This is a genomic window from Dendrosporobacter quercicolus (genome assembly GCF_900104455.1).
GTDB classification, from domain to species: Bacteria; Bacillota; Negativicutes; order DSM-1736; family Dendrosporobacteraceae; genus Dendrosporobacter; species Dendrosporobacter quercicolus.
On record NZ_FNHB01000004.1, the window covers coordinates 73,426 to 131,096 of the forward strand.

Genomic DNA, 57,671 nt, shown 5'->3' on the forward strand with positions numbered 1-57,671 from the left:
CCGCACCGCCGGAACTGACAGCCTATACCGGCCTGGATACCTTGGCCCACGCTGCCGAGGCCATTACCGCCAAAATACCCAATCCAAAATCGGAATTGCTGGCGTCAGAGGCTATAAAAAAAGTCGTTGCCAATCTTCAACTGGCTATTGTCGACGGACAAAATATAGCAGCCCGCGGCGAGCTGTTGCTGGCAAGCAATTTCGCCGGCCTAGCCTTCAATGACGCCTTAGTGCATTTAGGACACGCCATCGCCCATGCGGTGGGAGCTAAATTCCATATAACCCATGGTATTGTCTGTGCTTTGGCCCTGCCGGAAGTGATGAAATATGCTGCTGATATCAACAGATGGAAAGTCAAAATTGTCGGGGACGCCATGGGGATTCGGTTTAGCGGCCAAGAAAGCTCTCAGGAAGTGGGCGAACTGGTGGCTCAGGGGATACGGGAGTTTGCTAAACAGTTCAATATTAAATCCTTTGCAGCTTTAGGCATAGCCAGAGAAGAGCTGCTGGCGGTAACACCGCTAGTTTTTAACGATGCCTGCTACAATTTTGTACCTAAAGAATTGACCAATGCCGAGGTCAAAGGCATACTGGGGAATATCTACGACAATTATAAATAGAGCTGGATATTATTCATTGTGCTGCCTGGACTTGTACGATATAATTACAGTACAAGCCTCGAGTACCTTGGCCGGGTTGAAACTTTCCGCAAGCTAAGCACCGTTTTAATCCACTCAAGGTACTCGTTGTGGGATTAACATGATTAGGTGATATTATGGATATAGTCACTTTAAAATACTTTGTGAAAGTATGTGAAAATAAAAGTTTTACTAAATCCTCCCGGGAATTATTTATAACCCAGCAGGCTTTAAGCAGAATTATTGGCAATCTGGAAAAGGAGATTGCCTCGCCCCTCTTTAATCGAAGCCATATCGGCGTCAGTCTCACGGAAATGGGGCAATATCTTTACCCGAGAGCCAAAGCAATGATCGAGGTCTTTGAAGAATTCCAGGAGGAAACTTATATTGAGGCAAAAAAGCAGAAACAGAGCATAAAAATGGGATTTTCTCCCGGTACCTTGCAGATTTTGGGGGCCAAGGAATTACTAGAGTTTACTGATAAACATGATGATATCAATCTTAAAATTTCCGAATATTCCGATGTTTCTTGTGAAGCGAACGTGCTGAATGAAACGCTGGATACCGCCTTCACCATTAATCCGCATAATGCAGTTGATTTTCATTATTATTCATTGATAAAGGATCATTTTGTGGCTGTAGTTAATAAAAGTAATCCTATTGCCCAAAAAGAGAGCATCTCTTTTGAAGACCTCAGGGAGGAAAGTTTAATCCTTTTGGACGATACTTTTCGTATGCAGCTTGTAGTTGCAGAACACTTTAAGAAAGCCGGAATTAGGCCCCGGGTGTATAGCCGGTGCAATCATGATTTAAACACGGCCTATGATTTTGTGGCCTTAAATAAAGGGATTTTTATTTTTGTAAACAGCTTGGCAAAAATAGATGCTTATGATGAGCTTGTCCGCATTCCTATCAGCGTACCTACGGCCTTTTGGGATTTAGGCTTTATTATAAAAAAAGATAAGAAAATAAGCCAACCGTTAAAAAAGTTTATGAGCTATTTTTTTAGGAAGCCCCATTTATGATTGTCATTATTAAATAGAAACAAGATATTCCTGCCGTTTGCAGAAGATTCTTTTATATAGACAGGTGCAAGCCCGCCTCCTTTGGACAAATGGGATGTCAGGCTGTCCCAAAATAGTTAATGTAGAGAGTGGCGGAAAAATGATATAAACCTCCGGTGTCTGATAAAATTAAAACAGTGGAGGTTTAGAAAAATGCTCCCAAAAGAAAAGAACTTAATGAGGCAGTTGATCGAAGAACGCGGTATCAGGGATATCGCTGGCGTTCAGGCCTTAGGTGAGGAGCTCCTATGAGCAATATCATTGATAAGTTAAAAAGTGGAGATTTGAGATCAATTGGAAAAGTGAAAGAGGTTGTCGAGAATATTCTGCAGGACAATGCTTTATTTGAAGCTGTTTTTAATGCCATAAGTAATGAAGATGCTGGCGTTAGAATGCGGGCTTCTGATGCAATAGAAAAGGTATCGCGGGTATGTCCTCAAAATTTGCAGCCATTTAAACATGAAATAATTCATGTTATCTCTAAAATTGAACAACAGGAAGTCAGGTGGCATGTTGCACAAATGCTGCCCAGACTTGCGTTAGAAGGAAATGAAATAGCCCAGGTTGTGAATTTATTGACTTCATGGGCGGATAATAGTAAGAGTAATATTGTAAAAGTAAATTCACTTCAGTCATTAGCCGATCTTGCTGAGACCTATGTCGAATATAAACCTTTTGTTAAAACCAAGATTGAAGAATTAATGGTAATTGGAAGTGCTGCAATAAGAAGCAGAGGGAAAAAATTACTAAAAACCTTGAATACACAAAAACATAGAAATATTAATTTGCGCCTGTCCTAACCAGCCCAGGACAAATGGGGACGTTCCTTTTCTGTCACATTTGATATACTATCATCAGTGGTGATGAGGAATGGAAGACAAGCGCGGCACTTAAGCAGTAGCAGCTTTTAACATGTAGTTTTCGAGGTGTTGAACGTCTACACATTTGGGGTTGCAAGAAAAAAAGTCTATTTGGATATCTCGTGGCGTAATCGCAAAAGTTGACAAAAAAGGAACGTCCCTTCTGTCATTCTTCTGTCATTCTATGTGAGTTTGAGAATGGCCTCAAAGGACGTAAGATACTTATATCAACATCATACTGTTATTAAAGTAATCTATTGGTTAAGCAAGGGGAATTTAGCATATGTTTGTTGCAGAAATTACATTTATTCAGCAAGAAGAAATAGAAAATAGCGATCAAATTCCAGCGGCATTAGAATTTCTATTAGGTGCTTTGCGCATGAATGGTCAGATATTGGGACGAGAATATCCTATTGCCAATCGGGCAAATGAATATCGTTCCTATGTATTAATACCTGAACTAGTCGCATTAAATGCAGAAAGAGCAAACTCTTATGTATTAGATGCTATAAAGCAACTAAAAAAGTTGGGTATTGAATATTCATGGGAAATAATTGGTAGCGAACCGGAATGTATACCTCAATGTAGCTGTACGCAACAAACATCATTCATTCTTTATACAACTTATCTTGCACTTGAGGCGCCGTTACGCTGTGGAGATTGCTTTGGGATAGTTCCGTTGTATAGAATACCAGCAACAAAGAATGATGAGTATTCTGATATTCTTAGCTGGGAGAGTGACTATAAAGCATGTGATACTTTGCAAATGAATTGTTCAACCGGAGAAAAGTTTGGGATAGCTCAGCTATCAAAGCATGATAGTAGTCTGTCGCAAAGAGGTATTGCCATTTGCAAACAAATTACTGCAGCAACTGGAATACCAACCTATTATTATTTACTTAGAGTTTCAGGACGAAGTAAACGGTCGGAATTGAAAATTAAGTGCCCCTCTTGTAACGACGAATGGCTGCTTCGAGAACCTCTTCATAGATTATTTGATTTCCAATGTGACAATTGTCGGCTATTATCTAATATTGCCTGGTCAATTCGCTCAAAATAATAATTTTTACGATATGGAGGATGCGACTATTAAACTATTATTTATATGCAGTAAAAATAAGTGGCGTAGTCTGACTGCGGAAAAAATATTCCACGGTATCAATGGATATGAAGTTAGGTCAGCAGGGACAGAAGATAAGGCTCGTGTAAAAATAACAAGAGGACATATCGGTTGGGCGGATTTAATTTTTGTAATGGAGAAGAAGCATGTAAGACGCTTACAAGAGCGTTTTGGTGATGTGCTTTTCCGCAAGAAGATGATCTGTCTTAACATTCCTGATGATTATCAATTTATGGATAGCGAACTGGTTGATATTCTTGTATCCAGGGTATCCGAATATGTGGAGTTGCCGGCGATGAATAGTAATTAATAGCTCAGTTGGTCGATTGCTAGAATGGACATTGGTCAGTTTTTTGACTAATGTCCATTAATATTCAGTGGCATGTACTGGAACGACCGATGGGCTTCGAAGTGCTTGGATTTATTTGGTCTTCTGAGTTTGTATTATGCTGGACCAGTAACCTACCTAACGGGAGTTGCTGGCTGTTGGTCGGTGATTGGCCCTTCCGCTCTATCATAACGAATATAACAGGCTAACAAAAGTTGCCAACCAGCTGTCAATTTGCAGATACATATAAAAAAATTTTGGTATTGAGCAAAAGAATTGAATTTAGCTTAAAGGAAATACTAGGCTTAATTGGATAATTTCAAGGAGGCTGATGGGGTATGAGCAATCAAATATTATTATGGTCTATGTTAGTCGTTCCCTGGCTGTCTTTATTTTTTATGAATAAAGAAGATTTAAAACGATATATGCCTGTTGGCGTGCTTGCAGTAGCTACCAGTGTAATCATCGGTGATGTGGGTAGCAGTTTAGGGTTTTGGATTGTTAGGGAAACGGCCTATCCTCTTTATCATATCATGCCCTTTAATATTGGTTTGAATTTGGCCTTAACAATGTGGGTATTTAAGTTTAGCTACCACCAATTTTGGCTATATATGATTACGAATGCAGTATTGGATTTGAGCTTTAATTTTTTTCTTTTCCAGTTTATCCTTTCCAGCCGGGGCATCTTTCATTTAGTTAACATTTCTCCTTTTCAGAGTTTTCTTATCACCACGACCCATGCGCTCTTACTTTATGGATATCAAAAGTGGCAAGAAGGTATTTTCATGCGTTCGGTTAGCCCTGCTTCCTCGCAGTATTTACAACCTGCATTAGCGAAGCCGTTACCTCAGGACAGAGCAGAAAATGGTTTGAAGAACGAAAATGATGAATAAGCTGAATTTGCCGCGCATTACTTTTACCCCGTTCCAGGCAGCAGGACTAACTTGCGGCAAGAGGTAAATAGTCGTAGTATTCTTCCAGAAATTTCGCCGTTGTTTAAAGCCGGCCGGGCTGCTTTGCAGCCTGGTTTTTCTTTCGGCCATTATGCTGTAAATGCTAGTTTATACCGCTGCTGGACGCTAATGGCTGACTTTTTTTGCATTGCCCGGGCAATACCATGCTATGGTTCCGCCCTTCGGAAAGGGTTCGTCTGCCTGTCTAATCGGTATTATATCCTGAAAACCGATCATAAAATCATAAGTCTGCCGTATGGATGGATTTTAGGCTTTCCCATATACGGTATAGACGCCGAGCATAGCTTAAGCTTCTACCTTCAAGGGCGGATGTCTCCGCCAGTCCCGGACCAGTTATGGCGTCTATGCAGTTTAGGTATGAACCCAGTACCAATCGTCGGGCTCGCCTACTTCCTGTGTCCCCTAAAAGCAAAGGTAACAGTCTTTTTCGTCCTGCTTACTTGTCATCGCCTTCATATCCCGCTCTGCGCGGCGCTTCACCGCTGAGGCCCCAAAATCCTTGCATGTTTATCCCTGTTTAAATGACTCTGCGGTACTGATTTGATTCTAATATTACTGCTGCTTTGGCCAGCTTGACCGTAAGCTCATTACCAGCAAAACTACGCAAGGCGTTAGCTGTAAAAAATTTAATATATTAACAAATTTTTTCAATTTAACTGTTGCATATATGGGAAAAAATAAAGGAATTTTAGCAAAAGTACAGAATATAGGCACAAATAAACATATATAAACACAAATAAACATAGTGTGACGTTTGATTAAGTTGCCGCGTCAATGGTCAATCCGTGTGGACTTTAACTTAGTGCAGAGATGCGACCCCGGAAGAAACTCTTTTCTTTGGTGGTGAAGATATGCAGTAATTCGCAGTGTTTATGAATTGAATAGATTTTTTGGCAGCCTGTTTAGTAGTTATGTAGCAAATATGGTAAAAGAGGGTTCTTCTGTTGAAATAGCTTTAATTGTTTAACTCTTAAAGAGGAAGGCGCGATCATTGATGAATTTAAAGAAAAAGCTGGCGCTGGCTTTAGTTGTAGCCAGTGCTTTGCCCCTTGTTCTGTTTACTGCCATCAGCTTAAACAGCTCAATGGATGAGGCGAAAACAAATGCGATGGGGGAAAACGCGAAACGGGCTGAACTGGTTCAGGAAAAAATCCACAACTTGCTTGATAAGAATATGCATGGCGTAAAAGCCCTGGCGGCAAATCCGCTGGTCCGCTCTTATCCCGGTCAGGATGCTGGCCAAATCAAGGCCCTGGTGGTCGATACCAAGAAAGTTTATACCGATCTTGATCCGATGATTGTTACCGCCTCGACGGGAACACAGGTAGCCAGAAGCGACAAATTGCCCATTACGAGCGTGGCCGACCGCAGGTTTTTTAACCTGGCGATGAAGGGACAGGCCGAGGTTGTATCCGAGGTTCTGGTCAGCAAGGACAACGGCCATTTAATATCGGTGCTGGCCGCCCCGGTTACCGACATAAACACCGGCGGTATTATCGGCGTTGCTCAGGGGAATATCGAGCTGGCGGTATTAAATGAGTTCGTCCGGGATTTATCAAAAGATGACGTGGTTGTTTATATTGTGGATACGGAAGGAAAGCTGCTGGCCCATCCCACAAAAAATCTTGAGAAACCTGAAGAACGGGTGGATTTAACAAAACATGAATTTATAAACCAAGGGCTGTCCGGCGGCAAGGGCTCGGAAGAGGTAATGATTGACGGACAGAAGATGCTGGTCAGTTATATTCGCAACGATCAATCCGGCTGGGTGGTTTGTACGGAGATTCCCTATCGCGCAGCGGTTGCAAAAAGTATCGAAAATGCCTTATTTTCTTCCGTCCTTGGTCTGGCGCTCATTCTAATCACCGGCGGCGTTGCCTTTGTGCTGGCCAATATTGCAACCAGGCCGATTCTGGCGCTGGTTAGTGCAGCCAATAATGTTGCCGACGGCAATTTAAACATTGAGAAAATTGACATAAAAACAACAGATGAATTGGGGCTGCTGGGCCGGGCCTTTAACAGCATGGTTGACAATTTAACGCAGTTAATCCGCCGCATGAAAGAAAATGCTGAATTGGTGGCGGCTTCATCAGAGCAGTTGAATGCCAGTTCGGAACAGTCAGCTCAGGCCGCCAACCAGGTTGCTTCATCGATTACCGAGGTAGCGCAAGCGGCGGAAAAACAACGGTTGCTGGTCGAACACGCTACGGTAGTTGTCGATCAAATGTCCCAAAATATTGGGGTAGTGGCCGCCAATGCCAATATTGTCTCTGAGCAGTCAATGCAGACTGCGGCAACTGCCAAGGACGGCGGCGCGGCAATTGATAATGCCGTCAAGCATATGTCGGAGCTGGAAATAACGGTAAATGAGTCGGCGTTGGTAGTAACGAAGTTAGGGGAAAGATCGAAAGAAATCGGCCAAATTGTAAATACCATATCGGGTATTGCCGGGCAAACCAATCTGTTGGCTTTGAATGCGGCCATAGAGGCGGCCCGGGCAGGCGAGCAAGGCCGGGGCTTTGCCGTAGTGGCTGAAGAAGTGCGTAAACTGGCTGAGCAATCCCAGGTAGCGGCAAAACAGATTGAAGCGTTGATTGGCGATATTCAGGGAGAGACGGACAGAGCGGTTCAGGCTATGGATGACGGCACCAGTAAAGTTAAAATTGGCACAAGTGTGGTCAATGAAGCCGGTGCTGCATTCCGGCAAATTGTTGAAATGATTGCTACCTTGTCCGAGCAGGTGAAGGAAATTTCGGCAGCCATTCAGAGTACCGACAGCGGTATTCAGCAAATTGTTTCGGTAGTGCAGGATAATGCGGCAATTACCGGCAATGTAACCGGCGAAGCACAGACGGTATCGGCGGCAACTGAAGAACAATCTGCCTCCATGCAGGAGATTGCCTCCTCCAGTCAAAATCTTGCCAAGATGGCTTTGGAATTGCAAAACGCGATTAGTAAATTTCGCACTTGATATAGTATAGGAGAGTTGACTGTCGGCGCAAGGCCGGCAGTCTTTTCTTTTAGACAAGGGCTGGAGTCATACTAGTTCAGGCAGGGAAACCCGGGGGTGAAGATAAGCTTGACAGAAGACTTCATCATTGGATAAAATAGTTGCGAGAGCAATGAAAATGTTGCGGGAGCAACAAATGGAGGATTTGAATGAACGAATTAATTAAGTGGATTTCTATTGCCGACAGATTCAATAAAATGTATTTGAATAAACAATTCGGCCGGCTGGGCATTAATAGCAGCCAGCATATGTATATTCTGTGCATTTGTGAAAACGAAGGAATTACCCAGGACAAGCTGCAGGCGATTAGTTATATTAATAAAAGCAATGTTACGAGAGCTTTGGGTCAGTTGGAAAAAGCCGGTTTTATCACTAAAGGGCCTAACAAAAAAGATAAGCGCACAATCCGTTTGTATCCTACTGAAAAAGCCAAATATATTTATCGGGAAATTATCCGGATTGAGGATGAGTGGACGGCTTTTTTAACCAAGGAATTTTCAGACCCGGAGAGAAAGCTGCTGGTAAGCCTGATTAAAAAAGTCGGTGAAACCGCGGTGGAGCAAAGAAGCGGTGATGAAGATGAGTAACCGCAAAATGATGGAATACGAGGTGGAATTTGTACAGAAACAAGCCTTGTGGACACAGGCCTTCTTAGGAATAAGTTTAAGCAGCTTTTTTCAGTATATGACCCATTATGCCATGATTGTCGCCCTGCCGGTTTTTGTTATTGAGAATCTCCACGGCAATGACTGGCAGGCAGGTTTGTCAATGACCTTTTTTCAGGTTGGCGCCGTAATTTGCCGCCCGTTGGCCGGCACGTGGATTGATGCATTTGATAAACAGAAAATAATGCGGATATCGCTGGGCGTTTTTTTGCTGGTCAGTCTGATGTACTTATTGGCGGACGGACTGTATTTTCTACTGCTGGTACGATTGCTCCACGGGGCCGTATTCGCAATAGGAACCACTGCGGCGGCAACGCTGGCGGCGCTGACTCTGCCGGAGCAGCGCAAAGGCGAGGGAATTGGATACTTTGCCATGTTTGCCAATCTGGCGATGGTGCTTGGTCCGTTCTTAAGCCTGGCGATTATTTCCTATTATTCATCCGGCCTGTTATTCGCCGGCTGCGCTGTTTTGGCTCTCCTGGCTTTCTGGTTCGGCAGCCGCCGTTTAAATAATCTTCCCGAAAGGGAAAATCCGCAGCAAACGAACCGGAAGCTGACCTGGGACAATTTTATCGAACCTCGCGCCTTACCCATGGCGTTATTGGGCGGTTTATTGTTTTTTGCTTATACAGGGGTGCTGGTTTTTATTCCTTTATATACTAAATTACTTGATTTAACGGCATATACCAGTGTGTTTTTTGCTGTGTTTGCTTTGTTTATTGTAGTAAGCCGTCCGCTTGTGGGGAAGCTGTTTGATCATTTTGGGGCCAATACTGTTGTTTATCCCGGACTGTTGCTGTTTATGCTTGGATTAATCGGTTTAAGCCAGGTTCAGGGAGTTGCCGGCTTTTTAACGGCCGGAGGCATTCTCGGTATTGGTTTTGGGGCACTGGGTCCTGTTTTTCAGACTTTGGCAATTCAAGTGTCTCCCCGTCACCGGGCGGGCGTGGCCACGGCTACTTTCTTTTTCGCTTTGGATATCAGCGTGGGTATCGGCTCTTTTGTTCTTAGCATGGTGGTTGAATACAGCGGATATCGCGGCATGTATTTGTTTGCCGCGGCGGTGGTCGGGCTGACTATTGCCGTTTATCATGTTTTGGCCCAAAAGCTGTTCAGGACGAAGGGGAAACCGGGAGCCTGAAGAAGGGCTTGCGGAAAAGCTCAACAACAGCCGCAGCCTCGGCCTAAAGCCGCTGTTCACCGGCATAGCCGCACAGGGCGGTGAAGGAGATTACAAGTTAACACTTTTTTTACTTAAATGCACCTTGACAAAATACTAAGGTGCTGTAATAATAGATAACATATCTTAGGATTTTTCACTATGCATAATAAAAGTAATGATTGGGATTAAGGCAATAGCGGCCCTGCCCAGAGAGCCGGCGGATGGTGCAAGCCGGTGCAGGCGCTATGATCGAACTCACCCATGAACTCTTGGCCTGAATGCTGCATACTGTAGATTAAGCGGCATTAGGGTTAAGCGTTGCTCGGCGTTAAAGAGAGTGTCCGGCCAAGCCGGGTGCAGGAGTATAATGTAGGGTGGTACCGCGGACATCGCCCCTACTGAACAGCAAACTGTTCAGTAGGGGGTTTTTTGTTGTTTAAGAGTGAGTCCCGGCGGTACAAAGACACCGGAAAATTTAGGAATTTGTGGAGGTATGGCTATGGTTAGAATTGGTAAATCAATGAAGAAATGGGGAGCCGCAGCGCTGGCAGTGCTGTTTACTGCTGCAGCCGCCGGCTGCGGCGGTTCAACGGCGCCCAGCGGCTCATCAGGCGGCGGGGCGGCTAAAATCGGGGTGATTTCCTATCTGAGCGGCGGCGGCGCTGCTTATGGGGCAGCTATCCGCCAGGGGCTGGAACTGGCGCGTGATGAAATCAACGCCAAGGGCAAAGTGAAAATCGAACTGATTATTGAAGATTCCAAAGGTGAGAAAAATGAAGCCATTAACGCCGCAAACAAACTGATTCATAAAGACAATGTTGTTGCCATTGTCGGGCCGACGCTGAGCGGTGAAATGTTTGCCGTGGGGCCGATCGCCAGCCAGGCGGGCGTATCCATTATGGGCACATCGACAACGGCTGAGGGAATTACTGAAATAGGCAATACCGTGTTTCGCAATTCATTGCCGGAATCGCTGGCTATCCCGCCGGCTGTAAGAAAAGCGCAGGAAAAGTTTGGCCTGAAAAGAGTGGCTGTAATGTACTCCAATAATAACGATTTTGCTGTTTCGGGCTACAAAACTTTTGTCAAAGCGATTCAGGAGGGCGGCATGGAGATTGTCACAACAGAAACCTTTGCCGATAAGGATACTGATTTTTCGGCCCAACTGACCAAAATCGCCTCGTTAAAGCCCGATGCCGTCATGGTAGCCGGTCTTTATCAGGAAGCCGCGCTTATTCTGAAAAAAGCCAGGGAGATTGGCCTGAATGTACCGGTTGTCGGGAACAACGGGTTTAATTCACCGCAGCTTATTAAAGCGGCCGGCAGTGCAGCCGAAGGAGCAATTGTAGCCAGTCCCTGGTATCCCGGCAAGGACGACGCCATCGTCAAAAATTTCATAGCCGCATACAAGGCCAAATATCATCAAGAGCCGGATCAATTTGCGGCCCAGGCTTATGATGCCCTCTTTATCATTGCCGACGCGCTGGAGAAAGCGGGCGCCGGTACGGATGCCGGAAAAGTCCGCGACAGTCTGGCCGCAGTAAAAGATTTTCATGGCGTTACCGGCAGGTTTGCTTTTGACGAAAGCCGCAATCCGGCCATGGATGTAACGGTACTGCTGGTTAAAGACGGCGTATTTACCGAATTAAAATAACAGCAACACGAGAGGAGTGGGCAGGAATGTTTCTGCAGCAAGTGGTCAACGGCCTCACTTTAGGCAGTACCTATGCGATTATCGCTTTGGGCTATACGTTGATTTTTGGCGTTCTCAACATTGTCAATATGGCTCATGGCGAAATTTTTATGATTGGGGCTTTTGTCGGCTTGATGCTTGTTATGAAGTTTAATGCCGGTATTTTTACCGCTTTGGCCGGAGCGATGATCGCCGGCGCCATCCTGGGTTTTTTATTGGAACGGGTGGCGCTGCGGCCGCTGCGCCGCCGGGAAGTTTCCCATCTGGCGCCGCTCATTAGCACCATTGGCGTTTCAATATTCCTGGAAAGCCTGGCTTTGAAGGTGTTTGGCCCCCAGGCCCAGTCTTTTCCGCCGCTCCTTTCGGGGCAATTATTTGAGCTGGGAACGTTGAAAATTTCAATGATTCAAATCGTCATTTTAGGCGTTTCTTTTGCGCTGATGGCGGTTTTGCGCTTTTGGCTGGCAAAAACCAAACTGGGCAAATCCATCCGGGCAACGGCCGAAAACATTGAAACCGCCGGTCTGCTTGGCGTAAATACCGGCAGAGTGATTGTCATGACTGTTATGCTGGCCTCGGGGCTGGGGGCCGTGGCCGGCGTACTGGTAGGCCTGGCCTTTAACGCTGTCGAACCGACGATGGGCATATCTATGGGCTTTAAAGGCCTGGCAGTGCTCATTCTGGGCGGCTTGGGCAATATAACGGGCGCGATGGTCGGAGGATTGCTGCTGGGCGTGGCCGAAGTGTTCAGTGTTGCTTACGGCGAGTCCTCATACCGTGAAGCTGTTGCCTTCGGTTTGATTATGGTGCTGCTGTTTATTCGGCCGCAGGGGCTTTTCGGCAGTAGTCCGGCCCAAGGAGGACGGTAGGATGGAGCAGTTATTGAACCCCTATTATCTGCAAATTGCAATGTTTATGATGATTAATGCCATCCTGGGAATTAGTATATATTTTACCCTGTCTACCGGGCAGCTATCGCTGGGCAATGCCGGTTTTATGAGCGTTGGCGCCTATACCTCGGCTCTGCTGGCCTTAAAGGCCGGGCTGCCGCTTTATCTGTCAATCCCCGCCGGGGGAATCGCGGCCTGTTTAATGGCTGCAGTCATTGGTATTCCGGCAACCCGCCTGCAGGGGATTTATTTAGCCATTGCCACTCTGGGGTTTGGTGAAGTCGTACGGGTGATTATTTTAAATCTGAAAATCACCAATGGCGCGCTGGGGCTTTCCGGCATCCCCTCGCTTAGCGTTCAAACCGGCAAGCTGCTGGCCGCCGTTGGCCTGCGCGACGGCTTGGGAGCAATCGGCGTACAGCAGCTCGGCAATCTTGTCATTCTGGCGCTGCTTTTATTGCTCGTGATTTTTTTGGTCTTTTTTGCGCTCAGGCTGCGTCATTCCCGTCTGGGGCGGGCGTTTGCCGCCATCAAGGATGATGAACACGCCGCCGAAGTTTCAGGAGTTAACACCGTGCAATATAAATTGCTGGCTTTTTTTATCGGGGCGTTTGTCGCCGGTATTGCCGGCGCCTTAGCAGCTCATATTACTTTCTATATTGGGCCTAAGGATTTTTCTTATCACCGGGCTGTAGAGATACTGCTGTTTGCCGTGCTGGGCGGCGGCAATGTCATTTGGGGGCCGTTGCTGGGTTCGGCCATTCTGACACTGCTGCCTGAACTGTTGCGGGCGGTAGCCGAATACCGGGAGATGATTTATGGCGGTGTTTTAGTCATTATGATGATCTTCCGGCCGCAGGGGCTGATCAGTGAAGACACCTTGCGCTTTTGGCGGTCACGACTGGCTCCGGCTGGAGAAAAAGCAGACAGGAGGCCGGCTCGATGATGCTGAACCTTGAAAAAGTCGGTAAGAATTTTGGCGGGCTGGCCGCATTATCCGGCGTCAGCTTTCAGGTTAACCGCGGTGAAATTCTGGGGGTAATCGGGCCGAATGGAGCAGGAAAAACGACGTTGTTTAATCTGATCACCGGTGTTATGACCCCGAGCGCCGGCGTGATTCAGTTCCTGGGACAGTCGCTTGCCGGTATTAAGCCGCATAAGATTACTGCTATGGGAATTGCCCGTACCTTTCAAAATATTCGTTTATTCGGCAATTTATCGGTATTGGAGAATGTCATGGTTGGCGCACACTGCCGGTCGGATGCCGCTCTCTGGCAAGGGCTGTGGCGTACGCCGGCCCAGCGCCGCGAAGAAAAGGCAATCAGGGAAAAAGCCGAAGCCATGCTGGAAATGACCGGCGTTGCAGCTGAGCACGGCGTCATCGCCGGGGCTTTGCCGTATGGCCTGCAGCGGCGTTTGGAAATTGCGCGAGCGCTTGCTTCCGATCCGCAGCTTATGTTGCTGGATGAGCCGGCGGCGGGGATGAACGAGAGCGAAACCGGCGACCTCAAGCTTCTTATCGGCAAGATCCGGCAATTGGGTAAAGGCGTTATTCTTATTGAGCATGACATTCAATTGATGATGACCATCTGCGACCGGATTGTAGTGTTGAATTTTGGCCAGAAAATTGCTGAAGGCCGCCCTGCCGAGATCCAGGCCAATCCGGCAGTAATCGAAGCTTACTTGGGCAAGGAGGACGAATGATGCTCCAAATTAAACAGTTAGTTGCCGGTTATGGTAGTATCAAAGCATTAAAGTCCATTGATTTGTCGGTACCGGCCGGAGCAATCGTGTCCTTGATCGGAGCGAATGGCGCCGGTAAGACGACTGCGATGAAAACAGTTATGGGACTGGTGCGGCCGAGCGCCGGGCGGATTTTATTTGAAGACCGGGAGATTACCGGCTGGTCTGTGCACGAGGTTGTGCGGCAGGGGATTTCCCTGGTGCCGGAAGGCCGCAGTATTCTGGCCCAAATGACGGTGCTGGAGAATTTGGAAATGGGGGCTTATCTGCGTAAAGACCAGGCGGTGGGCAGCGATCTGGCCAAAGTTTTTGCCCGCTTTCCTATTTTGGAAGAACGGCAACAACAGCTGGGGGGGACTTTATCCGGTGGTCAACAGCAAATGCTGGCGATCGGCCGGGCGTTGATGGCCCGGCCGAAACTGTTATTGCTGGATGAACCGTCAATGGGGCTGGCTCCACTGATCGTAGCGGATATTTTCCGGGTGATTCAGGAGATCAGCAATGACGGAACGACCATTTTGCTGGTGGAGCAAAATGTCCGGCAGGCCTTGAAGATAGCCCATTACGCTTATGTTATGGAAATCGGACGGATTGTTCTGGAAGGCAGTGCTGCTGAGGTATCCGCCAATCCCAAAGTGATGGAAGCCTATCTGGGCGGGCGGAAATAGACTGGACGTAAGACTTTGTTGTAATGAATGCACAAAATAAGGTTCTCTTATTTTGTGCATTTTGAATGTAGACGAATATTTATTTCAATGTTATTATGGTAATCACAGATTTGCTTGCAAGCAACGACGCTTACGCAGGGGGAGTATAACCTGCCGGGCGTTTTTTTTGTTTAGCGGCGGCGCTCCGGCCTGCCGCAGGCATTCTGTACCAGCCCCGGCGTTGGTTGTAAAATGATGCAAGATATTTAGGAGGCCGAAAATGCGCGAATATGGTTTATTTATTAATGGAGAATGGCTGTTAACCGCTGAAAAGCATGTTGTCGCCAATAAAGCTACCGGACAAAGCCTGGGCGCAATTTCAGTTGCCGGGAAACGCGAGGTTACCGCGGCTGTAGACGCTGCAGTACACGCCTATCAAACAGTTCAGGTTGAACCTTACCGCCGTTATGAAATTCTAATGAAAGCCAGCCGGCTGCTGATCAGAGATCAGCAGAAGCTGGCGCAGCTGCTATGCGCAGAGGTGGGCAAACCAATGAAAGAAGCTCTAGCGGAAGTCAGCCGGGCGGAGCAGACGCTTTTACTTTCAGCGGAGGAAGCCAAACGGATGACCGGTGAAATGGTGCCTTTACAGGGCAGCTCCGGCTGCGGCAGCCGCTGGGCCTTTACGCTGAGAGTACCGGTAGGCGTTGTTTGCGCCATAACGCCATTTAACTTTCCGCTGAATTTGGCGTGCCACAAGATTGGTCCGGCTCTCGCCGCCGGCAATGCAGTCATTTATAAGCCGGCGACAGCTACACCGTTATCGGCCGTCATGTTATGCGAAATTTTGGCCGAAGCCGGTTTGCCTGCCGGTTATCTGAATCTGGTTACCGGTTCGGGTTCGCAGCTCGGCCGGTTCCTGACCGAGGATCAACGGATTAATTTCTACAGCTTTACCGGTAGTCCGGCTGTTGGCAAAAGCCTGGCGAAAAATACCGGAATGCGCCGGGTAGCCCTGGAGCTTGGTTCCAATTCAGCCAATATCGTACATCATGATACCGATATTAAAGCTGCCGCCGAAATGTGTGTCCGGTATGCATTTGCCAATGCCGGCCAGGTTTGCATTTCCTGCCAGCGGGTTTATGTTCACCAAAGCGTTTACCAGGATTTTTGCGATCAGGCAGTAGCTTTTGCGCAACAATTAAAGGTTGGCGATCCGCTGGACGCCGCCACTGATATCGGCCCAATGATTAGTGAGCAGGAAGCGGCGCGCGCTGAAGCCTGGGTTGAAGAGGCTGTGGCGCATGGCGCTAAAGTTTTGACAGGCGGCAAAAGACACAAGGCATGGCTTGAGCCAACCATTTTGACCGATGTTCAGCCTGAGATGAAAGTAATACGTCAGGAAGCTTTTGCTCCGCTTTTTTCTATCGTGCCTTATCAAGAGATTAGTGAAGCCATAGCTTTGGTCAATGACTCGACCTACGGTTTGCAGGCCGGTGTGTTTACAAATTCGGTCAATGTCGTTAAAAGCTGCGCAATGAAGATTGCGGTTGGCGGCGTCATGATCAATGACGGGGCAACCTTTCGCACCGACAATATGCCCTATGGCGGAATTAAAGAGAGCGGTCTTGGCAAGGAAGGACCGCAGTATACGGTAAAAGAAATGACTGAGGAAAAATTAATTGTCTTTGCTTAAACAACGGCATAAATCCAGCCGGCAGTCCCGCAGGGCGCTGCCCGGGAAATACTAAAGGGCTAAGGGGCTGTCTGTAAGCTTATTTACAGACAGCCCCTGCCTGTTCCGGGCGGGAAATCTTTCGCAGCAAAAATATTTGTATAAAAATCCGTTCCGGGCACTGGTTTTATGCAGGTGAAGATGAGTTTGCTTTTTATAGCTAAATTATTCTTATAAACATGTTTAGATGATGTATATTTATTAATGAATAAAAGATCAAGAAATTAGATGCTAATTGAATATAGGGCAATAAAAATGCCGCAAAAGTCTATAAAATGTGATATTATTAATTGTAAATAGTAAAATTTAGCTGAAAAAGCTGCACTGCATTTATGTGGGAATTGATTGCCGAATTGCTCTTGAATAGCTGGTTTGGGAACTATGCTTGTGTTATTTTTGCATAAAAACATCAATTTTCGGGATATGATAAAGCAGTTGCCGAACATTATCATTAACTTTTTTTGGGAGGTATACTCATGACAATTCGGGAAACTGTATTGCCAGGAATTGGACATAAGTTTCAGCTTGACGCCCGTAGCGGAGATAAACTGGTCATTATTGTGCATGATGACGGCAGGCGTGACTTATACCATTTCGAGGCTGACGACCCTGATGAAATTATATCGGTGGTTACTCTGGATGACAGTGAAGCCCGGCAGGTTGCCGGCTTGATTGGCGGCATGAACTATCAGCCGAAAGCTCTGGAAACAATTGATGTCGCTCTGAATGATTTAAATATCGAATGGTACAAAATTGACTCGCCGGCTTATTGTATCGGCCGGACAATTGGTGAAATTAATGTGCGGCAGGCGACCGGCGCTACCATCATTGCAGTTATCGAACCTGACAATCGTAAGCATGTCAACCCGGGACCGGACTATAAATTCAGAGAAAAGTCTCTGCTGGTCATTGTCGGCGAGCGGAAGCAGCTGAAGAAGCTAAAAGAAATTTTGCTGCATGGCAGCTGATGCCGGCGGCCAGCAAAAAAATGACCGGCTGACCTAAAAGGCCGCCGTTTATGTACTGTGGCGGGTATGAAAAGTACTTGTCTGCATTATAATCTAAGCTCATGGGGATATCACTAACATTCAGGGAGGGAACAGATGGATATAGTCATTTTTCAATTGGGGTTGGCCGTAGCTTTGGTTTCATTAGTAGGTTTGGTTTCCGCAAAAATCCGTTTTTCGGTAATTCCATTTTATATTCTGGTTGGAATGATTGTAGGGCCGCATGCGCCTCATTTTGGCATTATTGATTTACGATTTGGTGAAAGTGCGGAATACATAGATTTTCTGGGCCGCCTGGGCGTATTGTTTTTACTGTTTTATCTCGGCTTGGAATTTTCCGTCAGCCGGTTGCTGAAATCAGGCAAATCAATTGTGACTGGCGGGGCCTGCTATATTACCCTCAATTTTATTTCCGGCCTACTGCTTGGCTGGATGATGGGCTTTCCGCTTAAGGAAACTCTGGTCATCTGCGGAATTATGACCAGCTCATCAACGGCGATCGTTGCGAAAGTTCTGGTCGATTTGAAGCGGACCGCCAATCCGGAAACCGAAATCATTATGGGAATGATTATGTTTGACGATTTGTTTATTGCCGTTCACATGTCACTGCTGTCAGGATTGCTGTTAAGCGGCGCTACGTCTATATCCGGGATCATCGGTACTACAATGGCCGCATTGGGATTTATTTTGTTCTTTCTCTTCGTCGGACGAAAATATATTCATTTAATTAATAAATATTTAAATATTGGTTCCGCCGAACTGTTTTTGCTGCTTATTTTGGCGGTCTTATTCCTGGTTGCCGGATTCTCCGAAACGGTACATGTTGCTGAAGCCATCGGGGCCTTGATGGTCGGGATGGTGCTGGCCGAATCGGTGCATGTAAAGCGTATTGAGCATATGATCGTGCCGTTCCGTGATTTTTTTGGCGCAATGTTTTTTTTCAGCTTTGGACTGAATATTGATCCGTCTACGCTGAGCGGGGCTGTCGGTATTGCCGTTATCGGCGTGCTGCTTACCATTGGCTGCAATTTTATCTCAGGAATGGTTGCCGGCCGTGTTGCCGGCGTTTCAACCCGCGCCTCGTATAATATTGGCTTTACTCTGGTTTCACGGGGCGAGTTTTCGATTATTATGGCTAACATCGGCAAGGCCGGCGGACTGTTGCCGGTAGTTCAGTCCTATGCGGTACTGTATGTGCTGATTCTAGCTGTTTTAGGCCCAATGCTGACCAAGGAATCAAAGAGAATTTATGGTTGGACGAGTAAACTTACACAAGGGTCCAAAACGGAAAAGCAGCCTTCCTAGTAGAGCATCAACCTTAAGACTGGGCAGCAGTATCCACAGAATTAAGGTTGATGCTCTACTACTGTCTTGACCGGCAGCCGCCGGCGCCCTCCGGAATCCGGCGGCTGCCGGCGCTTTTTTTCGTTTCTGCACCCTTTGCGGCGTGACGGTCTCACTCATACTGCGCCAATCTAAACTAGACCCGTCAGTACTCACTGGGTTAGGGCGGTCAAGACACTAGTCCTTGCAGGTGCAAGGATCAGGGCTGTTTAAGGGACCGGCCGGAGCAAGAAAGTCAGCGGTCGGTTTTGCCAGCAGCCGGGGAAATTCGGCGATGATTTTAGGCAGCGGCCAATTCCACCATTGAATTTCCAACAGTCGGTTAATGGTTGGTTGGTCAAAGCGGTATTTCATATGACGGGCGGGATTGCCGGCAACAATGGAATAGGGAGCAACGTCTTTGGTAATGATGCTCCCTGCGCCAATCACCGCTCCGTCGTGAATGGTAACTCCCGACAGAATAAGCGCGTTTCTGCCTAACCACACATCATTGCCGATGGCAACATTGCCTTTGGTTTTCGGATGCCCGGCAATATGGGCGGCTTCGGGAAATAAAACACTGAACGGATAGGTCGTAACCCAGTCTGCGCAATGTTCTCCGCCCAGCATGATCACCACTCCGTCGGCAATTGAGCAAAATTTCCCGATTGTCAGGGTTGCGGCTTCGCCCCATGACAATACCTGCGGATTGCCATAGGTCCAGTCGCCAATCGAATAGGCGGCATAGGCAGGATTATCCTTGCAATAAAACTCCATGTTTCAGCCTCCTTCATTTTGTTGCACCAATGTTTGAACCAACTCGTTCTCTGTACAATATATTACTTTGCCGGCCCATTTATCGTTACATGTTTATTTTCGCAGGAATTGCAGCGTCAATTTCTTATATGTTCACCGCTAAATGAAAGGTAATAAAATAGTGAGCTTATCAAAGCTAGTCCAAGAAAAGTAGAGCATAACCGGTAATAATAGCACTGATTCAGCATTTTATTATTTTAGTGTATTAAAGTAAAATAATATTTAACTGGTCTAAAATGATTTTTTAAAAGTGGGGGATTTTGTAAATGAAAAAAATAATTGCCTTGGTATTATCCGTGATGATGCTTGGACTGCTGGCAGGCTGTGGCAGTACCGAGACCAAAGCGCCGGCGCCGAAGAAAATTGTCATTGGGCTGGATGACAGCTTCCCGCCAATGGGTTTTAGGGATGAAAAAAATAATATTGTCGGCTTTGATGTGGATATGGCCAGAGAAGCGGCCAAAAGACTGGGCCTGGAGGTAGAATTCAAGGCCATTGACTGGAGCAGTAAAGAGGCTGAATTGAATGGTAAACGCATTGATGCCCTCTGGAACGGGATGAACATTACGGAGGAGCGCAAGAAAAATGTGTTGTTCAGCGAACCGTATATGGAAAGCAAGCAGCTGATCTTTGTGCTGGCAGGTTCGCCAATTAAGAGTGCGGCCGATCTGGCCGGTAAAGCGGTCGGCGTCCAGCAGGCCAGCATTGCAGAAGAAGTGGTGACCAAGGACGTCCAGCTTAAAAACTCCCTGAAAGACTTTAAACAATATCCAGATTTTATTGCCGCCTTTATGGATCTTAAGACCGGCCGGCTGGATGCCGTGATTACAGATGAAATTCTGGGGCGCTATTATCTGTCCAAAGAAGCCGGTCAGTATGTAGCAATTGACCAGCCGCTGGGCGAAGTCGGCGTTTATGGCGTTGGGTTTAGAAAAGAAGATAAGAAATTGCGGGATAAGGTTCAGGCCATTCTGGATGAGATGAAAAAAGACGGAACTTCCGCCAAAATATCAAAACAGTGGTTTGGCGAAGATATTGTTAAGTAAGCTAAAGAGGCTGATGGTTCGTCCATTAGCCTTCTCATTTGTCCGGAGTGCAGTTTACTAAGGCTGTTGCAGGATATGCAGTTGAGCCTCAATGAAAAGCAGAGGAGATTTAGAAATGGAAACAATCCTTGCCATGCTTGAGCCGATGCTGGCAGGCGCAGGTGTAACCCTGCAAATGTTTTTTATCACTTTGGCGCTATCCCTGCCGTTAGGGCTGCTGGCGGCATTAGCCCGGCTGTCCGGGATCAAGCCGCTGAGTTTTCTGGTGGAAGTATATATCTGGCTGATGCGGGGAACGCCGTTGATGCTGCAGCTCCTGTTTGTCTATTATGCGTTGCCCCTGATCCCTTATATTGGGGTGCGGCTGCCGGATTTTCCAGCGGCATTGCTTGCTTTTGTTTTTAATTACGCCGCCTATTTCGCTGAAATCTTCCGCGCCGGCATTCAATCGATTGAACGGGGGCAGTATGAGGCCGGGAAGGCCCTGGGAATGACCTATGTGCAGACGATGAAAAGAATTATTCTGCCCCAGATGATCAAGCGGGTGCTGCCGCCGATTAGCAATGAAACAATTACGCTGGTCAAAGACACTTCTTTAATTTATGTGCTGGCGATGAATGATTTGCTTAGAACGGCCAGAACAATTGTTCAGCGTGATTTTGATATGACTCCATTTATCATTGCCGGGATATTTTACCTGATGATGACGTTAGTGCTTACCTGGTTTTTTAATAAACTGGAGAAACGCTATGCAGCATATGATGAGTAGGAGTGAAGGAAATGAACATGATTTGTTTAAAAAATATCCGTAAAAGTTTTAACAATCTTGAGGTTTTAAAAGGAATTGACCTGCAAGTCGGCCAAGGTGAAGTTGTGGCCATCATTGGTCCGTCCGGCTCGGGAAAAAGTACGCTGCTGCGCTGCCTAAACCGCCTGGAAACCATTGATCAAGGCTGTATTGAAATAGAAGGAGAAATTCTGGCGACTGAAACCGCCGACGGGGGCTGCCAATATGCGCGTGAGGATAAAGCCCGCGCAATCTGCCATAAAATGGGGATGGTATTTCAGCAGTTTAATTTATTTCCCCATATGACCGTGCTGGATAATATTATTGAAGCGCCAATGATCGTCAAAGGAATCAGGCGGGAAATCATCATTCCCGAAGCTGAAGAACTGTTGCGTAAGGTTGGCTTAGCGGAAAAGCGGGATAACTATCCCTCCAGACTGTCCGGCGGCCAAAAACAGCGGGTAGCCATCGCCAGAGCTTTGGCGATGAAGCCGGATATTATGTTGTTCGATGAACCGACCTCGGCGCTTGATCCAGAACTGACCGGCGAGGTCTTAAAGGCCATGCGGCAGCTTGCTCAGGAGCATATGACCATGCTGGTGGTCACGCATGAGATGGCTTTTGCCCGTGAGGTTGCCCACCGGGTCATTTTTATGGACAATGGCGAAATTGTCGAAAGCGGGACGCCGGAGCAGTTGTTTGGCAAGCCTCAGCATGACCGGACCAAAGCATTTCTTGACAGTATGTTATAGACAGGAGGCTGAAAGATGGAAACAACCAGGTATTCTGTGCCGTTTTCACCGCTGCAGGAGCGGATTGCCCGGGAAGCGCCGCAATTGTCCGCCGCCCTGAATCATTTGCTACAGGCCATGGGGGCAAGCGATTTCGAAAAATATATTAATTCTCTCAGCGCCCTAAAAAAGGTCGATGACCATTTGTTGCTGATTACCAAAAAAGAAATGTACCGTTCGGTTTTGACCGGCCGGTTCCTGCCAGTAATAAAAGAATGCTTTGCAGTTAAGTTTGTCCGGATTGTCAGTCAATAAGCTGGTCATTCCAATTACTGCAGCCGGCGTCTAAATACGAAGAGGCTTATGCATTTTTGCGATAAGCCTCTTCGTATTGTCCGGCCCCTGCCGGGATAGGCTATCTGATGGGCATTAAATATTGACTTGCCGGTTTTATTGATCTATACTACTTATATACTATACCGGGGTATAGTATGAATGGAGGATGAGCCTGTGTTAACAGCGAAAGAGAAAGCAGATTTATGCCAGCGATTAAGGAAGGTCTCCGGCCAAATTAACGGTATTGACAAGATGGTGGAGGACGGGCGTTATTGTGTTGATATCTTGCAGCAAATTCTGGCGGCCCGCGCCGCCCTGAACAAGGTCGCGCTGCTTATTCTGGAGAGCCATGCCAAAAGCTGCATTGTGACAGCCATCAAAGAAGACCGGGCGGAGCAAAGTATTGATGAATTTATGGATGTGTTAAAACAATTCAACAAATAAACGGCAGTTTTGGGGCCTTCAATGAAGAACAATGAAACCGGTTTTGGTCAGGCGGGCAAGCGGCGGCTGCCGCTGTTTGGCAATGCAAAGAGGCCTGCTGGAATAAAAATTCGTCATTCACCGGTCCGGGGCAATGCGGATTGTGCTGATGTTACAGAAGGATGTGAGGACTGTGAGCAGTCAGGGAACCAGTGGTAAAAGCACCACAGTTAATCTGAAAATAGCGGGAATGTCCTGCGCCGCCTGCGCTGCCAGAATCGAGAAAGGTTTGGCGCGCCTGGACGGGGTAGAGCTGGCGACAGTAAATTTTGCCGCGGAAAAGGCCGGAATTACTTTTGATCCGGCTAAGCTGAAGTTAAGTGATATTGGCGAGAAAATCGGGAAGCTGGGCTTCCAGGTGGTAGCCGATAAAGCGGAATTTAAAATTTCCGGCATGAGCTGCGCCGCCTGTGCGGCCAGGGTGGAGAAAAGCCTGCGGTCAATGCCCGGCGTTTATCGCGCTACCGTCAATTTTGCTGCCGAAAAAGCTGCTGTTGAATACAGCGCCGGTGCGTTAACTGTCGGTGAGCTGCAGGAAAGAGTGCGGCGGATCGGGTTTGAAGCGCATAATATCGCCGATGCCAGTGAAGTCGACCGGGAAAAAAAGGTCCGGCAGGAGGAAATTCGCAGTCAGCGCTTCCGCCTTATCTTCTCGGCGGTATTGTCCCTGCCGCTGTTAGGGGCCATGATTTTCCATTCCCTGGGCATTATGGGATCAGTCAGCCACGCGTTAATGAACCCTTATGTCCAGCTGGCGCTGGCGACTCCGGTCCAGTTTGTGGCCGGCTGGCCGTTTTACCGCGGAGCCTATGCGGCTTTAAAGAATGGCAGCGCCAATATGGATGTATTGGTGGCGATGGGAACGTCGGCGGCCTATTTCTATAGTATTGCCAATGTCATTACCGGCGACCCTCATTTATACTTTGAAACCTCTGCGATACTTATTACACTGATTATACTGGGTAAATTGCTTGAAGCAACCGCCAAAGGACGAACATCAGAGGCCATTAAGGCTTTGATGGGCCTGCAGGCCAAAACAGCCCGGGTAGTTCGTAGCGATGGAGAAGCTGAAGTGCCGGTTGAGGACGTTCAGGCCGGTGACATCATCATCGTGCGGCCGGGCGAGAAGGTACCGGTGGACGGGATTATTATCGAAGGAACCTCGACCCTGGATGAATCAATGCTGACAGGAGAAAGTGTTCCAGTGGACAAGAAGGCCGGCGACCAAGTGGCGGGAGCGACCATCAATAAATTTGGCTCCTTTAAATTTCAAGCCACCAAAGTAGGCAAGGACACTGCCCTTGCCCAGATTGTAAAAATTGTCGAAGAGGCGCAAGGCTCGAAAGCGCCTATCCAGCGTTTTGCCGACATTGTTTCCGGCTATTTTGTGCCCAGTGTCGTAAGTCTGGCCGTGTTAACTTTTGCCGCCTGGTATTTTATCTTTGATCCGGGCAACTTCTCCCGTGCCCTGGTCAACTTTACCGCTGTCATGGTAATCGCCTGCCCGTGCGCCCTGGGTCTGGCCACACCGACTTCAATTATGGTGGGCACCGGCAAAGGGGCGGAGCATGGCATACTGATCAAAGGCGCAGAACATCTCGAAAACGCCCATCGTTTAACCACTATTGTTTTAGATAAGACGGGGACCATCACCAAAGGCCAGCCCGAAGTTACCGATATTATCGCTGTAGGCGCGCTTTCCAGGCAGGACGTTTTAACAATCGCGGCCCAGGCCGAAAAACAGTCCGAGCATCCACTGGCCCAGGCTATCGTTAAATACAGCCGGGAGCAGGGGCTTGCAGCAGCGGAGGCGCAAGACTTTACCGCTATCCCCGGACAGGGGGTAAAAGCGAGTATCGGCGGACGGAATATATTCGTTGGAACCCGTAAACTAATGCGGGAAAACAATATCGCAATTGAAGCGGAGCTGGCCAAAATTGAACAACTTGAACAGCAGGGTAAAACAGTCATGCTGCTGGCGGTTGAGCAGGCAATTGCGGGACTGATTGCTGTGGCTGACACGGTAAAGGACAGTTCGGCGCAGGCCGTAGCAGAATTGCAGCAGCTGGGGATCGAAGTCTGGCTGATCACCGGCGACAATGAGCGGGCAGCCCGGGCCATCGCCGCCAAGGTGGGTGTACAAAATGTCATGTCCGAAGTGCTGCCTGAGCATAAAGCGAAAAAAGTAGAAGCGCTGAAAAAAGAAGGCAAGGTCGTGGCGATGGTGGGAGACGGTATTAATGACGCGCCGGCGCTGGCGACAGCCGATGTCGGTTTTGCCATTGGAACCGGAACCGATGTTGCCATCGAGGCGGCTGATATTACGCTGATGCGGGGAGACCTGCAGGGGGTAGTGGCAGCCATTAGGTTAAGCAAGGCGACCATGCGCAACATCAAACAAAATCTGTTTTGGGCGCTCATCTATAATTCGGTCGGCATTCCTATTGCGGCGGCCGGATATCTATCGCCGGTGCTGGCTGGCGCGGCCATGGCGTCCAGCTCTGTTTCAGTAGTAATCAATGCGTTGCGTTTAAAACGTTTTCAACCCTAATGACAGCGGCCTGACGTTCGTTTTTGAAGGCTAATACCAAAATCCTGCCAAACCGGCAGGATTTTGGTATTATAATGGGAATATTTACAGATAAGAATGTAATTGCCTGTGGTACTATTTTGTCAAAGGAGTTTTTTTATGCGAATGTTCAAATGTATCGTCTTGCTGCTGGCTGTTTTTATTATGGCGCAGGGTGGCGCGGCCAGTGCCGCCGGCGCTGCTGCACCGGAACTGGATGCCCGGAAAACTGTTGATCAAGCTTATCGGCAGTTTTTAGAGCTGGAGAGTTATCATATGAAGGTCGATATTTTAGCGGAACTGGAGGCAAAAGGGAAAAAGGTAAAATCTTATACCACCAGTGAAGGAGATATTCGCCTAAAGCCCCTGCTGGGGAAAAATATGCTGAAGGCTACCCTGTATATTGATGAGCAAAGAATTGAGCAACAGATTGAGCAATATTTTCAGGAAGAAGGCAGCCAGCTTGTCGTTTATTCCAATATCGATCATCAGTGGCTTAAAGAAGTGATGCCGTATCTGCAGCCGGCCAATGAATACCAAGGCTATCTGAAAGCAATCAAAGACGTAACTTTCTTGCGGGAAAACGGCAGCAGCCTGATTTTTGCAGTGACCGTTGACGCCGCTTACGCCGCCGGCAATCTGGAGCATTATATCGGCTCGGCCGGGATAAAGGATCAGAAGGTCAGACAAAGCCTGGAAGCACTGCGGGAAGCCATGACCAATGCCGGCGATTTTAACTATACGCTGACCATTGACAAGCAATCGGCCGCAATCATCAATGTTCACATGGATTTTACCGAACTCATGGCCCGCCTAAGCAGCACTTTGCTGGAATCCCCCGCTACGCCTGAGGAGCAAAAACAGCTGATCAGGGAAGTTTTCAGCAATATGCGGCTGGTGGTTGACGCCGATTTTTCTCAGCTTAACGGTATCGGCAATATTGTTATTCCAGCCGAGGCCAAACAGGCTGAGGAACCGGCGGTAAAATAAGTGTTTAACTAAAACCTCCGTGCCAGGCTTGCCTGACACGGAGGTTTTAGTCTGAAAGGCAAGGCTTCAGTCCACTGACTTTTTGCCGTTGAATATTTTCCCTGATCAAACTGGCGCCAAAATATTTTTGCCTGCATATTGTGTAGAGGGCGTTTTTATTTGCGCGGAAAGAACTAAGCGCCCAAATAACTGATTAGGGGCAGGTTATGAAAACAAGTATTATCATTCTGACTTATAATCAACTGGAATACACCAGGCAATGCATTGAAAGCATCCGTACTTATACCGCAGCAGGCGGGTATGAGCTGATCATCGTTGACGCCGGCTCTACTGACGGTACGGTTGATTGGCTGACACAGCAAGAGGATTTGCAGGTACTGTATAATGAGCGTAAGGTTGGCTTTATCCAGGGGTACAACCAGGGGATGCGGCAGGCGGCGGGCGACCAGGTCCTGCTGCTCAGAAATGATGCTGTAGTTACTGTAAACTGGCTGACCAATTTGCTGGAATGCTTGTACAGCAGCGCAGCGGTCGGCGCAGTGGGGCCAATGACAAACCAGGGCGGCAATGGTCAGGCTGCCGCTGCCAATTACCAAAACTTGACCGAAATGCAGGTTTTTGCTCAATTTTATAATCAGGTTATGTCCCGGGATTGGGAGGAAAGACTCAAACTACTGGATTTTTGTCTGCTTATCAAAAAAGAAGTTGTTGACAAAGTGGGCTATTTTGATGAGACCCTTTCACCGTTGGGGTTTGAAGACGATGACTACTCCTTCCGGATACGGCTGGCAGGTTATAAGCTGTTGTTGAGCAAAAATACCTTTATTCATACTGCCGGCAGCATACCGTTTGTTGCCGCCGCTGAAAATCGCGCTAAATTTATGGCTAAGTGGGGCTTTGATCCGACTTATTCAAGCCTTATCAGGCATGACATTATTAGCTTGATGGATAAACCGCATGACCAGCCGATCAAAGTATTGGATATCGGCTGCGCCTGCGGCGGTACTTTGCTGCAGATAAAAAATATCTACCCGCAGGCTGATACCTCCGGGATTGAGTTCAATGAGCAGGCAGCCGCAAGCGCCAGCTTATTCGCCGATGTCATTGCCGCTGATGTTGAACAAACCTGCTTGCCTTATCCCCAAGAAAACTTCGATTATATCATTCTGGCTGATGTTTTAGAGCATTTAAAAGATCCCTGGCAAGCCTTGGCCAATCTTCGGCCCTATCTAAAAGCAGACGGACAGATTCTGGCAAGTATCCCCAATGTGACGCATTTCACGGTGCTGCGCAGCCTGCTGCAGGGCAACTGGCATTATGTAGAGGCCGGCATTCTTGACCGGACACACCTGCGCTTTTTTACTCTGCCTGAAATTGTCAAGCTGTTTAATCAGGCCCAATATGGAATTATTCAATACCTGCCGCTGAGAATTTATGAAAGTGCGGCCGATCAGGCCTTTATTCAGCAGTTGGCGGCAGTTTCAAAAAATCCGCAATTATCCGAACAGGTCAGAGCGTATCAGTATTTGGTTAAGGCCGTCAAAGCGCCGGCGGCCGGAGTTTTGACGCCGCACCCGGTGATGGAGTTGCAGAAGCTGATTTTCCTGTTGCGCAGAATTGAGCAAAATATTCAGCCTGAAGAAAATCTACAAGTATTGTTCAGCTATCTTGATAACCGCCATGCCAGCCCTGACCAAATTGTCCAGGCCGCGCTGATTGGTCTGACGAATCCCGGTGAAAGCTTGCTTAAGCTGACCTTTGGCTGCATTAAGCACGGCTACAGGCAATATGCCCAGACTATCCTGGATCTGGCTCACGCCATTAGTCCCGGCAGTATGAACACCGGGCTGCAATGTCTGAGAGATATTCTAAAGGGCGCAAATCCGGCTGGACGGAACAAAACGGAGGTTAACCATGAATCCTAAAGCAATCAGTTTTATTACCTGCGTAAACAACGACGAATGGTATCAGGAGTGTCTGTTATATATCCATCGCCTCGAGGTTCCCGACGGGTATACGGTTGACACGATCGCGGTACGGGATGCGGTATCGATGGCCGGGGGGCTGAATCAGGGGATGCGCGGGAGCGATGCTAAGTATAAGGTGTATTTGCATCAGGACGTTTTCATTGTTAACCGGCATTTTATCAAAGATATTCTGACGATTTTTGCCAATCCGGCGATTGGCCTGATCGGTGTAGTGGGCAGCCGGTCAATTCCGCCAAACGGCATATGGTGGGAAGCCCAAACGATCTTTGGCCAGGTATATGATAGCCACCGGGGCCGGCTGGAAAAGCTGTCATTTCAGGCAATTGATCAGGAATACGCCGAAACTGATTGTGTGGACGGCCTGCTGATGGCTACCCAATACGACCTGCCCTGGCGGGAAGATCTTTTTACCGGCTGGCATTGTTACGATTTATCCCAGTGCGGCGAATTTCGCCGGCGGAATTATAAAGTAGCTGTACCCAGGCAGGAGGAAGCATGGTGTATTCATGACTGCGGCGTCACCAGGATGGATAATGACTATCATCACTACCGTGAAATCTTTGTGAAGGAATATTTAGGGCATTGAGAATGGAGCCAGAGACCGGACTGATGAAAGCCGCTGCCAGTGAAAAGTCATCTGCAGCGGCTTTCATGCGTTTACAGTACTAGGCCGGAGCTCAATTGGAAAGTCTTCTGGTACAAGAAGTCTTTTTTTTATGTTCTCCGGCCGATGCATTTTTTGTCTTATTATCAGCAAAATATGTTTAAGGTATATTCTGAATATAAAAATGATTGACAATATACCTATAAAATTATAATATATAACTAAATTATAACCAAAATATAACCAAAATAACAATTCAAACATTTAATTTTGGTAATATTTTGGTTAAATGTTGAGAACGGAAAGGAGGGATATTTCAGGCTGTTTTCAACAACGAAGGAGCGGAAAAGTAAGGGCGAGAAGTGATTGGCAGATTGACGGTTGACCCTTGTCGCAGTATTGGCTAATCCGGAAAAAGCAGAATATTAAGTTATTGCTTATTTTCTTCAAGGAAAACAGGTTGTTGGAAAGAGCCGGGGCGACCTTTAAAGCGGTTTGCGACAGAAAGGTTGGCCGGGAGAAAAGCAGGGGAAGATTATGAATTGGAGGACGTTCATTTATGTCACTTGTCAACATGACGGACATGTTAAAGCAAGCGGAAGAAAAGAATTATGCCGTAGGGTCATTTAGCGTATTGAATATGGAAATGATTATCGGAACGATTAAGGCGGCTGAAGAATTAAAATCACCGGTGATGCTGCAGATTGCTGAGGGCCGGCTGGGTTATGCCCCACTGGCGCTGATCGGTCCAATGATGCTGAGTGCGGCGAGAGCGGCAAGCGTACCTGTGGCTGTGCATTTGGATCATGGCTTAAGGGTACCGACAATTAAGTATGCCCTGGATCTTGGTTTTACCTCGGTCATGTATGACGGTTCGAAAGTATCGCTGCAGGACAATATTGAAACAACCAAGCAGGTCATCCGGCTGGCTTGGCAATATGGAGCTACAGCCGAAGCGGAAATTGGAAAAGTGGGCGGCAGCGAGGATGGCTCGGAAGATTTGGAGTTAATGGCGACTCCGGTTGAGGATGCCCAGCGCTTTTATGAAGAAACGAAGGTCGATGCTCTGGCTGTAGCAATCGGCAATGCTCATGGCGTATATAAAAGCGCGCCGCAACTGCAATTTGACCGCTTGGCCAAATTGGATAAAGTGGTTGGAACGGCATTGGTTTTACATGGCGGCTCGGGAATTACGGTTGAGGATTTCAGAAAATGCATTGATTTGGGCATTCGGAAAATTAATGTGATGACGGCGGCTCTTAACCGGATTACCGCTGAAACTAAAATTCTGGCGAAAGAGAAACCGGACTTTAATTATTACGACTACACCCAATGCGCCGTAAATGCCGTATATCAAAATACCAAAGAACACATTCTTGCTTTTAGAAGTGAAAATAAAGCGTAAAGGTGTGAGCGTCATGCATAAGGTTTCGTTCGATCAGTCCAAAAAGTTTGATATTATCTGTGTTGGAAGAATCGCGGTGGATTTTAATCCGGTGGATTTAAATCAGCCGTTGGAATCTAGCACCACGTTTAAAAAATATCTGGGCGGCTCTCCGGCCAATATCGCTGTTGGAATGGCCAGACTGGGGAAAAAAGCGGGCTTTATCGGTAAAGTATCGAATGATCAGATGGGCAGATTTGTCACCGGTTTTTTTGAGAAGGAAGGGATTGATACTTCTCAGGTTTGTATTGCCGGCGACGGTGAGTTTATTGGGCTGACTTTTACTGAAATACTAAGTCCTGCGCAAAGCAGTATTTTAATGAACCGGAATTTTGCCGCTGATTTATCTTTAAACCCAACTGAAGTAAGCGAAGATTATATCAAAAACAGCAAAATACTGCTGCTTTCCGGAACAGCCCTGGCGGCCAGTCCTTCACGTGAAGCCACGCTGCTGGCACTGGAATATGCCAAAAAACACAATATTAAGGTTGTCTTTGATCTTGATTATCGCAGTTATACCTGGAAATATAAAGAAGAAATAGCCCTTTACTATTCGATCGTTGCCAGAAGAAGCGACATCCTCCTGGGATCGCGTGAAGAATTTGATCTGATGGAAAGTACGCTTTTTTCAGCGAAAAATGATGACCGGACTACAGCGGATTACTGGCTGTCCTGCGGCAATCAAATTGTCGTCATAAAACATGGCAAAGATGGTTCTACCGCTTATACGGCTGACGGCGAGTCTTTTACGATTAAGCCGTTTCCGGTAAAAAGCCTGAAGGGCTTTGGCGGCGGCGACGGATATGCTTCGGCTTTCATTTGCGGTTTACTGGAAAACTGGGACATCATTGATTGCCTTGAATTTGGCAGCGCGTCCGCCGCAATGCTGGTTGCCAGTCATGCCTGCTCTGAGGATATGCCGGCGTTTGAGGCTGTACGGGAATTTATCAAAACCAAAAAGGCGGAGTATGGGGAAATGATTGCCCGGGGTTAAGTCTGACGTATTACTAAAAAGGAGAGATCTATTATGCCGTTAGTCATTCTTGCAGCTGGTATTGTTCTTTTGTTTGCGTTAATCATCGGATTGAGACTCAATAGTTTCTTATCTCTCATTATTGTTGCTTTGCTTGTTGGTATAGCCGAAGGGTTGCCCCTGGCCAATGTTTTTAATTCAATTGAAGCCGGGGTGGGCGGAACGCTGGGCCATTTGGCCCTGGTTATCAGCTTCGGCGCTATGCTGGGCAAGCTGATGGCCGACAGCGGCGGCGCACAAAGGATAGCCACCACCTTAATTGATAAATTCGGCCGGCAAAAGGTAAAATGGGCGGTATGTTTGACTGGTTTTATTGTGGGAATTGCCCTGTTCTACGAAGTCGGTTTTGTTCTTTTGATTCCTTTGGTGTTTACAGTGGCGGTTTCCGCCAAGATTCCTTTGCTTGAAGTGGGAATTCCTATGGCCGCGGCTTTATCGGTAACCCATGGCTTTTTACCGCCGCATCCCGGGCCTACGGCAATTGCAGTTATTTTTAATGCCGATATCGGCTTGACTTTGGTTTATGGTATTTTGATTGCGATTCCCACCGTTATTGTGGCGGGACCGCTTTTATATAATACAATGAAAGACCTTAACCCGGAAGTTCCGGAAGGACTCTATAATCCAACGATTTTTAAAGATGAGGAAATGCCCAGCTTTGCGAGCAGTGTACTGACCGCACTGGTGCCTGTATTCCTAATGGCGGCTGCATCTATCACCAAACTGACTTTTCCGGCCGATTCACCGGTGAATGTATTCTTCGCCTTTGTCGGTCATCCGGATATGGCTTTACTGATCGCCGTTGGGATAGCAATTTTTACGTTTGGCTTAAATCGCGGCAAAACTATGGCTGAGGTAATGAAGACCATTGAGCAGTCGGTTCTGGCTATTGCGATGATTTTACTGGTTGTCGGCGGCGGCGGCGCTTTCAAGCAGATTTTGGTGGATAGCGGCGTCGGCAAGTATATTGCTTCTCTTATGGCCGGCTCCGAATTATCGCCGTTGCTTCTTGCCTGGATCATTGCCTCGGTCATCCGGATGGCTGTCGGTTCGGCGACAGTCGCTGCTTTGACCACAGGCGGAATTGTCGCTCCGTTAATTCCCCTCACCGGAGTAAGTCCTGAGCTGATGGTTCTTGCCACCGGGGCCGGTAGTTTGAATTTTGGTCCGCCCAATGATCCCGGATTCTGGATGTTTAAAGAATTTTTCGGATTAACAGTCCGGGAAACGGTTAGATCCTGGTGCGTAATGGAGGTCATTATCGCTGTGGGAGGCTTGGTCGGGGTACTTGTTATTAACGCAGTTCTATTTTAGCTGAAAACAGCAGGGTATTGTACCCGGCAAACTGGACTCTGGTGGCAGGGCAGGCTGTCGTGAACGGACATCCGGGCATTTTATGGCAGCCTGCTGCCTTCTGCAGGGCTGAGCGTGTATACTTCTTCGGCGGCAATCACTGGAGTATCATTTGTTATTATAAGGAAAGGCAGGTTTTTACCTATGTCTTATCTAATTGGTCTAGATGTTGGCTCAACAAGCTGCAAAGCGGTTGCCTGTGATCTTGACGGTCATTTTCTGGCAACATCCAGCCGGCCGACAATAACGGATTATCTGGAAAACGGATGGTCTGAGCTTGATTCGGACAAGCTGTGGAGCGGCGTTGCTGCTTGCCTGAAGGATGTTGTTGATCAAGTTGGCGCTGACCGGTGCGAAGGTGTGGCGGTTGCCACGATGAACAGCACCGTATTGCTTGATGCTGAGGACCGTCCGTTGCATCCGATCATTAGCTGGCTGGATGTTAGAACAGATAAAATTGCCGAGGAATGGAAAAGAACGTTTGGTGCGGAAAAAATTTATCAGCTTACCGGGATCAATCCAAACTCGGTTGCCGGCATCACTAAAATTCAGTGGATAAAAAATCAATATCCCGAGCTTTTTTCCAAAGCGCATCGTTGGCTGCAAGTGCAGGATTTTATCAGCTATAAATTAACCGGTGTGGCTAAAGTCAGCTATACCAACGCCTGCCGTACCATGGCCTTTGATTTGAACAAACGGGAATGGTCGGAGGATATTTTGAAAACAGCCGGAATTGCGCCGGCGTTATTGTCAGAGCCGGTGCGTTCAGGCAGTTTGATTGGCGGCGTCCAGCCGTCAATAGAAAAACTGACCGGGCTGAGCGCCGGGACCCCTGTGTTTGCAGGTGGGATCGACTATGCCTGCGGCGCATTTGCCACCGGTATTATTGATACCGGGCAAATGCTGAATTCCACCGGCACCAGTGAACAGATTATGGTAGTGACCGATCAGCCCCAGACAAATCCGTCCTATATCAACCAAAATTTTACTTCAGTACTGCATGTGGTAAACGATAAGTATTATATGATGGGCATGATTTTGGCCTCAGGCGGCATATTCGAATGGTTTAAGCGGGAGTTCAAGGGCGGGTCGTTTGATGAACTGGTGGAAGAGGCAAGCCGGCAGCCGATTGGAGCGAATGGCTGCATGCTGCTGCCGTATTTTGCCGGACGGTATTCTCTGAGCATTGACGCCAACGCCAAAGGGGCTTTTACCGGTTTGACGCTGGCGACAAAGCGCGGCGACGTGGTCAGGTCAATGATCGAAGGGCTTTGCTATGAGATGATGGCCAATTTAAGTGGAATGCAAAGTATTTCCGCTACGAATGTTCATTCTATTTATGCCATTGGCGGGGCCGCCAAAAGTGATTTCTGGCTGCAGATGAAAGCCGATGTTACCGGCTTAACCGTGAAAAGCAAATTTGTGCCGGAATCTGCGGCGCTTGGCGCAGCCATGCTGGCCGGACTGGGCGCAGGCGTTTATGCCAGCCCGACTGATGCCGTCGAGCGTATGAGTCACCAGGAAAAAATATATCAGCCCAATGAACAAAACCATGAGAAATATCAAAAGATATATAAAGCGTTATATCAGGATTTATATATCGCGTTAAAAGAATTTAATGAAAAACTGGCGGGTGTTCAAAACTGCCTGCGTTAGTACTGCACCAACCCTGAATGCTGCAGCTACTGACAGACGAATTTCCGTAATACTGCGTTGTCGTCAAGGCATACGTCCGGTAGGCCTCATTTCTCCGCTTTGTCTTACGAAAATTTGTCTCGCCATTATTTTGCAGTTTCAAGATTGGTGCAATACTAATTTTGTCCGACAAAATTAGCAATTTTAACTTATTTATTTACTAGGAGGCGTTATCGTGGCAAAAGTATTGGTGGTTGGAGATCCGTTATTAACTTCAGAGGCTTTAAAGAAAGCTGTTCATTCAACGTTAGGCGAGCATACCGAGGTTGTTTGCGCCGACTGGAAGCCGGCAAGCGATGAAGAGTTTTGGTATTTACGCAGTATTGTGGAAAAAAATGGCCCGTCCGTTGGAAAGCCGCCGCAAGAGCTGTATGATCTGGCTGCGGATGTGGACTTGATTATTACCCAGCATACGCCGATCAATGCCCAAATTATTGCCAGGGCGCAAAAATGCTCGGCAATCGGAATTTGCCGGGCGGGTGTGGAAAATATCGATGTACAGGCGGCAACCAAGAAGAATATCGCGGTCTTTCATACAATGGGAAGAAACGCCCATGCCGTTTCTGACTATACCATTGGCATGATGCTGTGCGAAATGAGAAATATCGCCCGTTCACACGCTGAGTTAAAGCAGGGGAACTGGAAAAAGCAATATGCCAATGCCGGTTTTGTCGGGGATATGTTTGAAAAAACAGTCGGCTTGGTTGGCTTTGGCTATATTGGGCATGTTGTCGCCAAGAAACTGCAGGGGTTTGATGTGGAAGTTATCGTTTATGATCCGTTTGCCAGTCAGGCGGTTATTGAAGAAGCCGGCGCTAAGAAAGTGTCGCTGGAGGAGTTATGCAGGCGCGCCGATTTTATCAGTATGCATGCCCGGTTGTCACCCGAAACGCAGGGTTTACTCGGAGCCGAACAGTTCGCCCTGATGAAACCGACAGCCTATGTGGTTAATACGGCCAGGGCGGGATTAATTGATGAACAGGCCTTGATTGAGGCGCTGCAAACAAAAAAGATCGGCGGCGCGGCGCTTGACGTTTTTTGGGTTGAGCCTCCGGCGGCGGATCATCCGCTGATGAACTTGGATAATGTCACAATTACGCCGCATTTGGCCGGTTCGACCAAAGACGCCTTCAGCCGCACGCCTTACCTGCTGTTGGCGGAAATTAAGCGTACAGTGCTTGAGGGAAATCCAAGATGGGTGGTAAACCTAAACGACCTGTCTCTTGATCTTAAGGCTTTGAAATAAGCGGCAGGCTGACTTCAGCTTTTTTGCAAGGAAAGAGACTTTACAGTAACGGCCATTGCCGGCACTATAAAGTCTCTTTCTAGCTTTTTATTGCGACAGGCGCTATTCATTCTGGCTTCCGGTTAGTAAAACAATCTGGTTTTTCGCAAAAAAATCAATATATTCCTGAGGAGGCGGACTATCCATGACAATATAATTCATATCCTCAAGCTTGCAGTAAGTCATTAACGATGCAATGTTGATTTTAGTATGGTCTACCAGCAGTATTGGGGTGGCGGCAGTTTCCAGCATATATTTCTTAATCTGGTATTCCGCCGGGGAGACATTGGTAACTCCGCTGGTTAAAGAGATGCCGGTTGAGCTTAAAAACGTTTTAGCGATATTATAGTTCTTCAGAAAGTTAATTGTGTTAATGCCGACAAAAGAGTTGGCTTCCCGATGCAGCTCGCCGCCGGTGGAAATTACATTTAGGTTAGGATAGGGCATTGCGGCGATAATAACATGCAAATTGTAGGTGATGATGGTTAAATTTTTTCTGGCGGCAAGATGGGGAACCATGTGCATTGTTGTCGTTCCGGAATCAATAAAGATAACATCATTATCATCGACTAACCGGCAGGCAAGCTCAGCTGCTATTTTCTTTTCCTGCTGATTTTTTACTTCCCGCAATTTAAAGGGTTCAGGCGTGGTTTTTTTAGTGCTGACTATACCGCCGTATACTTTTCGGATTAAGCCGCGTTTTTCAAGTTCTGCAATATCGCGGCGAATTGTATTTTTAGAGACACTGAAAACTTCACATAATTTATCCAGTGAAATGTTTCCAACGTCGTTTAGATAGTTCTCAATTTCACTTATACGACGGAACTTCAAGCGGATACCTCCCTGTATGACGAGATTTGATAACAGCTATTCCCCAGCACCCACCCTGCGGGCCTGGCCTTTGGGCCGCAAAGGCGCGTCTTTGCCCGGCTTTCCAGCGTGTGAGATCCCGCGTATTTCATCCTGTAATTGGTTGCAAAAACGCTGGTTGTATGAGAAATAAGCTGCAGTGTCCATTATTATATACAATATATTCCAATAAAACAAGGGGACTTAAAAAATAGCGGCAAAAATATTTCCTAAAATCCCAGGAGACCAGCTGTTAGACTATCGCGTCTCAAGCCGCTGTTGCCAAACTTGTTGCCTAATGGCAAAATAAATGGTAAATTTAAAGCAAATAGATAATCAAAACATACTAAGAATATTACCATTATAAAAAAAGCATTGCAAGAGGTTTTTTGCTTTTCAGATGTTAGTAGTCCCGCCAAGTCTAAGCTATGGGATGAATTGCACGAGATTTTTCGCCCAGCAAGGCGAAGGAGCCGCGCATAAGCACTACTTTTAACAGGAGGTTATGTCAATTGAATAAGGATTTTACAATGAAACTGGTCGTACTTGATCTTGATGGAACTTTGCTGGATGAAAAAAAAGAGATTCCCCCGCAAACCATGCAAACAATCCGTAATGTACAGGAAAAGGGGATTGCTGTGACGCTGGCGTCGTCACGGCCTCTTTGCTCAATGTTGCCCTATGCCCGTGCGTTGCAGCTTGACTTGCCGTTAATTGCGCACAGCGGCGCTATCATAACCGGAGCCGCCGGAAGCGGCATCAGGCAAAGACAACCCTTAAACCCGCCCAGCGCCCGGTTGGCGATTGAATTGCTGGAGAAGCATGAGTATTATATTAAGGCTTATTGCGACGACATCCTCTATGTTCAGGAAGCAATTGCAGAAACAATCAAGTATTCTCAACTATATGGCGTCCCATACCGGGAGGTAGGAAAAAATAACTTAACAGGCCTGCCGGAAATTCCGATTCGACTAATGATGTTCGATAGAGATTCGCGCCGGATTGAACGAATTCCCGAATTATTGGGCGATTTACGGCATGATTTTTCCTTTGCCAATGATACCGAATACGGCCTGGAAATGGTGGATTGTTCAGTGAACAAAGGCAATGCGGTTAAACTGCTGTGCGATGAGCTTGGACTGGAAATGCGTGAGGTGATGGCAATCGGCAATGAAGGCAATGATGTTGAAATGATTAAGATGGCCGGACTCGGCATTGCGATGGGCAATGCCTGCACCGAACTAAAGCGGGTTGCGGCGGCTGTAACGAAGTCCAATATTGAGTCCGGCGTGGAATACGCCTTGAAAAAATATATTTTAGAGTGTTAAACAGGAATTCAAAAGATGGGAACGCTTAAAGCGCCGCCCATCTTATTTTTTTGGCAGGATTTGATCGTAAGTACTGCCGGTGCATTTTGCAGAATATTTTAGGGGACATTTGTCCTTGCGGCCGGCCGGATGTAAGGGCAAAAGCAAAATTCCGAAAGTATTGCAAAAATAATTTCGAAATAGCTGAATTTTCTACTTATTATTGGTCAAGAATTCTATAAGAGAAATGCGGAAATATTGATATAATGGTCTTGTATAGACAAATCTTCCAGGAATAAGGAGGTAGTGTAAAGATAAAGATCTCCCTGGCCTCGCTGCCAGGCGTGTGTGGTTTTTTGCCTGTGAGTTTGGTGCATCCGGCGCTGCTTGATAAACTAGGCATTAAGAAGGTATTCCCAGCGCCAGATTTGGTTGGTGTGGGAGAGGTTGCCACCGGTATTTATCTTTAGAGAGGGGTTCCTTATGATACAGTGTTATGCTAAACGGGATTTTGTACCAACTTTTTCTTATGGCTGCATGCCTAAACTGCGTTATGTTTCTAAAGTTAGCGCAGCCTATAAATACCCCCGTCTGATGCATGGGCATGATGATGTATTGGAAATTCTGTTTGTACACAGCGGTACAGGCACGTATGTTGTTAATTCGGCCAAGTACCCTATTCAACAGGGCGATGCCGTTATTTGTAACAGTAATGTACTTCACGATGAAATTCCTGAATGCAATAACGGGCTCAGTACCTATTGCTGCGGAATTTCCAACTTACAGCTTGATGGTTTGAAAAAGAACTGCTTAATACCGGATAATGTCCGCCCGGTAGTGTCCTGTCATTCTCAGCAGCAAAATATCTCATGCCTTATGGATATGCTTCACTGCAAGCTCTCATCAGACCAAAAGGACGAAGAGGAATGCTGCCATTTTTTAATGCTTTCCTTGCTGACAATTTTGCTTAAGTTAATTAAAGCAAACCCGATTTACATTGATAAAACAAAAAAGGATGACAATATTTTACGCGGCGAGATGATCAAGGCCTATATAGATGCCCATTATGACGAAGAACTCAGTTTATCTTACATTAGCCGCGCCTTTAATTTAAATCCTTATTATCTGATTCGTATATTCAAAAAAGTCGTAGGGTATTCACCCATGCAGTATATTACCCGGCGGCGGATCGGGGAGGCTCAAAAACTGCTGGTTAGTACCGACTATCCTGTGGTTGAAATTGCTCCAATGGTAGGCTATAACAGCATCAGCCACTTTAACATGATGTTTTTTAAATATATCGGTATTTCTCCCCGTAAATACCGCAATACATACACGATAATGAAAAAAAAGAGCAACGATTGCCGGACAAAAAAGTAGTACGCCGTTTGGCTAAAAGACGGAGCGCTGCAATTTTGCTTTTAGCGTAATTTTTACCAAGCAACTGAGCGAGACCGGCTGGAGGAAGGGAATCGCCGCCGCTCTGTCTGGCCGCCTGATCCGTCGTTCGGCTCACTGCAATGGACCAATAGTAAATTTTTGATACAAATATCTTATATATAAATAGTTAATAAAGGAGAATTTTATGTTTAACGCGGAGAACGTAAAACTGGGTATTGCGCCTATTGCCTGGACGAACGACGATATGCCGGAGCTTGGCCGGGAAAATACATTTGAACAATGCGTCAGTGAGGCGGCGTTAGCCGGTTTTGCCGGGACTGAAGTTGGGAGCAAATTTCCCAAGGATGCAGCAGTGTTGAAAAAGGCTCTTGATCTGCGGGGTCTGGAAATTGCCAGCGCCTGGTTCAGCTCTTTCCTGACCACAAAGCCTTACGAAGAGACTGAAGCCGAGTTTATCAGACATCGTGATTTTCTCAGTGCAATGGGAGCCAGGGTTGTTGTGGTATCAGAACAGGGGCATAGTATCCAGGGGCAAAATATTGCCGTTTTTGAAGGCAAGTATGTCCTGGATGACGCTGCATGGAAGCTGCTGGCGGCGGGGCTTAACAAACTAGGCGCGTTAGCGCGGGAAAAAGGAATGAAACTGGTATTCCATCATCATATGGGTACAGTGGTTCAAACAACGGAGGAGATTGACAAGCTGCTGGGCTTAACTGATGAAAATCTGGTTTATTTGTTGTATGACACCGGACATCTCGTATACTCAGGTGAGAATCCGGAGTTGATATTGAAGAAATATGTCAATAGAATAAAGCATGTCCATTTAAAAGATATCCGTCCGGCGATGCGGGATAAAGTGAAACAAGAAAGTCTCAGCTTTTTGAAAGGCGTCCGGCTGGGGGCATTTACTGTTCCCGGCGACGGTTGTATTGATTTTGTCCCCTTGTTTAAGATACTGGCGGATCATCAGTATGAAGGCTGGCTGCTGGTTGAGGCAGAGCAGGACCCGGCTAAAGCCAATCCCTTAGAGTATGCATTAAAGGCAAGAGCGTATTTGAAGACTCAGCTGGGGTTTTGAAAGCAGCGCCAGTGCCCAGAAAATTAAAGCTTTATTGAGCAAGGATAGAGCAGGTGGTAACTGAGACCGGCTGGAGGGATGATATTAAAATGATGGGTTATCTGGAAGAAATCAAGCAGGGCTACAACAGAATCAGCGATCGAAACAACGCCCGGGAGCAGATGCTGATGGATATAGGCATAGCGGCCGGTAAAGCAGGGGAAAAGCAGGCGTATTGGGATGAGGAGCAGGAGACGGCCTTGCTGCTGCTCAAAGGAAAAGTAGAACTCAGCTGGGAAGGCGGGAGCCGTCTTATAGAGAGAAGCTCGGTATTTGACGAAAACCCGTCCTGTCTGCATATCGCGCGCAAGGTCAAAGTGGAAATAAAAGCGCACAGCGATTATGAGCTGATTATTCAAAAAACAGCCAACGAGGCTGCATTTGAAAGCAGGCTGTATTTGCCGGACGAATGCAAAGCGGAACAGTTTGGCAAAGGCGTGTGGGAAGAAGCTGCGCTGAGGATCGTAAGAACGGTGTTTGACTATTCCACCGCGCCTTATTCCAAGCTGGTGATCGGGGAAGTAATCCATTATCCCGGGAGATGGTCAAGCTACATACCTCATCATCACCCGCAGCCGGAGGTATACTTTTATAAGTTTGACAAACCGCAGGGTTTCGGGTTTTCCCTGATCGGAGAAGAAGCCTGCAAAATCAAACACAACAGCTTTTCGCTGATACCGGGAGGGCTGGTGCATCCGCAGGTGGCGGCGCCGGGATATGCCATGTACTATTGCTGGATGATCCGGCATTTGGATAATAATCCTTGGACGGACAGGGTCAACGACCCGGCCCATGCCTGGCTGCTTGACCCGTCGGCCAAAATCTGGCGGCCTGCAACGCACGTGTAACAAAGTGTATTTCAGACGACTTTGAATGCAGTGGGAGGCAAGGTGAAAAAATGAAAAAGGTAAGACTAACCGTAGCGCAGGCGCTGATCCGATTCCTAAACAGCCAGTATGTGGAAGTCGATGGGCGTCAGGATAAATTTGTCAAAGGAATATTCACCATCTTTGGGCATGGCAATGTAGTGGGACTGGGACAGGCGCTGGAACAGGACGCCGGGGATTTAACCGTGCATCAGGGAAGGAACGAACAGGGAATGGCGCATGCCGCCATCGCTTTTGCCAAACAAAAGCTGAGACGGCAAATTTACGCCTGTACCTCATCCGTAGGGCCGGGTGCGGCCAATATGATCACAGCAGCCGCGACCGCAAGCGCAAACCGCATCCCGGTATTGCTGCTGCCGGGAGACGTCTATGCCACCAGGCAGCCGGATCCTGTGCTGCAGCAAATAGAGCAATTTCATGATCTGACCATCAGTACAAACGATGCCTTTAAAGCAGTAAGCAGATACTGGGACCGGATCGCAAGGCCTGAGCAGCTGATGACAGCCTGCATACAGGCAATGCGCGTGCTGACCGACCCGGCCGATACCGGTGCGGTAACCCTGGCTTTGCCGCAGGATGTACAGGGGGAAGCGTATGACTACCCGGCATACTTTTTTGACAGGCGTGTGCACCGGATCGAAAGAAGGCCGGCGACAAGTGAAATGATCAGAGCGGCAGTCCAAAGAATTGCGGGAAAAAAGAAACCGCTGATCATCTGCGGCGGCGGCGTAAAATACTCGGAAGCATCGCGGGAACTGCAAGAATTCGCCGAAACCTTTCACATCCCGTTTGCCGAAACCCAGGCGGGAAAGAGCGCAATTGTCTGGGATCATCCGCTGAACCTGGGCGGAATAGGCGAGACCGGCAGTTTGGCGGCCAATGCCATTGCCAAAGAAGCAGACCTGGTCATCGGAGTGGGTACGCGATATACCGACTTTACCACCTCCTCCAAATGGATATTCCAGAATCCTCAGGTAGACTTCCTGAATATCAACATCGCTGTGTTTGACACTTACAAACTGGATGGCGTAAGAGTGGTGGCGGATGCCAAAGCGGCGCTGGCAGCCTTGACGACGGAGCTGAAACAGGCGGGCTATAAAACAGGCTACACCACGGAGACGGAAGAAGCGCGGGAAAAGCTCAGACAGGAAGTAGACCGGGTATACAGTATTGAGTATACGGGTAAAGATTTTGTCCCGGAAATAGACGACCATTTAGACCGTTTGGTGCTGGAGGAATTTATAAACACGACAGGATCATGCCTGACGCAAACCAGGGTGATCGGCGTACTCAACGAAATGCTGTCGGCGGACGACATTATTGTGGGCGCTTCGGGGAGCCTGCCGGGTGATTTGCAGCGGGTATGGCGGTCCAAAGGCGTTAATACCTACCATATAGAATACGGATTCTCCTGCATGGGCTATGAAATAAGCGGGGCGCTGGGCGTGAAGCTGGCGGAACCGGACCGGGAAGTATATGCTTTTACCGGGGACGGTTCGTACATGATGCTGCATTCCGAACTGGTGACCTCCCTGCAGGAAAGGAAAAAAATTAATGTCATCCTGCTGGATAACATGACCTTCGGCTGTATCAACAATCTGCAGATTGGACATGGCAGCGATAGCTTCGGGACGGAATTCAGGTACCGGAATGAAAAGACAGGCAAACTGGACGGAGGATTTGTGCCGGTAGACTTTGCAAAAAGTGCGGCAGGCTATGGCTGCAAGACCTATACGGTAAAGAGTATTGAAGAGCTGCGGCGGGCGCTGGCGGATGCAAGGAAACAGACGGCGTCTACGTTGCTTGATATCAAAGTGCTGCCGAAAACAATGGTGCGCAATTATAACTCGTGGTGGCGGGTAGGCGTGGCTGAGGTGAGCGGAAACGAACGCATTCGTTCGGCATATGAGCTGGTGAAAGGGAATATCGATCAAGCCCGTTTGTATTGATTTCAGGTTAAAAGGTTAGGCACTGCGTCTGTAGAGCACAAATGCCTAAACAATTGCTCTTGATGGCCGCGCCTCATCTATGGTCCAGAGGTGCAGCCTGCGCTCTGGGCGGCGGGTTCGTGTTGTAAGGCTGTGTTTTGTATCTGCTTCGCGGTCAAATGTTTTTTTATTCGCCGAGAGCAGAATTCAAGAAGAATTTGTCTAATATTGTTTTTAGGCCAGGACTTGCCACTTGGTATTTAGCAAGAAATCTATAGCAGGGGATTGGATACTTCGCTATAATCTTATTAAATAGAAAATTATAAATATAGGCAATTTACTGAAGATGAAAGCAATGCGCGTATTTTCCAGGATCACAATGATGCAGAACGGGATGTTATGCAGCAAGCTGGCGAGTGGCTGTGCGCTTTTATCTCCGGGGAAAGAGTTCCGCTTCGCAACGGGAGGCGGGATGGCAGTTGCAAAAATTAAACGCAGGAGGTTTCCGTATGAATCCTATCCAGTTTGACTCAGCTAAGCCAATCGATATTATCGCTGTTGGCCGGGCGACAATTGACCTTAATCCGAATGAACTGCACAGGCCCTTGTCGGAGGTGGCGACTTTTTCTATGTATCTTGGCGGGTCACCGGCCAATATCGTGGTAGGTATGTCCCGTCTGGGGAAAAAAACCGGATTCATTGGAAAAATTTCCAATGATCAATTCGGTCAATTTATCACAAAGTCATTTCAAAAAGAAGGCGTTGACGTTTCCAACCTTACGCCAGCTGGCAATGGCGAAAACTTAGGGTTGACATTTACCGAAATACTAAGTCCGACTGAAAGCTCTATTTTAATGTACCGCCGGGGGATTGCCGACCTGCAATTGTCGGTGGACGATGTTTCCGAAGAGTATATCAAGAAGGCCAAGATTTTGCTTGTTTCCGGTACGGCCCTGTCGGCCAGTCCGTCCCGTGAAGCCTGCTTTTTGGCAATGAACTACGCCAAAAAGCATGGAGCGGTTATTATCTTTGACATTGATTACCGTAATTATACCTGGCAGTCCAAAGCCGAAATTGCCGTATATTATTCTCTTGCCGGCAAATTGAGCGATATTGTCATTGGTTCGCGCGAGGAATTTGATTTAATGGAAATGCTGCCGCCCGACAATGACGTCAAAAGCTATCAGTTAGCCGATAAATACCTGGAATATGGCAATAAAATCGCAATTATTAAATTTGGGAAAAAAGGGTCGGTTGCTTATTGCGGCGATACCCTGGCTTATAAGGTGGAATCTTTTCCTGTTAAACTTCTCAAATCCTTTGGCGGCGGCGATGCCTATGCCTCAGCTTTTATCTATGGCTTACTGGAGAATTGGGCGGTGCCCAAAGCATTGGAATTTGCCTCCGCCTCCGCTTCTATGGTTGTCGCCAGCCACAGCTGCTCCACAGCTATGCCCGCAGCAAAAGACATAGCAGCCTTTATTGCCGCCAGAACAGAACAGGTCGTTACTCAAATAGGCTGGAAAGACGATATCGAATAGGGACTTCCAGTACTGCACCATTCTGAAGCTGCCAGTAGGCTGAAATTCAGGGGTGGTGCAGTACTAGGCCCCGACAGGGTGGCTGGTAAGTCTGCTGACGGAAGCTTTAGCGGTCATTGATTTTCAAGAATCAATCCAATATTTAAAAAGCAAGATTTTGAAAGTTTGGTAGAAAAATCCTGAAAAGTATCTCGATGTAAGCAGAGTATCCAACAAGAAATCTAAAGAATATTGCGACTATTTCGGATAAAATGAAACTAACTAGACGGTTAAACGTTTCAGCCGCTGTCGTACGTAGGAGCGGCAATGTCTGTGAACCGGGGGGGGGGGTAACAACAGAGCCTTATCCTATATGGCTCAGCTGGACTAGTCAAATCTTAATGCTTATACGGAAGGACTGGTAGCCAGTTCACTGCTGTTCGGAGTCGCTTTGGGATCTATAGCTGATCCGGCGGCTTTTTTCAGATAAACATGGCTGCCGGAAGAATATTTTTTATTTAGCCAGCTTGGTTTTTATCACCAGGCTGGGCTGTACGTTTCTGGCAGTTTTTGGCCTTTGTTTTTTATGTGATTATTGGCGTTGCTTTGGGTCATGATGCTGGAGTCTGGCGGTACAATGTATTACGGAACGGAAATACCCGGCAATGCGGAATTCAGTACGAGGGGGTCTTGATGGCAATATTGCCAGGTGGGGTCATTTCCGTACTGGCCTGATTTGTGGGATTTGGCTTCTGAACGAGTAGGGCGCCGGCCAATACTGGCGGGCGGATTGGTACAATGATGACCCTTGCTGATAACTGGCAGTCTGCCCTTGACGATAGCGGAATCGGCATTGTTTCCCTACGTTCCTTTCATTAATGGTAACTTTCCTGCCTTTTCAGCAAGGAGCCATTTCGCCTGTGATGTGGCTCCTTGCTGAAATGCAAGAACGACCATTCCGGGATCGGCATTTGGTCATAATTCATACAAGATGACTCGTCATTCCTTGTCTCTATCATAAAGCGATGATGATATATATTTATAGGAAGGAAGTTGTTTATGATACAATGCTTTGTCAAAAGAGAGTTTGTTTCTAGTTTTTCCAAAAACAGTACTCCTAAATTGCGTTATGTCTCTCGAATTAATGCAACCTATAAGTATCCGCGGATTATGCATGGGCATCAGGACCTGCTGGAACTGTTGTTTGTGCGCAGCGGCACAGGTGTGTATATCATAAATGAAGTGCGTTATCCCATTCAACAGGGTGACATGATCATTTGCAACAGCGGGGTGCTGCATGATGAGGCGCCTGAATGCAACAGTGAGCTGAATACTTATTGCTGTGCGATCGCCGGATTGGAGCTGGAGGGAATTCGAAAGGACTGCTTAATTGCCGATGACATCTATCCGGTTGTTCCCTGTAACGAACAAGCCGCTGCTATTGAATGGATTATGGGCATGATGTATACCGAGCTTGCGGCAAACAAGGTCGGCGGGGAAGAATGCTGCCATTATTTAATGCTTGCTTTGTTAAGCAAGGTGCTCCAGCTGGTTGAGGACAACAAAGTTTTCCATGACAAAAAGCGGGATGAAATCTATCTAAAAGGAGAAATGATTAAAACTTATATCGACAGCCGGTATGATGAGGCTTTGAGTCTGCAGTCCATCAGCCGCGCTCTGAATATCAGTCCATACTATCTTGCTCATATTTTTAAAAGAACAATCGGTTATTCGCCAATGCAGTATATTACCCGCCGCAGGATTGGAGAGGCCCAGACCCTGCTCATCAATACCTGTTATTCCGTTACGCAGATTGCCTCGATGGTCGGTTATGACAATATCAGCCATTTTAATACGATGTTTTTGAAATATATCGGAATGTCGCCGCGTCAATACCGCAATACCTATACCAACGCGAAACAGGAAAAGCGATAGTGCTGTCGTTTGCCCTTGCAAGCTATATTTTTGCGGTACAAATGGTGTCTTTTATGATTAAAGGGCTGGTTGGTTTTGGCAATCCTCTTCTTTCGACTCCGCTTATGGCGATGTATTTGAATAATCATGTCATTACCCCGGCCAACCTTTTATTGGATATGCCGGTGAATGCCTGGATTGTATGGAAAAACCGCAAGAATTTTTCCCTGAAGAAAACCTTGCCTGTCCTGCTGCTGGTCATGCTTGGCGTTATTCCCGGCACACTGTTTTTAAAAATGGGGTCTCCTTGGGTAATCAAGGCTGTTTTAGGTATATTTATCATTGGACTTGGTCTGGAAATGATCACTAGAAAACGCGACAGTCAGCTGAAACCTAATCCCTGGTTACAGATCGTCATATCTTTTTCTTCAGGAATCATGGCAGGTTTATTCGGCATCAACATGTTGTTTCTGGCCTATTTTGAACGGACTTCCAGTGACCGCAATGAGTTTCGCAGTAATGTATGTTTTGTATTTTTATTCGAAAATATATTTCGCACCATTGTCTATACAGCTACAGGCGTATTCCAGCCGATCGTCTTTCAGCTATTTGCCTTATCCATACCGGCCGCAGTCATAGGCGTGATTGCGGGGAACAAAATTGACCGGAGGCTTGAGGGAAAAACAGTGAATCATTTGGTGATTATCGTCTTTATTTTGGGCGGAATCAGCATTTTATTAAAAGCGCTCATTTTTAAGAACTGAATAAGATTGAGTGTCTTGGCAAGGTTAGATGTTGGTTTTAGCCAACGTAGATTTTCGCTCCGCAAGCGACGACATGAAGCAGCCGGAGAAAGACCGCAGGACACACCTGACGTTCCTGTTTTGTCATTCATATTGACAAAGCAGGAACGTCTCCGGCTCTTGGCGTCTTGCAACGCTGAAACGGCAGGATAATGGCGAGGCTGTTTTTCGCAAGACCAAGCGGAGGAGGGCGGCATACCGGAAGTGTTCTGGCGGACTACTGGATGTTTTGACGAATTTTGCCGTTTTTTCCGGGCGGCTTAATTGAGATTGGCTGCGGCGCAAATCGGCCGGGATTCGCCTGAGCCGGCAATCTGTCCGGGTTTTGACAGAGAAATTCCACAAAAGTCAGAATTAATAGAAAAGCAAGAATTCTATAGAAACAAAAGGGAAAAATTCTTATGATAATGCTAAAGGAAATGTAAAGGAGAATGAACATGAGGGCGTTTTATGTCCAAGCAGACTGGAGCCCGAAAGACGGGTATCAGCTGTCCGAACGAGAGTTGAGCACGCAACGTGCTTTGCGGGGGAATTCGATTTGGAAAAACATTAGAGGTTCGGTTGTCGACCGGCCTATACCGGAATATGACGAGGATCAGGTTTTGCTTAAAGTCGGGGCGGCAGGCATTTGCGGTACCGATGCCCATCTTTTGCGCCGGGATGAGAACGGCTATTCCAAATATGACGGTCATTGCAAGTACCCGATTATTACCGGACATGAGTTTGCCGGGGAAATTGTTGAGGTTGGTAAAAAGGTAAAAAAATTAAAAGTCGGCGATCTGGTCAGCGTGGAATCCATGCATTGGTGTGGTGAATGCGATGCCTGCCGCCGGGGGATGTTCAATCAATGCAAGGATTTGGAAGAGCCTGGCCTTACTTATGATGGGGGATTTGCCGAATATGCCGTGGTTAAAGCGAAATATTGTTACCTGCTCAATGACATCGTCAATTTTTATGGTGATAAGATGACTGCATTTGAGCTGGGCGCAATGATTGAGCCTACCGGCGTTGCTTACAACGGATTATTTGTTCGCGGCGGCGGGATCAGACCAGGCGGGCATGTTGTCGTCTTTGGCGCAGGACCGATTGGACTTGCGGCAATATCGCTGATGAAAACAGCAGGAGCGGCCAAGTTAATTTGTTTTGAAAGTGTGCCGGAACGGGTCGAACTGGCCAAACAGTGCGGCGCTGATGCCGTCTACAATCCTATGGATTTTAAATCGGCGGATGAGCAGGCGCAATTATTAATGGAGCTTACTGACGGGGTGGGAATTTCATTGTTTGCCGAATGCGCGGGGGCGACGAAGTTTACCTATCCGGTGATGGGCAAGTCACTGGCCATCGGCGGTAAAACCGTGCAGATTGGGCACACCATTGGTCTTACACCGGTAGATATTTTTAACTGGCAATGGAATGCGGCGACCATCAGCGGCTCAAACGGGCAGTCAGGCCAGGGGATCTATCCGGATGTTATTGCCTTGATGGCGGCGGGGCGCATTGATATGAGAAAAATGGTTACAGGGCGTTACCACCTGGAAGATATTGAAGCAGGAATGCAGATTACGGCCGGCAAGGTTCTGGTTTCAACTGCGTATAAAAAACACGGTTGAAGGCAGGCTGATCAATATAAGTTATTATCCAGCGCAAAACTATCCGGTATGAAAAGGAAGTTTTCCGGCAATTTAACGAATGGAGGAGATAAAAATGGGAAAATGGCAGATTCCGGCCAAAGGCGGCAATATGGAAGCAGACAATGGCATTTATTTTCAAAATATGACGAACCGGGAGGTGGCGGAACGGCTTAAAAAGAATGACGTCATTTTAATACCGGTCGGCTCTACGGAAAACCACGGGCCGAATTCCCCTTACGGCGAAGACACCTATCTTGACACCCGGCTTTGTGAACAAGTAGCGAAAGCAACCGGTTGTACGGTGGCGCAGCCGATATGGTACGGATCACATCCTTATCATCATCTGGGCATGCCCGGCACCATCATGATACCGGAAGAAACGCTGGCTGATTATCTTTGTTATGTGTTTGCCGGATTTTGGAATACCGGTTTCCGGAAAATGATTGTCGTGAACGGACACGGGCAGGATTATGTTATACCCCTGGCAATTCATAAATTTGGCAAAAAATTTCAGGTTCCCGGTATTATTTTGTATGTTCATTTCTGGAATTGCGCCAAAGAACAGCTTGATATCAAGGAAAATGGCGGCCCTTACAATACGCCGTTTATTCACGCTGATGAAGTGGAACAATCCTGGTCGCTGGCTTTGTTCCCCGAGCTTTGCAAGCAGGAATATGCGGTTGCAACCAAACCCGCGCCAATGCTGCCGCCAGGACACATTAACAACTCGGCTGAGCGCGGTGTAGGTCCGATTAAGTGGTACAATGCGTTTGGTTCGGTAGGCATGGAGTGTATCTGCACCCCTGAAGGCATCATTGGCGATCCTACCCAGGCCGATGCCGAAAAGGCGCGCCAGGGCGTGGAAAGGACTTTAGACTATTTGGAAAAACTGGTCAATGATATTTTAGAAAAGTATCCGGCCGGCGAGCTTCCGCCGATTGACAAAGTGACTCAGCGCAAACGCGAGGATATTGAGGCAGTCATTAAAGGGCCGGTGAATGGCGGCCGTCACATTTATACCCTGACCTATTAAACTTTCATTAAACATATATGTCGCAGCTTAGCGGCTGCATAATACATCTGTATAAAGATTAGATAAAGGAGACCGGAATAATGAAAAATCGTCCAGTAAAATGTAAAGCAGCCTTTATGTATGGTCCTAAGGATTTGAGAATTGAAGAACTGGAGCTGCCGTCATTAAAGCCTAATCAGGTGCTGATTAAACTTAAAGCCTGCGGAATATGCGGTTCTGATGTCGAATGCTATGAAGGGGAATCCGCTGAAGGGCGTTACGATATAGCGCCTTATGTGCCCGGTCATGAATGGGCCGGACAGGCTGTTGAAATCGGCAGCGCGGTTACCTCGGTAAAGGTCGGAAATAAGGTTGTTGGCGATTGTGTGCTGCCTTGCAATGATTGCGCAAACTGCAAGGACGGCAAAATGCCGTCCGCCTGCCTGAATATGCGGGAACTTGGATTTCGTCCGGACTCACCCGGCGGCTGGGGCGAATATATGATTCTGGAAGAACAATACACCCATGTCATTCCTGATGACTGGGATTATGAACTGGGCGCCTGGGTGGAGACCTTCAATGTGGGATACTGGGGCGTGTGGGGCAACGGTTGCAGCCCTGACGCTTCCGACGATATCGCCATCATCGGGGCGGGCCCCATCGGTATGTGCGCGGCAATGGTTTGTGCGACTTCCGGCGCGAATGTCATTGCCATTGATCCTCTGGAAAAGAGGCGCAACAATATCTTAAATTATGGCGCCAGCCATGTGGTTGATCCGACCGCCTGCAATGTGGAGGAAGCGTTAAAAGAGTTAACCGGCGGGCGTGGTCCGTCAGTCGTTATTGAGTGTTCGGGAAATGATATTGGCATTGCCTCGCTCTTCGACATTGCCGGTCATTCCGCCCGTGTCGGTGTGGTAGGTCATTCTATTGGACGTAAGGTTCCGGTGGAAATCGGGAAAACCATCTGGAAAACACTCCGCCTGTCCGGCTCAGGCGGAACCAATAAGTGGTTTCCGAGAACCATTCGTTTTATGTCCCGGATTAAAGATAAATATGATTTCGCGGCGTTGAACTCGCATCATTACGATTTCTTTGATTTGGATAAAGCCATGGATCTTGCCTGCCATCATAAAGACATTGCCCGTAAAGTTATGTTAACTTTTAAGGATTAAACAGAATTGAATACCGCTGAAAGGGGTGGGCGCTGCATCACCCCTTTTCGGCTAAATTCCGGCAATACACTGGATAAAGGAGGAAATATGGTGTCAAAGCAGTGGAAACTTGCGGTATCTTCCGCCGATGAAGCGCCAAATACTGCGCCAATTTTACTGAAAGGCGATATCTGCAGCAATTTGCGGACCGCGTCCAGTCTTGGTTTTGATGCGATTGAAGTGCATACCAGAGAAGATGCGGACTTGGATTACAGGGCAATTGAGCAAACGGCCCAGGCGTGTGGCGCAAGAGTCTGTATGGTGATTACAGGCCGCTTAAATACGGAAGGGCGTTGTAATTTAATTGATGATGCGCCTTATATTGTCAGTGCCGCAATGCATGGCATGAAACAATACATTGATATGGCCCAAAAACTCCGGGCGGATATTGTGGTTGGCTGGGTGAAAGGCAATATTCCGCCAGGCGGCAAACGGGCAAAATATATGGACAGACTGGCCGGAAATTTAAGGGAGCTTGCCAATTACGGGGCGGAGCGGGGCGTCAAGCTGAATCTTGAAGTCATTAACCGTTATGAAGTGAATATATTCACCACAGCCGACGAAACAATGGCATTTTTAGAACACTATCAAATTGACAATTGCTATGTGCATCTGGATACCTTTCACATGGGAATTGATGAATGCGATCCGTGTGCGGCGATTCGCAGATGCAAGGGAAAACTGGGGTATGTGCATCTTGCGGATAATTCCCGCCGGTATCCAGGAAGCGGTCAGTTCAGTTTTCAGAATATTATAAAATGCATTGAAGAAATTGGCTATGAAGGATATTTGTCTGTGGAGTGCTTGCCGGAACCGGATGGAATAACTGCAGCAGAGAGAGCGGCGGGTTTTTTAAAAAGCTTATTTAAAGAAATGACTTGAAAAAGAAAGTGAAAATAATGATGACAAAGTAAAGGCGGTTTGGATTATGGCACTTGTAAATATGACGGAAATGCTGGAAAAGGCAGAGAAAGGAAATTATGCGGTAGGTTCCTTTAGTGTTTTAAATATGGAAATGATTCTGGGAACGGTTAAGGCGGCTGAAGAACTAAAGGCGCCGATTATTCTGCAAATCGCCGAGGGCAGGCTGGGCTACGCGCCGCTGGCTTTAATGGCGCCGATGATGCTGAGCGCGGCGCGGGCGGCAAGCGTACCTGTTGCCGTGCATTTAGATCATGGGTTAAGGGTGCCGACCATTCAGTATGCTCTGGATCTCGGATTTACTTCGGTAATGTTTGATGGTTCGAAAGTAACTTTGCAGGAAAATATTGAGACAACCCAAAAGATAATTCAGCTTGCCCGGAAATATGGCGCTAGCGCTGAGGCGGAAATTGGAAAAGTGGGCGGCAGCGAGGATGGCTCGGAAGATTTGGAATTAATGGCGACTCCGGTTGAAGATGCAAAGCGTTTTTATGAAGAAACAAAGGTAGATGCCCTGGCTGTGGCAATCGGGAATGCCCATGGCGTGTATAAAAGTGCGCCGCAATTGCAGTTTGACCGCTTGGCAAAATTAGATGAAGTTGTTGGAACCGCGTTGGTTTTGCATGGCGGCTCAGGGATTACGGTTGAGGATTTCCGGAAATGCATTGATCTGGGAATTCGAAAAATTAATGTGATGACGGCGGCGCTTAACCGGATTGCTGACGAAACCAAAATCCTGGCAAAGGAAAAACCAGGGTTCAATTATTTCGATTACACGCAGTGTGCCGTAAATGCCGTGTATCAAAACACAAAAGAACACATTCTTGCTTTTAGAAGTGAAAATAGAGCGTAAGGTGTAAAAGTTAAGCATTATGTTTCGTTTGACCGGTCCCAGCGGCGGATTTTAATCCGGTGGATATGAACCAGCCGTTGGAGAAAGGCACTATGTTTAAAAAATATCTGGGTCAAAAACAGCAAAATACTGCTGCTTCCCGGAACAGCCCTGGCAGTCAGCCTTCACGCGAGGTTACACTGCCGGCGCTTGAATATGCCAAAATACATAATATTATCGTAGTCTTTGATCTTGATTATTGCAGTTATACTGAAAACAAAGAAAAAATAACTCTTTACTACTCTGTCGTTGCCAGAAAAAGTGCTATAGTCCCGGGATCGCGTGAAGAATTCGCCTGATGGAAAGTACGCTTTTTCAAAAAAATGATGACCGGGCTTACCGCGGGGTTGCCCTGCGGCAATAAAATTGCCGTAATCAAACATGGCAGGATGGTTCAACCGCTTATACCAATGACGGTCAGTTTTATGCGATTAAGCCGTTTCCGGTAAAAGCCTGAAGGGCTTTGGCGGCGCGTCCGCCACCATGCTGGCCCAGCCATGCCTGCTCCGGGGATGTGCCGGCGGTTGAAGACGTAAAGTGGAAGAATTGAGGTGATGGTAAAGCTTTAAAGCAATCTGGAAAATATAAAAAGGAGGCATAATTTATGGATAACCAGAATCCCTTGGGGTCCAATGTTAAGCAGCAGGAGGTACAAACACCAAACGAAAGTAAACGTACGCCGAAAGCATATCTGAGGATGATTGCCCTTATCTCGACATTCGGAGGATTACTGTTTGGTTATGACACAGGTGTTGTTAATGGCGCTTTGCTTTTTATGGCGCAGCCGGACCAATTGAATCTTACGCCTTTCAAGGAAGGACTTGTTGCAAGCTCGCTTCTTTTTGGCGCAGCTCTGGGGGCTGTTCTAGGAGGGCGTCTGTCTGATCGATTCGGCAGAAGGAAAAATATTCTTTATTTGGCATGTGTGTTTTTCTTTGCGGCGCTTGGATGCGCACTCGCGCCGACTTCAGATATTATGATTGTGTTTCGTTTTATTCTTGGTTTGGCCGTGGGCGGCGCATCTGTTACAGTGCCGACATACCTGGCGGAAATGTCTCCCGCAGAGAATAGAGGCCGTGTAGTTACACAAAATGAACTGATGATTGTAACCGGGCAGTTTTTGGCCTTTCTAATGAATGCGATCCTGGGAAATATTTATGGGGATACCGGCCATATTTGGCGCTGGATGCTGGCTATTGCCTCAATACCGGCTGTAGTTTTATGGCTGGGGATGCTGGTGTTGCCGGAAAGCCCCCGTTGGCTGGTAGTACAAGGAAAGTTTGGCGAAGCCCTAAATGTGCTAAAGCGGGTACGGGAAGAAGAGCGTGCAGCTGCTGAATTGAAAGAAATTCAAGAAGTTGTCGATGCTGAAGCGCATTTGGAAAAAGCCAGTGCTAAGGAGTTTGCGGTAACGCCCTGGATTCGGCGGCTGTTGTTTATTGGAATTGGGGTTGGCATTATTCAGCAGATTACGGGTGTAAATGCCATTAATTATTATGGAACGCAGATTCTGAAAGAGGCCGGCTTTAGCATGCAGGCTGCGTTGATTGCCAATACGGCAAATGGCGTTATTTCAGTAACGGCGACTTTAGTGGGCATGTGGTTATTGGGGAAACTTGGTCGACGGACTATTTTTCTTATTGGGCTTACCATGACTACCATTACGCAGTGCTTTATTGGTGTTTTTTCAATGACTTTGTCTGATCAACCGTTTTTTCCTTATCTGATTCTGTCGATGACAGTAACGTTTATGGCTTTCCAACAAGGGTGCAGTGCACCGATTACCTGGCTTATCATGTCTGAAATATTTCCGCTGCGCCTGAGAGGAATTGGGATGGGGACCGTCGTATTTTTTTCGTGGATAGCCAATTTTACCGTCGGGTTATGTTTCCCGGTCTTTCTGCATGGCATTGGTTTATCGCAAACTTTCTTTATATTCGCATTTGGCGGTTTAATGGCAATTTTCTTTGTAGCCAAGTGGCTGCCGGAGACCAAAGGACGTACGCTTGAACAATTGGAGCATTGTTTCAGAAATTATAAAACTATAGATTGCAGAAAATTATAAATTGTTCAAATTCATTCTCGCAAGGCGGAATATCAATGAATAAACGGTTGCGGAACTGAGCCTTTTTCAATGATGATTTTAACAGACTGTTTTACCTTTCTATGCGGCAATTGACTGGGCAGCGTTGCCAAACTGCCCGTTAAAATGATAAGTTAGGAGATGAAGATGGCTGTGAAACTTGGTATGAATGAAGCTACATGCAAAGAGAATTCCACACTGGAGCAAGACCTGATGCTTTGTGAAAAGTATCATTATAGCTATATCGAAATCCGGCTGGATATGCTGAAAGACTATTTGCAGCGACACTCCATAGCAGAACTGCAGAGCTTTTTTGCTGCAAGCAATGTCAAACCTTATGCGTTTAACTCTATCGAGGATATTAATTTTCGTACGGAAGAACAATGGGCAAAGGTCGTTGAGCTATTTACTTTTGCCTGTGAGGCAGGGCAAAAAATTGGCAATCCCTACATTGTTGTTGTTCCCACAATGGACGATGCCATGATTAACAAGACGGAACAGGAAATATTTGAAGACAGTGTAAAAGTTTTGCGTAAGTTGTCCGATATTGCGGCCCCGTACGATATGAAGCTGGCTTTTGAACCAATCGGAAATCCACGCTGGTGCGTACGGAACCTGAGGCAGTGCATGGCTATTATTGATGCTGTAGACCGTCAGAATGTCGGGGTGGCAATAGATGCCTTCAATCTTTTTCTCTATGATAAACTGCAGGATATGGCAGCCATCGATCTGGTTCCGGCGGAAAAAATATTTGTTTATCATATTGATGACAGCGAAAATCTGCCGCTGGCAGAGCTGGATCATTGCCACAGGCTGTTTCCCGGCGACGGGGTTATCCCATTGGCGGAAATTACCCAAAGACTTCATAAAAAGGGGTATGAGGGTGTTGCGTCAGTAGAGCTTTTCCGGCCGGAATACTGGGCTATGGACCCGGACGATGTTTTTCGGCTGGCAGCGGAGAAGACGCGCAAATTTCTATGAGCGGCAGATGACCATACAATATTTTTGGGGGAGAGAAAACGATGTCAAGAGTGGTAAAAATAGGTATTATCGGGACAGGAAGAATCGGTAAGCTGCATGGCAACAATTTGGCATTTTCAGTGCCGAATGCAAAACTGGAAGCTGTTGCTGATGTGCACATGAATAGTGAGATGCGGACTTGGGCCCAGGGGTTAGGGGTAAAGAAGATTTACAATGATCCGGCCCAGATTTTTAACGATCCGGAGATTGAGGCAGTGTTTATCTGCTCATCTTCAGAGTCTCATGCCGATCTGCTTATTCAGGCGGCTCAAGCCAAAAAGCACATTTTTTGCGAAAAACCAATTCATACCGATGTTGTTAAGATTAAAGAAGCGCTGGCGGCGGTAGAACAAGCCGGGGTTAAATTGCAGGTGGGTTTTGTGCGGCGTTTTGACCATAATCATAAAAAGGTGAGAGATATCGTGGCTTCAGGCCGCATGGGCAAGCCGCACATTGTAAAAGTGACTTCCCGTGACCCTGAACAACAGCCCATGGAATATATCGGCACATCCGGCGGAATATATGCTGATATGACCATTCATGATTTTGATATGGTGCGTTATTTATCCGGCAGTGAAGTAACAGAGGTAACCGCAATCGGCGCAGTTAATATTGACGAACGCATCCGTCAATTCTCCGATGTGGATACCGCAATTGTTCTGCTGAAATTTGCAAACGGGGCAATTGGGGTAATTGACAACAGCCGGGCTGCCCGTTACGGTTACGATCAACGGGTTGAGGTGCATTGCGACAAAGGTTGTGTACAAAATTCCAATGATCTTATTGATACTGCGGTGATTAGTACCAAAGAGGGCGTTTTCAGTGAAAAGCCCAAATGGTTTTTCCTTGAGCGGTATCATCAGGCTTTTGTCGATGAAGCGCAAGCGTTTACCAATATTGTTTTACAGAATACGGAATCCCCCGTTACGGGCTATGACGGACTAATGCCGGTATTAATCGCCCAAGCCGCGCAAAAGTCAATGGAGGAGGGGCGGACAGTCAAGTTAACGGAATTGGTGGTATAAGCCGGTAGCTGTTGTTTCCGGCAGCAGTGACAGGCAGTATAATAACGGATAAAACGAAGAAACAGGTTCCTTGTTTGCTTTTGCAAACAAGGAACCTGTTTCTTCGTTTTACAACTAAGGCGGCTTCC

General features: G+C 47.2%; 51 protein-coding genes and 1 other annotated feature (1 of these 52 running past the window's edge). Of the genes, 49 read left to right on the top strand and 2 right to left on the bottom strand.

Annotated features, from left to right (window positions below):
* From BLR06_RS09665 to BLR06_RS09745, 17 genes are all read left to right on the top strand, one after another.
* A protein-coding gene (locus BLR06_RS09665; RefSeq protein WP_092072120.1) for an iron-containing alcohol dehydrogenase crosses the window boundary here: on the top strand, nucleotides 1-620 show its 3' portion. It extends 526 nt beyond the left edge of the window; the window shows 620 of its 1,146 coding nt (coding positions 527-1,146); its start codon lies beyond the left edge, outside the window; the stop codon is at nucleotides 618-620.
* 155 nt (nucleotides 621-775) lie between these two features.
* Complete coding sequence (locus BLR06_RS09670) at nucleotides 776-1,663, top strand: LysR family transcriptional regulator (RefSeq protein ID WP_092072123.1); 888 nt, start codon at nucleotides 776-778, stop codon at nucleotides 1,661-1,663.
* A gap of 287 nt (nucleotides 1,664-1,950) precedes the next feature.
* Entirely contained in the window at nucleotides 1,951-2,502 is a 552-nt protein-coding gene (locus BLR06_RS09675; protein WP_092072126.1) for a hypothetical protein, read from the top strand.
* Nucleotides 2,503-2,845: 343 nt separating this feature from the next.
* Nucleotides 2,846-3,622, top strand: a complete 777-nt coding sequence (locus BLR06_RS09680; protein WP_092072129.1) for a Zn-ribbon-containing protein — start codon at nucleotides 2,846-2,848, stop codon at nucleotides 3,620-3,622.
* A gap of 13 nt (nucleotides 3,623-3,635) precedes the next feature.
* Nucleotides 3,636-3,992: a low molecular weight protein tyrosine phosphatase family protein gene (locus tag BLR06_RS09685; RefSeq protein ID WP_092072604.1), complete on the top strand. Its 357-nt coding sequence runs from the start codon at nucleotides 3,636-3,638 to the stop codon at nucleotides 3,990-3,992.
* Between the two features lie 356 nt (nucleotides 3,993-4,348).
* The gene (locus tag BLR06_RS09690) at nucleotides 4,349-4,903 is read left to right on the top strand and encodes a hypothetical protein (RefSeq protein ID WP_092072132.1); all 555 of its coding nucleotides are present in this window, start codon (nucleotides 4,349-4,351) and stop codon (nucleotides 4,901-4,903) included.
* A gap of 1,075 nt (nucleotides 4,904-5,978) precedes the next feature.
* Nucleotides 5,979-7,955 carry a methyl-accepting chemotaxis protein gene (locus tag BLR06_RS09695; protein WP_092072134.1) on the top strand — a complete coding sequence of 659 codons (1,977 nt, stop codon included), beginning with the start codon at nucleotides 5,979-5,981 and terminating at the stop codon, nucleotides 7,953-7,955.
* A gap of 188 nt (nucleotides 7,956-8,143) precedes the next feature.
* Complete coding sequence (locus tag BLR06_RS09700; protein ID WP_092072136.1) at nucleotides 8,144-8,581, top strand: MarR family winged helix-turn-helix transcriptional regulator; 438 nt, start codon at nucleotides 8,144-8,146, stop codon at nucleotides 8,579-8,581.
* A complete protein-coding gene (locus tag BLR06_RS09705) occupies nucleotides 8,568-9,800 on the top strand; it encodes an MFS transporter (RefSeq protein ID WP_245698112.1) in 1,233 nt (410 codons plus the stop codon). Before BLR06_RS09700 ends, BLR06_RS09705 begins: the two co-directional genes overlap by 14 nt.
* 187 nt (nucleotides 9,801-9,987) lie before the next feature.
* Nucleotides 9,988-10,221: a binding site (T-box leader), on the top strand.
* Nucleotides 10,222-10,320: 99 nt separating this feature from the next.
* Entirely contained in the window at nucleotides 10,321-11,475 is a 1,155-nt protein-coding gene (locus tag BLR06_RS09710) for an ABC transporter substrate-binding protein (RefSeq protein WP_092072139.1), read from the top strand.
* Between the two features lie 26 nt (nucleotides 11,476-11,501).
* Entirely contained in the window at nucleotides 11,502-12,383 is an 882-nt protein-coding gene (locus BLR06_RS09715) for a branched-chain amino acid ABC transporter permease (protein ID WP_092072141.1), read from the top strand.
* A gap of 1 nt (nucleotide 12,384) precedes the next feature.
* Nucleotides 12,385-13,350 carry a branched-chain amino acid ABC transporter permease gene (locus tag BLR06_RS09720; RefSeq protein ID WP_092072144.1) on the top strand — a complete coding sequence of 322 codons (966 nt, stop codon included), beginning with the start codon at nucleotides 12,385-12,387 and terminating at the stop codon, nucleotides 13,348-13,350.
* The gene (locus BLR06_RS09725; RefSeq protein WP_092072147.1) at nucleotides 13,347-14,108 is read left to right on the top strand and encodes an ABC transporter ATP-binding protein; all 762 of its coding nucleotides are present in this window, start codon (nucleotides 13,347-13,349) and stop codon (nucleotides 14,106-14,108) included. The genes BLR06_RS09720 and BLR06_RS09725 overlap by 4 nt, the downstream gene beginning before the upstream one ends.
* Nucleotides 14,108-14,815, top strand: coding sequence for an ABC transporter ATP-binding protein (locus BLR06_RS09730; protein WP_092072150.1), 708 nt, complete (start codon nucleotides 14,108-14,110; stop codon nucleotides 14,813-14,815). Before BLR06_RS09725 ends, BLR06_RS09730 begins: the two co-directional genes overlap by 1 nt.
* A gap of 259 nt (nucleotides 14,816-15,074) precedes the next feature.
* Nucleotides 15,075-16,490, top strand: coding sequence for an aldehyde dehydrogenase family protein (locus tag BLR06_RS09735; RefSeq protein WP_092072153.1), 1,416 nt, complete (start codon nucleotides 15,075-15,077; stop codon nucleotides 16,488-16,490).
* 515 nt (nucleotides 16,491-17,005) lie between these two features.
* A complete protein-coding gene (locus BLR06_RS09740; protein WP_092072156.1) occupies nucleotides 17,006-17,497 on the top strand; it encodes a cation:proton antiporter regulatory subunit in 492 nt (163 codons plus the stop codon).
* A gap of 135 nt (nucleotides 17,498-17,632) precedes the next feature.
* Nucleotides 17,633-18,841: a cation:proton antiporter gene (locus BLR06_RS09745; RefSeq protein ID WP_092072159.1), complete on the top strand. Its 1,209-nt coding sequence runs from the start codon at nucleotides 17,633-17,635 to the stop codon at nucleotides 18,839-18,841.
* A gap of 216 nt (nucleotides 18,842-19,057) precedes the next feature.
* On the opposite strand, the gene BLR06_RS09750 is transcribed toward BLR06_RS09745, so the two are convergent.
* Nucleotides 19,058-19,636, bottom strand: a complete 579-nt coding sequence (locus BLR06_RS09750; RefSeq protein WP_092072162.1) for a CatB-related O-acetyltransferase — start codon at nucleotides 19,634-19,636, stop codon at nucleotides 19,058-19,060.
* Nucleotides 19,637-19,941: 305 nt separating this feature from the next.
* On the opposite strand from BLR06_RS09750, the gene BLR06_RS09755 reads away from it, so the two are divergent.
* From BLR06_RS09755 to BLR06_RS09820, 15 genes are all read left to right on the top strand, one after another.
* Entirely contained in the window at nucleotides 19,942-20,721 is a 780-nt protein-coding gene (locus tag BLR06_RS09755) for an amino acid ABC transporter substrate-binding protein (RefSeq protein ID WP_092072165.1), read from the top strand.
* Nucleotides 20,722-20,836: 115 nt separating this feature from the next.
* Nucleotides 20,837-21,490, top strand: coding sequence for an amino acid ABC transporter permease (locus BLR06_RS09760; protein ID WP_092072168.1), 654 nt, complete (start codon nucleotides 20,837-20,839; stop codon nucleotides 21,488-21,490).
* Nucleotides 21,491-21,501: 11 nt separating this feature from the next.
* Nucleotides 21,502-22,260 carry an amino acid ABC transporter ATP-binding protein gene (locus tag BLR06_RS09765; RefSeq protein WP_092072170.1) on the top strand — a complete coding sequence of 253 codons (759 nt, stop codon included), beginning with the start codon at nucleotides 21,502-21,504 and terminating at the stop codon, nucleotides 22,258-22,260.
* 15 nt (nucleotides 22,261-22,275) lie between these two features.
* A complete protein-coding gene (locus BLR06_RS09770) occupies nucleotides 22,276-22,554 on the top strand; it encodes a hypothetical protein (protein WP_092072173.1) in 279 nt (92 codons plus the stop codon).
* A 195-nt stretch (nucleotides 22,555-22,749) separates the two neighbouring features.
* Nucleotides 22,750-23,019 carry a metal-sensitive transcriptional regulator gene (locus tag BLR06_RS09775; protein WP_092072176.1) on the top strand — a complete coding sequence of 90 codons (270 nt, stop codon included), beginning with the start codon at nucleotides 22,750-22,752 and terminating at the stop codon, nucleotides 23,017-23,019.
* A gap of 21 nt (nucleotides 23,020-23,040) precedes the next feature.
* Complete coding sequence (locus BLR06_RS19535; RefSeq protein WP_173812841.1) at nucleotides 23,041-23,217, top strand: hypothetical protein; 177 nt, start codon at nucleotides 23,041-23,043, stop codon at nucleotides 23,215-23,217.
* Entirely contained in the window at nucleotides 23,192-25,609 is a 2,418-nt protein-coding gene (locus BLR06_RS09780; RefSeq protein ID WP_281242280.1) for a heavy metal translocating P-type ATPase, read from the top strand. Before BLR06_RS19535 ends, BLR06_RS09780 begins: the two co-directional genes overlap by 26 nt.
* A gap of 138 nt (nucleotides 25,610-25,747) precedes the next feature.
* Entirely contained in the window at nucleotides 25,748-26,617 is an 870-nt protein-coding gene (locus BLR06_RS09785; RefSeq protein WP_092072179.1) for a DUF6612 family protein, read from the top strand.
* Nucleotides 26,618-26,823: 206 nt separating this feature from the next.
* Nucleotides 26,824-28,542, top strand: coding sequence for a bifunctional glycosyltransferase family 2 protein/class I SAM-dependent methyltransferase (locus BLR06_RS09790; RefSeq protein WP_092072182.1), 1,719 nt, complete (start codon nucleotides 26,824-26,826; stop codon nucleotides 28,540-28,542).
* Complete coding sequence (locus BLR06_RS09795; RefSeq protein ID WP_092072185.1) at nucleotides 28,532-29,191, top strand: glycosyltransferase family protein; 660 nt, start codon at nucleotides 28,532-28,534, stop codon at nucleotides 29,189-29,191. Before BLR06_RS09790 ends, BLR06_RS09795 begins: the two co-directional genes overlap by 11 nt.
* A 577-nt stretch (nucleotides 29,192-29,768) precedes the next feature.
* On the top strand, nucleotides 29,769-30,614 hold the full coding sequence (locus BLR06_RS09800) for a class II fructose-bisphosphate aldolase (RefSeq protein WP_092072188.1): 846 nt from the start codon (nucleotides 29,769-29,771) through the stop codon (nucleotides 30,612-30,614).
* A 13-nt stretch (nucleotides 30,615-30,627) separates the two neighbouring features.
* Nucleotides 30,628-31,647 carry a 5-dehydro-2-deoxygluconokinase gene (gene iolC / locus BLR06_RS09805; RefSeq protein WP_092072191.1) on the top strand — a complete coding sequence of 340 codons (1,020 nt, stop codon included), beginning with the start codon at nucleotides 30,628-30,630 and terminating at the stop codon, nucleotides 31,645-31,647.
* Nucleotides 31,648-31,680: 33 nt separating this feature from the next.
* Nucleotides 31,681-33,000, top strand: a complete 1,320-nt coding sequence (locus tag BLR06_RS09810; RefSeq protein WP_092072194.1) for a gluconate:H+ symporter — start codon at nucleotides 31,681-31,683, stop codon at nucleotides 32,998-33,000.
* A gap of 183 nt (nucleotides 33,001-33,183) precedes the next feature.
* The gene (locus BLR06_RS09815; protein ID WP_092072196.1) at nucleotides 33,184-34,695 is read left to right on the top strand and encodes an FGGY-family carbohydrate kinase; all 1,512 of its coding nucleotides are present in this window, start codon (nucleotides 33,184-33,186) and stop codon (nucleotides 34,693-34,695) included.
* 214 nt (nucleotides 34,696-34,909) lie between these two features.
* The gene (locus BLR06_RS09820) at nucleotides 34,910-35,980 is read left to right on the top strand and encodes a 2-hydroxyacid dehydrogenase (protein WP_092072199.1); all 1,071 of its coding nucleotides are present in this window, start codon (nucleotides 34,910-34,912) and stop codon (nucleotides 35,978-35,980) included.
* Nucleotides 35,981-36,082: 102 nt separating this feature from the next.
* On the opposite strand, the gene BLR06_RS09825 is transcribed toward BLR06_RS09820, so the two are convergent.
* Nucleotides 36,083-36,850, bottom strand: coding sequence for a DeoR/GlpR family DNA-binding transcription regulator (locus BLR06_RS09825; RefSeq protein ID WP_092072202.1), 768 nt, complete (start codon nucleotides 36,848-36,850; stop codon nucleotides 36,083-36,085).
* Nucleotides 36,851-37,380: 530 nt separating this feature from the next.
* Between BLR06_RS09825 and BLR06_RS09830 the strand changes: the two genes are divergently transcribed.
* The 17 genes from BLR06_RS09830 (at nucleotide 37,381) to iolG (ending at nucleotide 57,543) form a co-directional block, all read left to right on the top strand.
* Nucleotides 37,381-38,196: a Cof-type HAD-IIB family hydrolase gene (locus BLR06_RS09830; protein WP_245698102.1), complete on the top strand. Its 816-nt coding sequence runs from the start codon at nucleotides 37,381-37,383 to the stop codon at nucleotides 38,194-38,196.
* A gap of 462 nt (nucleotides 38,197-38,658) precedes the next feature.
* Nucleotides 38,659-39,555 (top strand): AraC family transcriptional regulator, encoded by an 897-nt coding sequence (locus BLR06_RS09835; protein WP_092072205.1) that lies wholly within the window; start codon nucleotides 38,659-38,661, stop codon nucleotides 39,553-39,555.
* A 205-nt stretch (nucleotides 39,556-39,760) separates the two neighbouring features.
* Nucleotides 39,761-40,654 (top strand): myo-inosose-2 dehydratase, encoded by an 894-nt coding sequence (gene iolE / locus BLR06_RS09840; protein ID WP_092072208.1) that lies wholly within the window; start codon nucleotides 39,761-39,763, stop codon nucleotides 40,652-40,654.
* Nucleotides 40,655-40,743: 89 nt separating this feature from the next.
* Nucleotides 40,744-41,541: a 5-deoxy-glucuronate isomerase gene (locus BLR06_RS09845; RefSeq protein ID WP_092072617.1), complete on the top strand. Its 798-nt coding sequence runs from the start codon at nucleotides 40,744-40,746 to the stop codon at nucleotides 41,539-41,541.
* Nucleotides 41,542-41,591: 50 nt separating this feature from the next.
* Entirely contained in the window at nucleotides 41,592-43,529 is a 1,938-nt protein-coding gene (gene iolD, locus BLR06_RS09850; protein WP_092072211.1) for a 3D-(3,5/4)-trihydroxycyclohexane-1,2-dione acylhydrolase (decyclizing), read from the top strand.
* 488 nt (nucleotides 43,530-44,017) lie between these two features.
* Nucleotides 44,018-45,049, top strand: a complete 1,032-nt coding sequence (iolC, locus tag BLR06_RS09855; RefSeq protein ID WP_092072214.1) for a 5-dehydro-2-deoxygluconokinase — start codon at nucleotides 44,018-44,020, stop codon at nucleotides 45,047-45,049.
* Between the two features lie 1,038 nt (nucleotides 45,050-46,087).
* Nucleotides 46,088-46,963 (top strand): AraC family transcriptional regulator, encoded by an 876-nt coding sequence (locus tag BLR06_RS09860; RefSeq protein WP_092072217.1) that lies wholly within the window; start codon nucleotides 46,088-46,090, stop codon nucleotides 46,961-46,963.
* On the top strand, nucleotides 46,963-47,706 hold the full coding sequence (locus tag BLR06_RS09865) for a sulfite exporter TauE/SafE family protein (RefSeq protein ID WP_092072221.1): 744 nt from the start codon (nucleotides 46,963-46,965) through the stop codon (nucleotides 47,704-47,706). The genes BLR06_RS09860 and BLR06_RS09865 overlap by 1 nt, the downstream gene beginning before the upstream one ends.
* 476 nt (nucleotides 47,707-48,182) lie before the next feature.
* Nucleotides 48,183-49,355 carry a scyllo-inosose 3-dehydrogenase gene (iolM, locus tag BLR06_RS09870; protein WP_092072224.1) on the top strand — a complete coding sequence of 391 codons (1,173 nt, stop codon included), beginning with the start codon at nucleotides 48,183-48,185 and terminating at the stop codon, nucleotides 49,353-49,355.
* 94 nt (nucleotides 49,356-49,449) lie between these two features.
* Complete coding sequence (gene iolN / locus BLR06_RS09875) at nucleotides 49,450-50,409, top strand: 3-dehydro-scyllo-inosose hydrolase (protein ID WP_092072227.1); 960 nt, start codon at nucleotides 49,450-49,452, stop codon at nucleotides 50,407-50,409.
* A gap of 80 nt (nucleotides 50,410-50,489) precedes the next feature.
* Nucleotides 50,490-51,563, top strand: a complete 1,074-nt coding sequence (locus tag BLR06_RS09880; protein WP_092072230.1) for a zinc-dependent alcohol dehydrogenase — start codon at nucleotides 50,490-50,492, stop codon at nucleotides 51,561-51,563.
* Between the two features lie 87 nt (nucleotides 51,564-51,650).
* Entirely contained in the window at nucleotides 51,651-52,484 is an 834-nt protein-coding gene (locus tag BLR06_RS09885) for a sugar phosphate isomerase/epimerase family protein (protein WP_092072234.1), read from the top strand.
* A 46-nt stretch (nucleotides 52,485-52,530) separates the two neighbouring features.
* Nucleotides 52,531-53,376: a class II fructose-bisphosphate aldolase gene (locus BLR06_RS09890; protein WP_092072237.1), complete on the top strand. Its 846-nt coding sequence runs from the start codon at nucleotides 52,531-52,533 to the stop codon at nucleotides 53,374-53,376.
* Between the two features lie 92 nt (nucleotides 53,377-53,468).
* Complete coding sequence (locus tag BLR06_RS19540; RefSeq protein ID WP_092072240.1) at nucleotides 53,469-53,714, top strand: hypothetical protein; 246 nt, start codon at nucleotides 53,469-53,471, stop codon at nucleotides 53,712-53,714.
* Between the two features lie 305 nt (nucleotides 53,715-54,019).
* A complete protein-coding gene (locus tag BLR06_RS09900) occupies nucleotides 54,020-55,480 on the top strand; it encodes a sugar porter family MFS transporter (protein ID WP_092072243.1) in 1,461 nt (486 codons plus the stop codon).
* Nucleotides 55,481-55,645: 165 nt separating this feature from the next.
* Nucleotides 55,646-56,479 carry a sugar phosphate isomerase/epimerase family protein gene (locus BLR06_RS09905; protein ID WP_173812860.1) on the top strand — a complete coding sequence of 278 codons (834 nt, stop codon included), beginning with the start codon at nucleotides 55,646-55,648 and terminating at the stop codon, nucleotides 56,477-56,479.
* 41 nt (nucleotides 56,480-56,520) lie between these two features.
* Nucleotides 56,521-57,543, top strand: a complete 1,023-nt coding sequence (iolG, locus tag BLR06_RS09910) for an inositol 2-dehydrogenase (RefSeq protein ID WP_092072246.1) — start codon at nucleotides 56,521-56,523, stop codon at nucleotides 57,541-57,543.
* The last annotated feature ends 128 nt before the right edge of the window (nucleotides 57,544-57,671 follow it).

Bases quoted from the DNA above. Each gene is read 5' to 3' on its own strand.
- BLR06_RS09890 (WP_092072237.1), top strand. From the start codon at position 52,531: ATGGCACTTGTAAATATGACGGAAATGCTGGAAAAGGCAGAGAAAGGA.
- BLR06_RS09730 (WP_092072150.1), top strand. From the start codon at position 14,108: ATGCTCCAAATTAAACAGTTAGTTGCCGGTTATGGTAGTATCAAAGCA.
- BLR06_RS09750 (WP_092072162.1), bottom strand. From the start codon at position 19,636: ATGGAGTTTTATTGCAAGGATAATCCTGCCTATGCCGCCTATTCGATT.
- BLR06_RS09905 (WP_173812860.1), top strand. From the start codon at position 55,646: ATGGCTGTGAAACTTGGTATGAATGAAGCTACATGCAAAGAGAATTCC.
- iolG (WP_092072246.1), top strand. From the start codon at position 56,521: ATGTCAAGAGTGGTAAAAATAGGTATTATCGGGACAGGAAGAATCGGT.
- BLR06_RS09705 (WP_245698112.1), top strand. From the start codon at position 8,568: ATGAAGATGAGTAACCGCAAAATGATGGAATACGAGGTGGAATTTGTA.
- iolE (WP_092072208.1), top strand. From the start codon at position 39,761: ATGTTTAACGCGGAGAACGTAAAACTGGGTATTGCGCCTATTGCCTGG.
- BLR06_RS09885 (WP_092072234.1), top strand. From the start codon at position 51,651: ATGGTGTCAAAGCAGTGGAAACTTGCGGTATCTTCCGCCGATGAAGCG.
- BLR06_RS09735 (WP_092072153.1), top strand. From the start codon at position 15,075: ATGCGCGAATATGGTTTATTTATTAATGGAGAATGGCTGTTAACCGCT.
- BLR06_RS19535 (WP_173812841.1), top strand. From the start codon at position 23,041: ATGAAGAACAATGAAACCGGTTTTGGTCAGGCGGGCAAGCGGCGGCTG.
- BLR06_RS09800 (WP_092072188.1), top strand. From the start codon at position 29,769: ATGTCACTTGTCAACATGACGGACATGTTAAAGCAAGCGGAAGAAAAG.
- BLR06_RS09790 (WP_092072182.1), top strand. From the start codon at position 26,824: ATGAAAACAAGTATTATCATTCTGACTTATAATCAACTGGAATACACC.
- BLR06_RS09710 (WP_092072139.1), top strand. From the start codon at position 10,321: ATGGTTAGAATTGGTAAATCAATGAAGAAATGGGGAGCCGCAGCGCTG.
- BLR06_RS09810 (WP_092072194.1), top strand. From the start codon at position 31,681: ATGCCGTTAGTCATTCTTGCAGCTGGTATTGTTCTTTTGTTTGCGTTA.
- BLR06_RS09695 (WP_092072134.1), top strand. From the start codon at position 5,979: ATGAATTTAAAGAAAAAGCTGGCGCTGGCTTTAGTTGTAGCCAGTGCT.
- BLR06_RS09690 (WP_092072132.1), top strand. From the start codon at position 4,349: ATGAGCAATCAAATATTATTATGGTCTATGTTAGTCGTTCCCTGGCTG.
- BLR06_RS09770 (WP_092072173.1), top strand. From the start codon at position 22,276: ATGGAAACAACCAGGTATTCTGTGCCGTTTTCACCGCTGCAGGAGCGG.
- BLR06_RS09845 (WP_092072617.1), top strand. From the start codon at position 40,744: ATGATGGGTTATCTGGAAGAAATCAAGCAGGGCTACAACAGAATCAGC.
- BLR06_RS19540 (WP_092072240.1), top strand. From the start codon at position 53,469: ATGTTTAAAAAATATCTGGGTCAAAAACAGCAAAATACTGCTGCTTCC.
- iolD (WP_092072211.1), top strand. From the start codon at position 41,592: ATGAAAAAGGTAAGACTAACCGTAGCGCAGGCGCTGATCCGATTCCTA.
- BLR06_RS09675 (WP_092072126.1), top strand. From the start codon at position 1,951: ATGAGCAATATCATTGATAAGTTAAAAAGTGGAGATTTGAGATCAATT.
- BLR06_RS09680 (WP_092072129.1), top strand. From the start codon at position 2,846: ATGTTTGTTGCAGAAATTACATTTATTCAGCAAGAAGAAATAGAAAAT.
- BLR06_RS09900 (WP_092072243.1), top strand. From the start codon at position 54,020: ATGGATAACCAGAATCCCTTGGGGTCCAATGTTAAGCAGCAGGAGGTA.
- BLR06_RS09715 (WP_092072141.1), top strand. From the start codon at position 11,502: ATGTTTCTGCAGCAAGTGGTCAACGGCCTCACTTTAGGCAGTACCTAT.
- BLR06_RS09860 (WP_092072217.1), top strand. From the start codon at position 46,088: ATGATACAATGCTTTGTCAAAAGAGAGTTTGTTTCTAGTTTTTCCAAA.
- BLR06_RS09755 (WP_092072165.1), top strand. From the start codon at position 19,942: ATGAAAAAAATAATTGCCTTGGTATTATCCGTGATGATGCTTGGACTG.
- BLR06_RS09815 (WP_092072196.1), top strand. From the start codon at position 33,184: ATGTCTTATCTAATTGGTCTAGATGTTGGCTCAACAAGCTGCAAAGCG.
- BLR06_RS09720 (WP_092072144.1), top strand. From the start codon at position 12,385: ATGGAGCAGTTATTGAACCCCTATTATCTGCAAATTGCAATGTTTATG.
- iolC (WP_092072214.1), top strand. From the start codon at position 44,018: ATGAATCCTATCCAGTTTGACTCAGCTAAGCCAATCGATATTATCGCT.
- BLR06_RS09785 (WP_092072179.1), top strand. From the start codon at position 25,748: ATGCGAATGTTCAAATGTATCGTCTTGCTGCTGGCTGTTTTTATTATG.
- BLR06_RS09745 (WP_092072159.1), top strand. From the start codon at position 17,633: ATGGATATAGTCATTTTTCAATTGGGGTTGGCCGTAGCTTTGGTTTCA.
- BLR06_RS09670 (WP_092072123.1), top strand. From the start codon at position 776: ATGGATATAGTCACTTTAAAATACTTTGTGAAAGTATGTGAAAATAAA.
- BLR06_RS09765 (WP_092072170.1), top strand. From the start codon at position 21,502: ATGAACATGATTTGTTTAAAAAATATCCGTAAAAGTTTTAACAATCTT.
- BLR06_RS09685 (WP_092072604.1), top strand. From the start codon at position 3,636: ATGGAGGATGCGACTATTAAACTATTATTTATATGCAGTAAAAATAAG.
- BLR06_RS09725 (WP_092072147.1), top strand. From the start codon at position 13,347: ATGATGCTGAACCTTGAAAAAGTCGGTAAGAATTTTGGCGGGCTGGCC.
- BLR06_RS09835 (WP_092072205.1), top strand. From the start codon at position 38,659: ATGATACAGTGTTATGCTAAACGGGATTTTGTACCAACTTTTTCTTAT.
- BLR06_RS09795 (WP_092072185.1), top strand. From the start codon at position 28,532: ATGAATCCTAAAGCAATCAGTTTTATTACCTGCGTAAACAACGACGAA.
- iolM (WP_092072224.1), top strand. From the start codon at position 48,183: ATGAGGGCGTTTTATGTCCAAGCAGACTGGAGCCCGAAAGACGGGTAT.
- iolN (WP_092072227.1), top strand. From the start codon at position 49,450: ATGGGAAAATGGCAGATTCCGGCCAAAGGCGGCAATATGGAAGCAGAC.
- BLR06_RS09760 (WP_092072168.1), top strand. From the start codon at position 20,837: ATGGAAACAATCCTTGCCATGCTTGAGCCGATGCTGGCAGGCGCAGGT.
- BLR06_RS09880 (WP_092072230.1), top strand. From the start codon at position 50,490: ATGAAAAATCGTCCAGTAAAATGTAAAGCAGCCTTTATGTATGGTCCT.
- BLR06_RS09700 (WP_092072136.1), top strand. From the start codon at position 8,144: ATGAACGAATTAATTAAGTGGATTTCTATTGCCGACAGATTCAATAAA.
- BLR06_RS09740 (WP_092072156.1), top strand. From the start codon at position 17,006: ATGACAATTCGGGAAACTGTATTGCCAGGAATTGGACATAAGTTTCAG.
- iolC (WP_092072191.1), top strand. From the start codon at position 30,628: ATGCATAAGGTTTCGTTCGATCAGTCCAAAAAGTTTGATATTATCTGT.